The organism is Saccharibacillus sp. WB 17, assembly GCF_008634075.2.
In the GTDB taxonomy this organism is placed as follows: domain Bacteria; phylum Bacillota; class Bacilli; order Paenibacillales; family Paenibacillaceae; genus Saccharibacillus; species Saccharibacillus brassicae.
Genome location: NZ_VPFK02000016.1, coordinates 1 through 57,671, shown reverse-complemented (window position 1 = coordinate 57,671; position 57,671 = coordinate 1). Strand labels below are relative to the sequence as shown.

Here is a 57,671-nt window from a genome sequence, read left to right as displayed (position 1 = left end):
CACCCCTCTTTTCAAATGAAAAGCGAGAAGTAAGCCAGTCAACCTCTCGCTTCTTGTCGATTCAGGTCATACAGAAAAGAAAATGATTTTAGAATGCACAATAAAAAGTAATTAAATTATAACACGAATCTAATATTGTATTTTAAATTAATAATAATAAATAAAAAAAGAAGCCGATTTGATCTTCCGGCTTCTTGATTCGGTTTATGAAAACCCGATTCTATTGAAATGAAATTTACGGCAGCAGATACATCAAAATGCAGAAGAAATGAAGGATGCTGCCTGTCAGCACGAACAAATGCCAGATCGCGTGATGGTAAGGAAAAGCCCGCCAGACGTAAAAGATCGTACCGACGGTGTACATGAGGCCGCCCGCGACGAGCAGGTGAATGCCTTCGACAGGAATGGCTTGGGTCAGCGCGCCCCAGGCGAGCACGATCAGCCAGCCCATCAGCAGGTAGAACAGCGTGGACATGAACAGAAACTTTTTGACGAAAAAGGCTTTGAAGATAACGCCGCCGATCGCGATGCCCCAGACGAGTCCGAACAGCGTCCAGCCGAGCGGTCCGCGAACGGCGGTCAGCATGAACGGCGTGTACGTTCCCGCGATATACAAGTAGATGGAGGAGTGGTCCATGAACTCGAAGAAATCTTTGACCTTGCCTTCGGGGAAACTGTGCACGAGCGTCGAGCTCAGGTAGAGCAGCAGCATCGTAATGCCGTAAATGGTAAAGCTCACGATATGCCAGGGCGTGCCTTTGGTACTCGCGAACACGATCAGCAGCACGAGCGCGGCAATACTGAGCGCGGCTCCGATCCCGTGCGTGACGGCGTTGGCTACTTCTTCGCGGCGGGAATACGTATGCGTATTGGCCATGCGGACATTCCTCCTTATTCTTGCAAACCATGCGTCGTTTTCATAAATATCATATTTCGATTATAAAGGCTTGCGCCGCATATTGCCACCTTGCATCCCCGCGCTCGGCAGCCAAAAAAGACGCGCAGCGCGAAAAATTCGGCTGCGCGTCACTCTTCGGAGATCGACCGGCCGGCACGTCCGATTACTCGGGCTGCCGCGGTTCCCCGTCTTCTTCTTCGATCAACTCTTCTTCGATCAGGCCGGCGAACAGCGCGTGCACGAACTGTTCGGAATCGAATTCCTGCAGATCGTCCACTTTCTCGCCGAGACCGACCAGTTTGACCGGAATGTTCAGTTCCTGGCGGATCGCCACGACGATGCCGCCTTTGGCCGTGCCGTCGAGCTTGGTGAGCACGAGGCCGGTTACGCCGCTTTTCTCGCCGAACAGCTTGGCCTGACTGAGCGCGTTCTGTCCGGTCGTCGCGTCAAGCACCATCAGCACTTCGTGCGGCGCGCCCGGGATCTCGCGCTGGATGACGCGGAAAATTTTGTTCAGCTCGTCCATCAGATTGCTTTTGTTCTGCAGCCGTCCGGCGGTGTCGCAGATCAGCACGTCCGCGCGGCGCTGCTTGGCGGCCTGCACGGCGTCGTACATGACAGCGGCCGGGTCGGAGCCTGGATTTTGCTTGATGACTTCGACGCCGGTGCGGGTGCCCCACACTTCAAGCTGCTCGATCGCGCCGGCGCGGAACGTATCGCCTGCGGCGAGCAGCACTTTTTTGCCTTCGTTTTTGAACTTGTGCGCGAGCTTGCCGATCGTCGTCGTTTTGCCGACGCCGTTGACGCCGACGAACAAGATGACGGTCGGACCGTCGGCGCTCATGTTGAGCGAATTGTCTTCTTCGCCGCGCAGCAGGCCGATCAGTTTCTCCGACAATACCGGGCGCAGCTCGCTGGCGTCGTTCAGGCGGCGCTTCTTGACTTCCACGCGCAGGTCGTCGATCAGTTCCATGACCGTATTGACGCCGACGTCGGCTCCGATCAGAATCTCTTCCAGCTCTTCATAAAACTCTTCGTCGATCTTGCGGCGGCGAACCATCAGGTTCGATACGCGCTCCACGAAGCCTTTGCGCGTTTTCTCCAGGCCGTCTTTGAACTGTTTGGTTACCGCGTCGGTCTTGCCCGCGATACTTTCTTTCAATTTGCGAAAAAAGCTCATGCTTGACTTCCTCCAGTCGTAATAGGCTTCCGTATGAGACTTGCTTCAATCTGTCCGTTATTAAGCATTAAGCGATGCTGATCTCTTCGTCTTCGAGCCGGACCGACACGAGCTTGGAGACGCCGCCTTCTTCCATCGTGACGCCGTACAGCACGTCCGCTTCTTCCATCGTGCCTTTGCGGTGCGTCACGACGATAAACTGCGTCTGCTCCGCAAATTCGCGCAAATATTGGGCGAACCGCGTCACGTTCGCTTCGTCGAGCGCCGCTTCCACTTCGTCCAGCACGCAGAACGGGACCGGCTTGACGTGCAGAATGGCGAACAGCAGCGCCATCGCGGTCAGCGAGCGTTCGCCGCCCGACAGCAGCTGCAGGTTTTGCAGCTTTTTGCCCGGAGGCTGGGCGACGATGTCGATACCCGTCTCCAGCAGATTATCCGGATCGAGCAGGACCAGATCGGCCCGCCCGCCGCCGAACAGCTTGGCGAATACCGTGCCGAACTGCCGGCGGATCGCGTCGAACGTCGTTTTGAAGCGTTTGGACATCTCTTCGTCCATCTCGCGAATGACGAGGTACAGCTGCGCCTTGGCTTCCATCAGGTCGTTTTTCTGCTCGTTCAGGAACTCGTAGCGCTCGCTGACCCGGTCGTATTCCTCGATCGCGCCGAGACTCACTTCGCCCAGCAGCGCAATCTTGCGCTTGATCTCCCGGACGTCGAGGCGGGCCGCTTCCGGATCTTCCGGCAGTTCGTGCCGCTGCTTCGCCAGCTCGTACCCCATGCCGTATTCGTCCGCCAGCTTTTGCAGCGTATTCTCCAGCTCCACGTCAAGCCGGTTGGCCTGAATTTCCGTGTGCCGAATCCGGTCTTCGACCGTCTTCAGCTCGCTGCGCTGCTTGTGCGTCTCGCCCTCGCGTTCTTCCAGCTTGCGCTGCCGCTCGGCGCGTTCGCCGCGCTTTTCTTCGAGCCTTTCCTGCGTTACGCTTTTGAGCTCTTTGGCTTCCTGCAGTTCGCGCACATGCTCTTCGGCGTTTTTGCGGTTCGCCGCAAGTTCCGCTTCGGCGGAGCGCAGCATTTTGCGCCGGTCGGCCAGCTGGTTCGACACCGTGCCGGTCTCTTCGCCCAATCGGCCCAGCCGCTCTTCGAGCGACGCCGTCTCCTGCACGAGCCGGCTTTCCCGGACCCGCAGTTCGGTCAGCGTGCCCTGCAGCTCTTCCTTGGCCGATTCGCTCGCTTTGCGCGCGAATTCCGCTGCGGCGATCGACTGGCGGGTCGCCGCTTCTTCGGCTTCCAGCTCCGCGAGCTTCGCTTCCGCTTTTTTGCGGCTTTCGCCTGCGCTTTCCAGCTCTTCCGCATAGCCCGAGCGCTCTTCGCCGTGCAGCGCGAACTGCTCGTTCACGTGGCGCAGCCCGTGCTCGGTCTGCTTCAGCTCGCCGTCCAGGCGCTGCTGATCGGCGCGCAGCGTATCGCCGCGTTCGCGCAGCTCGCCAAGGCGCTGTTCGCTTTGAACGGCCAATTCGCCGTTCTCGCGTTCTTCGCGCGTCAGGCGCGTAATCTCGCGCTCGCTGTCGCGGATTTCGCGTTCGAGCTGCTCCAGCACCCGCTTGCGTCCGAGCAGGCTGCTGCCGCGCCGGTTCTGGCTGCCGCCGGTCATCGAACCGCCGGCATTGACGACGTCGCCGTCCAGCGTCACGACGCGGTAACGGTAATTCAGCCGCGACGCGATAACGTTCGCGTCTTCGAGCGTCTCGGCCACGACCAGGCCGCCGAGCAGGCTGCCGACGATGCCGGCATACCGTTCGTCGGCTTCGACCAATTCGGCGCCGATGCCGACGAATCCGCCGGCGGAAGCGGCCGCGCGCTTGTCGCTGTCCGAGATATGCCGCGGACGGATAACGTCGAGCGGCAGGAACGTGGCGCGCCCGAGCTGGCGCTGCTTGAGATAGCCGATCGCTTTGCGGGACAGCGCTTCGTTCTCCATGACGATATGCTGCAGCGAAGCGCCGAGCGCCGTCTCGATCGCGGTCTCGATCTTCTGGGGCACGGTGATCAATTCGGCGACCGCGCCGTGCACCCCTTCGAGGCTGCGGCTGCGCGAAGCTTTGAGCACTTCTTTGACGCCGACCATGAAGCCTTCGAAATCTTCCTGCATCTCCTGCATCGTATCGCGCCGGGAGACGAGCGATTCGCGCTTTTGTTCCCATTTGCGCGCCGAAGCCGAACTGTCCGCCGCGTTTTTTTGCAGCGCGTGCAGCTTCTCGCTTTCTTCGATGTACGAGCGGCGCAGCGCCGCAATGTCGGCCGTGAGTTGTTCCAGAGCGGCTTTGCGTTCGGCGTGCTCCCCGTCGAGGCGCTTCTTCTCCGCTTCCCAGCGGCCGGATTCTTCGTCGACGCGGTTCATGCGCCGCATGACGCCTTCCTTTTGCTGATCCGCGTAACGAATTTCGTTGCGGGTCTGCGCCATTTTGTTCATGAGCTCCAGCAGATCGCCTTTGAGCGATTCTTCCTGCTCGTGGCTGATCCCTTCGGTCAAGCCGGTCAGCTTGGCCTGTTCCGCCGACAGTTCGGTCCGCAGATGGTCAAGTTCCAGCCGCGCCGCCTCGAGCTTGTTTTGCACAAACGAACTTTCCTGCTTGCGCTGGTCGAAGCGTTCGCCTTCGTTCTCGATCGCTTCCTTCAGCTGCTCGCGCGACTGCTCCAGGTTGCGGCGGCGCTCTTCGAGCAGCTGCGCGTAGCCTTCGGACTTCTCGGACAGCTCGCTGTAGCGCAGCAGGCGGCCCTGCAGCTCCTCGATCTCGTTCTCCGCGGCGCGCAGCGCCTGGCGATCGGTATCGAGCGTAAGATTGTGCTCTTCCACGATCGCCGACAGCCGTTCGCGCTGGCGCTCAAGCTCCGCCAGCTTCTCCGACGCCTCGGTCCACGCTTCGTGAATCTCGCCGATCTGGTAGACGAACAGCGAGATCTCTTTGCCCTGCAGTTCTTCCTTGAGCTCTTTGTAACGCCGCGCTTTGTCGGCCTGCGCTTTGAGCGGTCCGATCTGGTCTTCGAGTTCGGTAACCAGGTCGTGGATGCGCAGCAGGTTCTGCTCCGTATCCGCAAGCTTGCGGTTCGCTTCTTTTTTGCGCGATTTATATTTGACGATGCCCGACGCTTCTTCGAAAATGCCGCGCCGATCTTCGGAACGCGTGCTGAGGATCTCTTCGATCCGCCCCTGCCCGATGATCGAATACGCTTCTTTGCCGATGCCGGTATCCATAAACAGCTCGGTGATGTCTTTGAGCCGGCAGGGCTGCCGGTTGATCAGGTATTCGCTGTCTCCGCTGCGGTGGACGCGGCGGGTGACGGTGACTTCCGAAAAATCGAGCGGAAGCACCTGATCGGCGTTATCGAGCGTCAGCGACACTTCGCCGTAATTGACTGCCTTGCGCGCATCGCTGCCGGCAAAAATGATGTCTTCCATCTTTCCGCCGCGCAGACTTTTGGCGCTTTGTTCCCCCAATACCCAGCGGATGCCATCGGAAATATTGCTTTTCCCGCTTCCGTTCGGACCGACAACCGCGGTAATCCCGCGGACGAATTCCATTTCCGTTTTGTCGGCGAACGATTTGAATCCGGCGAGTTCGATCCGTTTCAGATACATGACCGCTGCTCACCTCCCCTTTCCTGTTGATCCTGCTGTTCTCCCGTTCGAGGTGCGTGCGGCCTGCCGCAAACGCGGCGGCCTTTTCTTTTACAACGAAAAAGAGCAAAAAGCGGCACGGGCAGACTTGCAGATCCCCGAAGTCAAGCATGCGGCCGCTCTTTGCTCTTTTTTTGTAGCTACAGTTTTAGCGTTTCCAACGCTGCAGCCGCAGCCTGCTGCTCGGCTTCCTTTTTGGAACGTCCGTTCCCGCGGCCCAAGCTGCGTTCGCCCATGTACACTTCGGACACGAATTCCCGCTCGTGCGCCGGTCCGCGTTCTTCCACGATCCGGTATTCGAGCACGCCGAGATTGTGATGTTGGGTCAATTCCTGAAGTTCGGTCTTGAAGTCGCTCATTTGCAGTTTGCCATCCCAGGCCACCTGCGGGAATACGTAGCGGTCGAGGAATCCCCGTACCGCTTCGAGCCCCTGATCGAGGTACAGCGCGCCCACGAACGATTCGAACACGTCCGCGAGCAGGGCCGGACGGCTGCGGCCGCCCGTCAGTTCCTCCCCTTTGCCGAGCAGCACGTAAGAGCCGAAATTCAGCACTTCCGCGAACTTGACCAGCGAAGGCTCGCACACGATCGCGGCGCGCAGCTTGGTCAGTTCGCCTTCCGGCCGGCCGGGATACCGATTGTAGAGAAATTCCGACACCGTCAGCTCCAGGACCGCGTCGCCCAGAAATTCGAGCCGCTCATTGTCATGATGCTGACTGAACCGGTGTTCATTGACATACGACGCATGCGTGAAAGCCTGTTTAAGCAGAGGCTTATCCGCAAACTGGACTCCTAGTTTTTGCTGCAGTTGTTTCAGATCTCCGCTCAACGTCCCGGCTCCTTACGCTTCGAATTTTTTGAGAATGACGGAAGCGTTATGGCCTCCGAAGCCGAACGAATTGGACATGACGACGTTCAGCTCGGCTTTGCGCGCCGTGTTCGGCACGTAGTCGAGATCGCACGCTTCGTCCGGATTCTCGATGTTGATGGTCGGTGCCATGATCTGGTTGTCCAGAGACAAAGCGCAGATGACCGCTTCCACGCCGCCGGCCGCGCCGAGCAGATGCCCGGTCATCGACTTGGTGGAGCTGACCGCCACTTTGTACGCGTGGTCGCCCAGCGCCATCTTGACGGCTTTGGTCTCCGACAGGTCGCCTGCCGGCGTGGACGTGCCGTGCGCGTTGATGTAATCCAGGTCTTCCGGCTGCAGTCCGGCGCTCTTGAGCGCCATCTTCATGCAGCGTGCCGCGCCGTCCGGATCGGGATCGGTCATATGGTGCGCGTCCGCGCTCAGGCCGTAGCCGACCACTTCCGCGTAGATGCGCGCACCGCGCGCCTCGGCATGCTCCAGCGATTCGAGCACGAACACGCCGGCGCCTTCGCCCATGATGAATCCGTCGCGTTCCTTGTCGAACGGACGGCTCGCTTTGGACGGATCGTCGTTGCGGGTCGACATGGCGCGCATGGCGCAGAAACCGGCCAGACCGGTCGGACGAATCGTCGCTTCCGCGCCGCCGCAGATCATCGCGTCGGCATCGCCGCGCGCGATCAGCTTGAACGAGTCGCCGATCGAATGCGTGCCGGTCGCGCAGGCCGTAACGACCGACGTGTTCGGGCCTTTGGCGCCGAGCTTGATCGAGACGTCGCCGGAGCCCATGTTCGCGATCATCATCGGGATAAAGAACGGGCTGACCCGCTTCGGCCCTTTTTGCAGCAGGGTCGTGAACTGGTCTTCCCACGTACCGAGTCCGCCGATGCCCGAACCGACGATGACGCCGATCCGTTCCGCTTCGACGGTGTCGCCGATTTTCAGGCCGCTGTCCTGCAGCGCCTGCGTGGAGGCCGCGTAAGCGAACTGCACGTAGCGGTCCATCTTGCGGGCTTCCTTGCGTTCCACATAGTCTTCGGGATTGAAGTCGTGAATCTCCGCGGCAATCTGCGTCGGATACTCGCTGACGTCGAAGCTCTCGATTTTCGAGACACCCGATTTGCCCGCGAGCAAACTGTTCCAAAACGTTTCCACGTCCTTGCCGAGGGAAGTCACGACTCCCATACCGGTAACGACTACTCTGTGCTGCTGTTCCATATGGGTCACCTCTATATCTGCGAATCCCGCTAACGGGAGTTCTGATTATTTATTCCCTATTCGATCCCTAATTGTTCCCTAAATGAAGGAGAAGTCCCGAGCCGGCTTTATGAAAAAGCGCGGAGCGGGACTCTTTAACGCCCTTAGGTATGAGATTGTATATAACTTACAACATCACCTACGGTCGTAATCTTCTCTGCGTCTTCGTCAGAGATCTCCATGTCGAACTCGTCTTCCAGCTCCATGACCAATTCAACCACGTCGAGCGAGTCCGCTCCGAGATCTTCCTTGAAAGAAGCCGTTGGCGTAACTTCCGCTTCGTCGGCGCCAAGGCGGTCCACGACGATGCGCGTTACGCGCTCCATTACATCAGACATCCGATTCACCTCCTCTTCAAAAGGTATTATACGAGAAGCTCCGCCAAAATGCCACTGTTTGAAGCAGGGTTTGCAAACAAGCGGTTTACAACCCCTGCCAGCGATGGTTTACATGTACATGCCGCCATCGACATGAAGGACTTGTCCCGTCATGTACGAAGCGTCGGGCGAAACCAGAAAAGCGACGGCCGTCGCGACTTCCTCCGGACGGCCGAGACGGTTCAGCGGGATACCCGCGAGCAGTCCCGCTTTGAGTTCTTCCGACAATACGTCGGTCATATCCGTGTCGATAAAACCGGGCGCCACGCAGTTGACCGTAATGCCGCGGCTGCTGAATTCGCGCGCGCACGACTTGGTCATGCCGATCACGCCGGCTTTGGCCGCCGTGTAGTTGACCTGCCCGGCGTTGCCGATCGTGCCCACGACGGACGAGATGTTGACGATCCGGCCCGAGCGCTGCTTCATCATCGGCCGGCTTACGGCTTTGATGCAGTTGAACACGCCTTTGAGGTTTGTCTCGATCACGTCGTCGAATTCTTCTTCCTTCATGCGCATCACCAGATTGTCGCGGGTAATGCCGGCATTGTTGATCAAAATGTCGAGGCTGCCGAATGCGGCGGCCACCGCTTTGACCAACTCTTCCGCTTCGGCGCTTTTGCCCACGTTCGCTTTGAACGCGGCCGCTTTGACGCCGAGCGCTTCGAGCTCGCGCACCACTTCGAGCGCCGCCGCTTCGTTGCCGGCGTAGTTGACCGCCACGTTTGCGCCGCGGCGTCCCAGTTCAAGCGCGATCGCCCGGCCGATGCCGCGCGAAGCGCCCGTCACGAGAGCGTTCTGCCCCTTGATTGACTGTTCCATGTTAACCTCCCGCTTGGGCGCGCCCTGCCCGGCCGACGATCGGCGAACGGAAAGGGCGCGTCCCGGAAAATAAGATCCGTGTCCGGACGGAAGCTTTACGCGTCCGCCGCGCACGGGGTTTCATTCGATCAGCCGGAGTTTTGCCTAGGCCAGCGCTTCGGCCAGCGCATCCGCGCTTTCGAGACTGTTCACGCTGAAAATCCGGACGGATTTGTCGATTTTCTTGATCAGGCCGGCCAATACGCTGCCCGGACCGATCTCGACGAACGTATCGACGCCTTCGGCAATCAGCCACCGGACGCTGTCTTCCCACAGCACCGGCGAATACACCTGGCTGACGAGCGACTGCCGCAGCGCTTGTGCGCCGCTGACCGGGCGGGCGCTGACGTTGGCCACGACCGGAAAAGCTCCTTCGTGAAACTGAACGTCCGCAAGCGCCTCGCCGAGCCGCTCGGCCGCTTCCTTCATCAGCGACGAATGGAACGGTCCGCTGACTTCCAGCGCGATCGCGCGCTTGGCGCCGGCTTCCTTGACGCGGGCGCTAAGCGCCGCGACGCCTTCGGCCGAACCGGACACGACAATCTGTCCGGGGCAGTTCAGGTTCGCCGGCTCGACGACCGTTCCCGCCGCAGAAATGTCCGCGCACAGCGCGGTCAGCTGGTCGCGATCGGCGCCGAGCACGGCCGCCATCGCGCCCTGCCCGCCCGGAACGGCCGCTTCCATGAACTGTCCGCGGGCGCGGACCGTCGATACGGCGTCTTCGAACGAGAGAATGCCGGCGGCGGCAAGCGCGCTGTATTCGCCCAGGCTGTGCCCGGCCGCGTAATCCGCCTTGATGCCTGCCGCCTTGACCGCTTCCAGCAGCGCAAGGCTTGCCGTCAGCAGCGCAGGCTGCGTGTTCGCCGTCTGCTTGAGTTCTTCAACCGGTCCGTCGAACGCAAGCTTCGTCAGCTGCAATCCGAGCGTACGGTCCGCCGCTTCGAACAGCGCGCGGGCTGCCGGCAGCGCGTCGTACGCGTCGCGGGCCATGCCCACGCTCTGCGCGCCCTGTCCGGGGAATACGAATGCTATTTTACCCATCGTGAATGCTCCTCCCTTACCTGAACGGTACTTGCCCGACCGGTACTTACCCGACCGGTACAATGCTGCTTGCCCGATCAGTGCTTACCAGATCAATGCCGCTCCGCCCCACGTCAAGCCGCCGCCGAAGCCGACCATGACGACACGGTCGCCTTCTTTGATCCGGCCTTGTTCGTAGGCTTCGACGAGCGCCAGAGGAATCGAGGCGGCCGACGTATTGGCGTACTTGTCCACGTTGATCATGACGCGATCTTCCGACAGGTCAAGCCGCTGCATCGCGGATTGGATAATCCGGATGTTCGCTTGATGCGGAATGAACAGGTCGATATCGTCTTTGGTCATGTCCGCTTTGCGCAGCACTTCCTCGGTGGCCGTGCCCATGATGCGGACCGCGAACTTGAATACGTCGCGTCCGTTCATCTGAATGAAATGCAGGCGCTGGTCGATCGTCTCCTGCGAAGCCGGCAGGCGCGAACCGCCCGCCGCCTGCTGAAGCAGGCCGCCGCCCGCGCCTTCGGCGCCGAGATCGAACGACTGGAAGCCGCGTCCTTCCGGCACTTCGCCGAGAATGACCGCGCCCGCGCCGTCGCCGAACAGCACGCAGGTGTTGCGGTCGGTGTAATCGGTAATGCGCGACAGCGTGTCGGCACCGATCACGAGGGCATTATTGTACATGCCGTTCTGAATAAATCCCGTCGCCGCCGCGAGGCTGTACACGAACCCGGAGCAGGCCGCGCCGAGGTCGAAAGCCGCCGCTTTCTTGGCGCCCAGCTTGTCCTGCAAAATGCAGGCCGTCGAAGGGAACGACGTGTCCGGCGTAACGGTAGCCACGACGATCAGATCAAGTTGATCCGCCGTCATGCCGGCCGCGGCCAAAGCCTGAACGGCCGCTTCGTACGCCAGATCGGACGTCGCCTGTTCCGGAGCCGCGATATGGCGCTCCCGGATTCCGGTCCGGCTGACGATCCATTCGTCGTTCGTATCTACCATTTTCTCAAGCTCTGCGTTGTCCAAAATGCGCTCCGGCACATATTTGCCTGTTCCGATCACGCCGACCGGCCGTAAGTTCTTCATTGATCCGTCACTCTCTTCCCGCTGATTTGCTGATTTACGTGTTCCATACTTGCCGAGATGCTCGGCACGAGCCGGTGTTCGATCGCCGTTCTCGCCTGCCGCACCGCGTTTTTGATCGCTTCGGCGTCCGACGAACCGTGCGCCTTGATCACGAGCCCGTTCAATCCGAGCAGCGGAGCGCCGCCGTGTTCCTTGTAATCCATTTTGGACTTCAGGCCGCGCAGCTGCGGCATGACGAGCGCCGCGCCGATCTTCGCCTTGAACGAAGACGTCAATTCCTGCTTGAGCAGCTTGAATACCGCTCCGGCCGTGCCTTCCAGCGCTTTGAGCAAAATGTTGCCCGCGAATCCGTCGCAGACAAGCACGTCGCAGACGCCTTCCAGAATGTCGCGCGCTTCGACGTTGCCGACGAAGTTGATCGGCAGTTCGGCGATGAGCGGATAAGCCGCTTTGGTCAGCTCGTTGCCTTTGCCCGGCTCGGTGCCGACGTTCAGCAGGCCCACTCTGGGACGCTGGATGCCGTGTACCTTCTCGCGGTACAGACTGCCCATCAGCGCGTACTGCGCCAGATGCTCGGGCTTGGCGTCCATATTGGCGCCGAGGTCCAGCGCAAGCGTGCCCTGCCCGCTCTCGTCGAGCGTCGGGATCATCGGCGCGAGCGCCGGACGTTCCACGCCGTTCATGCGTCCGACGACGAGCAGGCCCGTCGTCATGAGCGCGCCGGTGTTGCCGGCGGAGATCATCGCGTCCGCAAGACCTTCCTTGACCATCCGTCCGGCCACGACCATCGAAGCGTCCTTTTTGCGGCGTACCGCTTTGACCGGTTCGTCCTCGCCCGAGATCACTTCGCCCGCATGGACGATATGAAGATTGGGCAGCCCCGCGCCGATCAGCGGCGCAAGCTTCGATTCTTCGCCGACCAGCCGGATCGTCAGATCGCTCCATTCGGCCGCGGCCGCAAGCGCTCCGGCCGCCGTGCTCTCGGGGGCGTGGTCGCCGCCCATGGCGTCTATTGCAATAATCATGTCCGCGTCCTCCTCGTCGTAACCGCCTACCGGTTCTTGTCGTCGGACCGGTAAATGATGAAGTTTCCCTGAAATACCATCTCTTCCCCGACATAGGAAAGCACTTCGACCTTGGCTCTGCCCGCCTTGCCCGGACTGCTCCGGACGTACGCTTTGGCGATGCACTTCTCGCCGAGATGGATCGGGCGCACGAAGCGCAGATCTGCCGAGGCGGTCAACGCGATCTCGTCGTTGATGACCGCGACGGCCAGCGAGTTGGCCTGGGCGAAAATATGGTGACCGCGCGCAATCTGCGTGCGGCTGAATACATGTTCGTCGCGGATCTCGAAGATCGAAATGCCGCTTCGGTCGAGCTGAAGATCGATAATGTCGCCGATCACTTCTTCCGCAGCCAGCGACCGCACCTGGTCGTAAGACCGTTCCGCCATCAGCTTCATCCGCTCGCGGAGCTCGGGAATGCCGAGCTCCATCCGGTCGAGGCGAATGGTCTGAATGCTGACTTTGAGGCGGCGGGTCAGTTCCCGGTCGGTTACGAACGGATTCTCGTCGATCAATTCGACGAGTCTCTGCTGGCGCTGCCGTTTCGGTAAACGTTCGATGCCGGTCTCCTCCTTATGCCGCCCGTATGCTGGGTAAAACTTGCGCGAGCGGCAAAGCGGCGCCGAACGCCGCCTTCCCACCCGCTTGATCCGATTATTCGCGCCCGCTGCCGGGCCGCTTCCCCTTTGAATCGACTCTTTCGCGAAGGCCGCGCATTCTTGTGCGCTTCTATGTAGGTCCGCCGCGAAAAATTTTAGAACCTGGTACTAACCGCTAGTATAAATCATTCTCCCGCAAAAGGAAAGGGGCACGCGCTTCCTGCCTGCCGCCCCTTCTTGGCACGCCGCAAAAAAGCGCAGCCCCGACATCAAAAGAGGGATAAAAAAGGCCTTATAAAAGGACATAAAAAAAAGCCCCGCCGGGCGGCGAGGCTTTTTCGGAACCGCCGAAGCGATCGCTTATTGAGAAATAACTTCTCTGGACTTGTAAGTTCCGCAAACTTTGCATACGTGGTGAGCCAGCTTCAGCTCTCCGCATTGTTCGCACTTCACCATGCCCGGCACCGCCAGCTTGAAATGCGTGCGACGCTTGTCGCGGCGCGTCTTGGACGTTCTCCGTTGAGGTACTGCCATGTTTAACACCTCCTTATTCAAGTCAACCGGCCCGAAGGCCGGATGTTTGTGCTGGACATCCTGCGCTTACTTAAAGAAATCTTTGAGCCCGGCAAGCCGGGGGTCGATTACCGTATTGTCGCAGCCGCAGGCCGTTTCGTTCAGGTTCGTTCCGCACGTCTGGCAGAGCCCTTTGCAGTCCTCTTTGCAGAGCGGCGCGTTGGGCACGCCGAGCGTCACGTACTCTTCCAGATACGGCGTCAGCTCGAAAACGTCGTCGTCCGTGAGGATCATGTCCTCGTCGTCTTCAAGGTCCGCTTCATTCTCTTCGCGCTTCTTGAACCGCTCTTCGAAATGAATGTTCAATTCGATACGAGCCGGTTCGAGGCACCGCGAGCAAACCATGTCCAAATGTCCCTTCAGCGTTCCGCTTACGCCTACCGTTCCGTCCATCGACGGCATTGCCGTCAAATCGGCTTGAACGGGAGCGGCGGAAAGCACGTCGGTACGACCCTGGATCGATTGTTCGATCGGCACGCTGCCTTCCAGAACAACCGGTTCACCGTTTTGAATCGTTCTGCGCAAATGCAGACGCATATTCATCACTCCAAACAAACAAAGTTATTATATCGACTTATCTTTGGTTTTGTCAACCGTCAGTCAAGTATTTTTCATTTACGCCCTTTTCGGCGCGGGCCGCGGCTTAGAGAGCGATTTGTCTCTTTCGCCAAAGCTTTTGCGCGTGTAAGCTAGGAGAAGCGCTCGTGCGGTTCGCGCCTGGACGGCACGTTCCTTGCGGTCTTCCCGTTCGCAGCGTAAAAAAAGTTCCGGGATCTGCCGGACGAAGTTTCATTCTACCATATATTTTCTGACTTGTTAAGGGAGGAGACCCGATCTTTATATGAAAACGGTCGGATTGGTCGTCGAATACAACCCGTTCCATAACGGCCACCTGTTTCATCTGCGCCGTTCGCTCGATATTTCCGGCGCCGAAGCTTCGGTCGCCGTCATGAGCGGACCGTTCATGCAGCGCGGCGAACCGGCGCTGCTGTCCAAGCGCGCCCGGGCCGAAATGGCGCTTGCCGCCGGCGTGGACCTCGTGCTGGAGCTGCCGGTGCTGTACGCGCTCCAGCCGGCGGAATGGTTCGCTTTCGGTGCCGTGTCGCTGCTGGACGCCTCGGGCGTCGTGGACAGCGTCTGCTTCGGCAGCGAGAGCGGCGAGATCGCGCCGCTGCTGGATCTGGCTTCGCGCATGCAGGCCGGCGAATCGCCGGCTCTGCGCGAAGCGCTGCGCCAGGCCCTGGCCGAGGGCCTGAGCTTCCCGGCCGCCTACGCCAGGGCGGCCCAGGAGCAGGGCGGCGGCGATTCCGCCGCGGCCGCCGCCCTGCTGGGCAATCCGAACGATACGCTCGGATTGCATTACGTGCTTGCGCTGCGCCGGCTCGCAAGCGGTATGGCGCCGCTCGCCGTGCGGCGCGAACAGGCCGGCTATCACGATGCCGGCCTGCCGGGCGGCGGCGCGATCGCAAGCGCCACCGCCGTGCGCGCGGCGCTCGCCCGCGGCGCCGGCGGCCTGAACGAGGCCGCCCCGTACCTGCCGCCTTCTTCGCTGCGCATCCTGCGGCGCGAAGCGGAAGCCGGCCGCATGCTGCCGGAAGGCTGGGAGGCGCTGGCGCAGCCTCTGCTGACGTCGCTTATTACGCGCCCGCCCGAAGAGCTTGCCCTCGTCCCCGGCATGGCCGAGGGCCTGGAACACCGCATTGCCGCCGCGCTGCCGCGCCTGCCCGTGCCGGGCGTGGAGGCGCTGCTCGCCGCGATCAAGACCAAGCGCTACACGCGCACCCGGCTGCAGCGGCTGCTGGCGCACGCGCTGCTGAACCATCGCGGCCCCATGTTCGGCCGCGACAGCCTCGCCCGCGGACCGCAGTATATCCGCGTGCTCGGCTTTTCGCCGACAGGCCGGCAGCTGCTCAAAAGCATGAAAAAAACGGCGAAGCTGCCGGTCGTCGTCCGCGCCGCGGATTTTCCCCATCCGCAGCTCCAGCTCGATATCCGGGCTTCCGCCGTTCAGGCGTCGGCTTTCCCGTCTCCCGACGTACGGGAGATGTATGCCGATTATTACGCGCCGCCGATCGCGGAGTATTGATTTTTCGTAGGAATCCCGTAGAACTTGCGCGGACTTTTCGCGTTTTTCGCGCGTCCGGGATGCTGCTTGGGCGCCCGGACGTTTTTGGCTTGCACCTCTGCGGCGTCCGCGTTTGCGTCTGCGTGCGCGGACGTCTTTTCCAGGCGCGACGTCAGTCTTTGACCGACATTTTGTCGATATAATCGAGCGCTTCCTGCAGCGTCCCTACGGGAACGAGCTTCATGGAAGACTTCGTCTCCCGCAGCTTCAGCTCGGCTTCCGCGTAATTGCCCTGCGGCACGAAGAACAGGTCGGCGCCTTTTTGCTCCGCCGCCACGATCTTGTGCTGCACGCCGCCGATCTCGCCGACCGTTCCGTCCGACTTGATCGTGCCGGTTCCGGCGATCCGGTAACCGCGCGTCAGGTCGCCGGGCGTGAGCTGGTTGTAGATCTCCAGCGTGAACATCAGACCCGCCGACGGTCCGCCCACCTGCGTCTGCGTAAAGATCACTTCGTCGGCCGCATCGTCCGGATCGATACGCATCACTTCGCCTGTCGAGACGCCAAAGCCCGCGCGCGTCGTGCCGTCTTCGTTCGGAATCTCGACCAGTTTTACCGACTGCCGCAGCGTTCGTCCGTTCCTCTCCAGCGACACTTCGACCGTATCGCCGGCCGTATACGATTCGAGCTGCTTGCGCAGCCCTTCGAGCGTGGATACTTTTTGCCCGTCGACGGCCGTGATTTTGTCGCCCGTCACGAATTCCCGCTGCTGCGGGTCGCGGTCGGGCACCGTCGTAATAAAGACGTATTCCGTCTCGACGTCGAACGGAACGCCCGCTTCCCGGTAAGCCGCGGCTACGGCCGACGATTGCGAGGAGTTCATGTAATACTGCTGCGTGATCCGGTATTCGTCGTCGTCCTGATCCTGATTGCGTTTGCCGATCTCGGCATCGTCGTCGAGCAGCGACAAGCCGAGCAGCGCCAGATTGGCGTACGTGACCGATACGGTCGTCATCAGGAACGAACCGTTCTCTTCCGGGTCGGCCCCCGCTACGCGGACCATCGGCTTGATCTCGTCGGCGCTGCCCGGCCGCTCGATCGTGTACGACGTCGGCATGTAGACGAGCACGTACACGAGCAGGGCAAGGCACAGCAAATAAGCCAGCGTCCGAAGACGCGGCAGCCTGAATTGCGGCATAAAGGTCGTTCAGCTCCTCCTGCTTGAACGGGCTTCGCGCAGGGTGCATATGCATCTTTCGCGAAGCCCGTTTGTCGGTAATGGGTATGACGATCTATTCGCCCTATTCGCCGTGCAGCTTCGCCCATAGCGCCGTGCGCACTTCCGGCGTCACCAGTTCGCTGATATCGCCTTTGAACTGCGAAATTTCTTTGACGACGCTTGAACTGAGATACGAATACAGCGGATTGGTCATCATAAAAATGGTCTCGACATTCTCGTTCAGCTTGCGGTTCGTCGTCGCGATCTGCAATTCGTATTCGAAGTCCGTAACGGAGCGCACGCCCCGCACGACGACCTGCGCCTGCTTCTGATCGACATAGTTGACGAGCAGATCGCGGAACACGTCCACTTCCACGTTCGGCAGGTCGGCCGTGGCCTGGCGCAGCAGGTCCGCCCGCTCTTCGGCCGTGAACAGCGGCTTCTTGCTCAAATTGTTGAGCACGGCCACGATCAGGCGGTCGTACTGCTTGGCGGCGCGGTGGATAATATCCATATGCCCGAGCGTCACCGGATCGAAACTTCCCGGGTAGACGGCGATCCGTTCGATTTTGGTCACTTTTTCCATCAGGATTCCAACTCCTCCTCTGCGGGCTGTGTCTGTTCGCCCTGCTGCGTCTTCCAGTTGTAAATGGAGACAGCGGTTTCCCCGTATACGGCTTTGCGCTGCAGCTCGAACCCGCCGAACGCTTCCGGATATTCGTACGACGATTCGTATTCCAGCAGCACGACCGCTTCCTGCTTGAGCAGGCCGGCTTCTTCCATATAGAGCATCAGCTCCGCGCCGTTCTTCATCCGGTAAGGCGGGTCCAGCAGCACCAGATCGAACGCCGCGTCCCGCTTGGCCAGCGCTTTGAGCGCACGCTGGGCGTCGTTGCGGTACACTTCGGCGCGGCTCTCGAATCCGGTCACTTTGAGATTCGCGCGCACGACTTCGATACTTTTGGCGTCCGCGTCGACCAGGATCGCCCGCTCCATGCCGCGGCTGATCGCTTCGATCGCGAGCCCGCCGGTGCCGGCGAACAGGTCAAGCACCGCTCCCCCTTCGAAAAAAGGTCCAATCATGCTGAATATCGCTTCTTTGACTTTATCGGTCGTCGGGCGCGTTCCTCGGCCCGGCACCGCTTTGAGCGGTCTTCCTTTTGCTTCTCCGGCTACTACTCTCACGCCTTGTCGTCCTCCCGTTTCTGCATGCTGCGCCGGTCTGTCGGCTAGTTCTTATCGTAACACAACCCGGCGGCGAGTAAAACGGCGGGAATCGGCTCGGCACCGCGCGTAGCAGCCCCGATGCGCGGCCTTTTAAACGCGGAAAAGATCGCCATGCGACTTCGCTAGACCTTAAGCGCGTAAAAACTCGCCATGCGACTTCCGATCGGCCGCTTCCTTTTTCGTCTTCGCCGAAATAAATGCGTGCGTACAGTTATTTTGGTGAAAAACAGGTGATTTGGCGAAATAGGTGCGCTCATCCACTTAATGGACTCGTTTGCCGGCTTGCGCCGCTTTTTTATCGCAAATAACTGCTTTGTCGCACTTATTTTTGCAAAAAGCCTGAGTCCGGTATGAATAAGTGGAAAAAAGCAGTTATTTTCAAATTTCGAGGGTGGGGTCTTAGGGGTTTAAGGGTTTGGGGTTCGGGTTGTGGGATTCGCGCCAAGCTTTTTTTCAACATAAAAAAACCTCCGGCTTCCGGCGCGTCTCTCCTATAGCTAGTAGAGAAGCGCGGGATGCCTGGAGGGGAAAACGAATTCGGAAGACGAGCGGCGGTCCGTCGGCGAGACAGCTTGATCCGTTATCGAAAACGAACCTTCCGTCGTCGAACGGCTCGCCCCGTCGTCGGAAACGAGCCGCCCGTTACCGAGCCGACTGCTCCGATGCCCGGTCTGCCGACGAGTACGCCGCGCCCGTAATCGAATCGGACTTACTCCGCCGTGCCCGTATGCCGGAACAGGTGGGCCGGTTGGCCTTTGGGGCCGGGGCGGCAGACGAACAGCGCGCCGGCCAGCGGCTGCTCGGCTTTTTGCTCGTCGGACAAGCCGTCGATCGCCGTCGTGATATACAGGTCGCCGTAATCGGCGCCGCCGAACGCGCAGCAGGTGACGTTGTCGACAGGCAGCAGGATTTCGCCGACTTTGAGACCTGCGGCAGGGTCCCATTTGCTGACGCGGCCGCCGCCGTAATGCGCGATCCACAGATGGCCGTCGGCGTCGACCGCCATGCCGTCCGGGAAGCCTTCTTCGTCGTCGAAGGAGACGACGGTGCGCTCCGCGCCGAGTTCGCCTCGTTCCACGTCGAATTCGAACGCCTGGACTTTCTGTGTGCCGGTATCGATGTAGTACAGCACCGTGCCGTCGGGACTCCAGCCGAGTCCGTTCGAGGTGGACACGTCGCCGAAGATGCGGCGCGTCGACAGATCGCCGTCCAGACAGTAGAACGCGCCTTCGCGCTCTTTGCCGACAAGACTCATCGTGCCCGCCCAGAACCGGCCGGCCGCGTCGCATTTGCCGTCGTTGAACCGGTTGTCGGTGCGGTTCTCGGGATCGTGGATCGGCGTCTGCCGACGGCTGTTCAAGTCGTAGAAGACGAAGCCGCTCTCGACAGCCAGCACGACCGTATCGTCGGTATGGCCGACGGCCGCGCCCGCTCGTTCCGGCAGTTCGTGCACGTCTTCGCTGCCGTCCTCCGGATTGTAGAAGCGCAGCTGCTTGCCTTCGATGTCGACCCACATCAGCGTCTGCTTGTCCTCCAGCCAGTTGGGACCTTCGCCGAGCGTCGCCCGGTATTCGGAGACCGGCTCCGGTGTGATGCCTTTGAATTCGTTCATCTCGATTCTCCTTCCGCAGGGTGCACAGGTATGGTGGGTATGTATACAGTTACCCCAATCGAACGTTCCGGTATCGGTTTAGTGCCGTTCCCATTCGAAATCGAGCGCGTTCAGCAGGCCGCGGGCGAGCAGCATGCTGCCGGCCGTATTCGGATGCACATGATCCCAGCCGTTCGACAGCGAAGACTGCACCATATGGTGGCCCACCCGGTCGAACGCGGCCTGGGTATCGACCAGCTCCGCGCCGTAATCGCCGGCCAGCCGCTTGATGACCGCGCCGTAGCGATCCATCATCGCGCGCATCGGATCTTCCGGACCCGTCATATAATACGGCGTCATCAGAATCAGCCCTTTGAGCCCCGGCTGCACGGCGTCCAGCAGTTCGCGCAGCGTCGCTTCGTATTCGTCCAGCGTGACGGCGGGCTGAATCGCTTCCGGCGTGTCGAACTGGCGCCATACGTCGTTGATGCCGATCATGATCGACAGCCAGTCCGGCTTCAGGTCGAGCACGTCGCTCTGCCAGCGCTTTTTGAGATGGCGAACGGTATCGCCGCCGATACCCGTGTTCAGCACGAGCGTGTTCAATTCCGGGTAGCCGGTGCGCAGCAGCGCGTCGACCAGCGATGCGTAGCCGCTGCCCAATCCGTTCCCGTAGCCGACCGGGTAAGCGCGCCCGGTATCGGTGACCGAGTCTCCGATCAGCAGCAGTTTGTCGTTGCGATTCAATTTCATATGCCGTTTCATCTCCTTAGAATGTGAACTTCATGATGTGCCTTTCGAACCAAGCGAACTTCGAATTAAGCGAACCTCCGTACAGCAATTCGCGGTCGGCTCCACCGTTTCCTGTTCGCCGCTTACTTTTCCTGCCGATTTCCGTCATTTTCCGCCAGCTTTCTTTCATCCTGCGGCTTTATTTTTGTCATTCCGGCTCTATTTTGGTCATTCCGGCTCTGTCACGCGTATTCCGCCTTCAATGCAGCGTCCGAAACTGCTCCGGCGTCACGCCTTCCTGCTTGCGGAACGTAGCGACAAAATGGCTGGCATCGCGGAAGCCGACCAGGCCCGACACTTCCTTGACCGTCATGCGGGGATGCAGCGTCATCATTTCTTTGGATTTGCGCAACCGCAGCAGAATCAGGTACGCGTACGCCGTCATCCCGAACGCCTGCTTGAACAGCGTATTGAGATGACGGGGCGTAATGTCGGCGCGCTGCGCCATGTCTTCGAGCCCGATATCCGAGTCGGCGTAATGCCGGTCGAGAAATTCCAGCACGGGAGCGAGCCGGCGGACGGAGTTCGACAGCGACGGCAGACGGTTGACACGCCCGTCTTTTTTGAGCAGAGTCAGGAACCGGTATACCTCCACCGAGAAGCTCAGCCCGGACAGATCGCGTTCGCTGTCGATTCCGCCGAGCAGCGCCGGGACGAAGCCGCTCAGTTCCGCTCCCCGGTCCCAGCCGTAATAGGAAGACACCGGCAGGCCGAGCGTCGCGAGGATGGCTCCGGTCTGCGGTCCGCCGAACGTCATGTAGAACGTATCCCATTTGCCCTCGATCGGACGGTAGGAATGGCTTTCGCCCGGAAGCAGCAAAATGCCCGAGTCCGCTTCCAGCAAATACTTGGCGCCGCCCATCGAGATTTCGCCTTTGCCGCCCGCCGTTTGCAGCCAATGGTAGCAGTTATAGCCGTTGGGGCGGGAAATGGCTTCTTGATCCGGGTTATAGCCGATGCTCTCCATGTAGACCGGCAGCGGGAGATCCTTGATTTCCGTAAAATAACGTCTTTCGGTCAAATATCGTCTGTAAGCGCTATCCATCGCTATGTCCCCTTTGGATCGAATATTTCTTTTTTCTTATATCCCTATCCCTTTTTATTATATTTTATAATATTTTTTAGTAGATTAATATAGACTTATTCTTATATGTCGAGGTGATTTTTTATGATTAGCAGCAAACTCCCCAAAATCTTTTACGGCGGCGATTACAACCCGGAGCAGTGGGACGCCGAGACGCATCGCGAAGACCTCCGCATGTTCAAACTGGCCGGAATCGATATCGCGACCGTCAACGTATTCGCCTGGGCGCTGAGTCAGCCGGACGAAGCGACCTACAACTTCGAATGGCTCGACGAGCTGATCGACAGCCTGCATGCCAACGGTACTTATGTATGTCTGGCTACGAGCACCGCCGCCCATCCCGCGTGGATGGCCAAGCGCTACCCGGACGTGCTGCGCACGGACGCCGACGGCCGCAAACGCAAGTTCGGCGGACGCCACAACTCCTGTCCGAACAGCCCGACGTATCGCAAATATGCGGTGCGCATCGCGGAAAAGCTCGCCCAGCGCTACAAAGACCATCCGGCGGTCATCGTCTGGCACGTCTCCAACGAATTCGGCGGCGACTGCTACTGCGACAACTGCGAGAAAGCGTTCCGCGTCTGGCTGAGAGAACGTTACGGCTCGCTGGACAAGCTGAACCACGCGTGGAACACGAACTTCTGGGGCCATACGTTCTACGACTGGGACGAAATCGTGCTTCCGAACAATCTGAGCGAACATTGGGGCGAGAACAATTCGACGTTCCAGGGCATCTCGCTCGATTACTCGCGCTTCAACTCCGACAGCATGCTGGAATGCTACAAGCTCGAACATGCCGTGATCAAGAAGAACATTCCGGACTCGGTCATCACGACCAACCTGATGGGCTTCTTCAAGCAGCTCGATTACTTCAAGTGGGCCAAAGAGCTGGACATCGTCTCATGGGACAATTACCCGGGCCTGCAGACGCCGGTCAGCTACACGGCGATGGCACACGATCTTATGCGCGGACTCAAGAACGGCGATCCGTTCATGCTGATGGAACAGACGCCGAGCCAACAGAACTGGCAGCCGTACAACTCGCTGAAGCGTCCGGGCGTCATGCGGCTGTGGAGCTACCAGGCCGTCGCGCACGGCGCGGACACGGTCATGTTTTTCCAGCTTCGCCGCTCCGTCGGCGCGTGCGAGAAATACCACGGCGCCGTGATCGAGCATGTCGGCCATGAACATACCCGCGTCTTCCGCGAAGTGTCGGAACTCGGCCGCGAACTGGGCGAGCTGGGCGACCGCCTGCTCGATTCGCGCCTGCCGGCCAAAGTCGGCATTTTGTTCGATTGGGAAAACTGGTGGGCCGTCGAGAAGTCCAGCGGACCGACCGTCGCGCTCAACTACGTCGACCAGATCCATAAATATTACAAAGCGTTCTACGACCGCAATATCCAGGTAGATATTTTGAACGTCGAGTCCGATTTCAATGCGTACGACATCGTCGTCGCGCCGGTACTGTACATGGTCAAACCGGGCGTCGCCGACAAGCTGACAAACTTCGTTAGCGGCGGCGGCACGTTCCTGACGACGTTCTTCAGCGGCATCGTCGACGAATCCGATCGGGTCAAAACCGGCGGATACCCGGGCGAGCTGCGCAAGCTGCTCGGGATCTGGGTGGAAGAGACCGACGCGTTGTTCCCGGACATGCGCAACCGGATCGTCGTAAACGGCGAATTCGGCTCTTTGAGCGGAAGTTACGAATGCGGCATGCTGTGCGACCTGCTGCATATCGAAGGCGCGGAGACGCTGGCCGAATACGGCGACGACTTCTACAAAGGCATGCCGGTGCTGACCCGCAACGCGGTTGGCGAAGGACAGGCGTATTACGTCGCTTCCGATCCGGAGCCGGCGTTTATCGACGGCCTGCTGGAACGTCTCTGCGCCGACAAAGGTGTCCTCCCGCTGCTGGATACGCCGGAAGGCGTCGAAGTGACCCGGCGGGTCAAAGACGGCGAAGAGTTCCTGTTCGTCATGAACCACAATGCCGAGCCGTCGACGTACGAACTGGACGGCCGCTATACCAATCTGTTGAACGGCGACGCGCTCGGCGGTTCGGCCGTCATTGCCGGACGCGACGTGCAGATTTTGAGCCCGGCCAAGTAAAGCGGCGGAAATGTTCAAAAGAGAGGCGCTCCGGTAATCGGATTACTCCGAATTCAAGCGTACCGGGTGCGCCCTTTCTTTTCCCGAAAAACACTTCCGCCTGTCCCTTTCCGTCTGCCGCAATCCTAAAACGTCCGCACATCCACCTGGGATGCGCGGACGTTTTTGATGTCGGCGAAAAGAGGGACAAACCCGATTCCAGCTTACATGCCGAGCGCAGTGCCGAATACAAGCGCCACGACAAGCACGACGGCGACCAGAACCAGCAGCAGCAGAACGCCGAGAATGAAGTACATCAGCAGCGCGCGCCAAGCGGAGAACGCGTGCGCTTCGCCGGTCGCGTGCAGGATCAGCACGAACGCCCAGAATCCGAAAGCGAATTCCAGCAGCAGCACGCCCATATACAGCAGGCTGCGCAGGGTGCTCGCATCGAGATTCGGCGTTTCGAACGTAAAGTTCTCCCGGCCGGCGATCAGCAGTTCGGGAATCCACAGCAGCCCGATCATGATGCCGAGCATGCCGCTGATGCGTCCGACGACGATGCGCATGTCTTTGGAAGAGCCGACGCCGCCGAGCCAGCCGCCGACCAGCTTGAACAGCCACGAGACGACGTAATACGTCACCAGGCCGCTGATCAAGCCGGTGACAATCACGGACAAGACGAGCATCGGCAGGCTCATGTCGTCGCCCCAGTTTCGCGTGGACGCCGTATTCAGCGCGCCGAACATACTGGCGATCAAAGCCAGCAGCAGCGCCCCGCGCAGCGGTCTGGCCGAATAGATGAAGTCGCGCGTCACGAGGCGCGGATGCATCCACACCCCTCGCCACGGCGACAATCCGCTCGGCGTATGCCGGCTGTCCGCCTGTCCGCCGCGCCCGCCCAGACTGCGGCTCTCCGGATAGCGGTCGCGCGGGTCCAATTCCCGCTCGTTTGGTTCATTGTTGTCTCTTCCGTATCTCCCGTCCATGTTCCCGTTCCACCGTTTCTGTTCTGAATTTTAAAGTTTGCGGAAGCTTACTTAAGCCCATACACTCTCGCTTCATAAGGCCGCAGCTGCTTGTGGTCCAATCCGTCTTCGCCGTAATTGCCGACGATCAGCGACGCTTCGCGGTTCGGCAGATGCGCCGGCCAGTCGAACGAAGTCGGTTCCGTCGAGAAGTTGAGCACGATCAGCCACGTCTCGTCGCCGAGCGTGCGCGTGTACGCGTACAGCGTCTCGTGGTCCGGCAGCAGCAGCTGATATTCGCCGTACGTCATGATGTCGTGCTGTTTGCGCAGCGCGATCAGCTTTTTGTAATAATGGAACACCGAATCCGGATCGGCCAGCTGCTGCTTGGCGTTGATCGTCTTGTAATTCGGGTTGACCCCGATCCACGGCGTGCCGGTCGTAAAGCCCGCGTAATCGCTGTCGTCCCATTGGACCGGCGTGCGCGCGTTGTCGCGGCCTCGCGTCTGGATCGCTTCCATCACCGTGCCGGGATCGGCGCCGCCGTGCGTGACTCTCTCGCTATACATGTTCAGACTCTCGATGTCTTTGTAATCGTCGATCATCGGGAACTTGACGTTGGTCATGCCGAGTTCTTCGCCCTGGTACACATAAGGCGTTCCCCGCAGCGTATGCAGCAGCGTGGCGAGCAGCTTGGCCGATTCGACGCGGTATTCGCCGTCATTGCCGAATCTCGATACCATGCGCGGCTGATCGTGGTTGTTCAGGTACAGGCTGTTCCAGCCTTTTTCCGCCAGTCCGACCTGCCATTTGTCCATGACCGCTTTGAACTGCGGCAGCTTCCACGGCACGATGTCCCATTTGCCGCCCGGTCCGCCGTCCAGACGCATATGCTCGAACTGGAACACCATTTGCAGCTCGTCGCGTTCTTCCGCCGTATATTTTTTGGCTTCGTCGACCGTCACGCCCGGCATCTCGCCGACCGTCATGACGTCGTACTTCGACAGTACTTCGCGGTTCATCTCCTGCAAAAACTCATGGATGCGCGGGCCGTCCACGTAATACATGCTGCCGTCCGCGATCGGAGCCATTCCGTTCGAAGGCAGCCCTTCCACTTTGGAGATCAGGTTGATGACGTCCATGCGGAAGCCGTCCACGCCTTTGTCGAGCCAGAATTTCATCATGTCGTATACGGCTGTGCGCACCTGTTCGTTTTCCCAGTTGAGGTCCGGTTGTTTTTTGGAAAAAAGGTGCAGATAATATTGGCCGCGCTGCTCGTCGTATTCCCAGACCGGTCCGCTGAAAAAAGACTCCCAGTTGTTCGGAATGCCGCCGTCCGGAGCCGCGTCGCGCCAGACGTAATAATCGCCGTATTCGCCGTCCGCGTCTCTTCGCGATTCCACGAACCATGCGTGCTCGTCCGACGTATGGTTGACGACGAGATCCATCATCAGCTTGATTCCGCGCTCGTGCAGACCCGCAAGCAGTTCTTCCCAGTCCGCCATCGTGCCGAATTCATCCATGATGTCTTCGTAGTCGCTGATATCGTATCCATTGTCGTCGTTCGGCGATTTGTACACCGGCGACAGCCAGATCACGTCCACGCCAAGCTCTTTGAGGTAATCGAGCTTCATAATGATGCCCTGCAGATCGCCTACGCCGTCTCCGTTGCTGTCCATAAAGCTGCGCGGATAGATCTGATATACGACCGCTTCTTTCCAAAAAGCACGTTCCATAATCGTTCATTCCTCCTCGTCGTTTGCCTGCTTCGATCGTCGCCCAGAAGGCAAGCGATCCTTGTCTTAACCCATTTACCCAGAAAGCGGAAGATTGAGCGGAGGAACGGAAAAAGTTTGAATATTCGGCGCTGTTAAAAGTAAAGTTTGTTTTACGTAAAGCGGGCTTGACATCAAAGACGGTGGTAAAGTATACTTTACGTAAAGTCAGCTTTACAAAAAGCAAGGAGGTGCGGCGTGCAGACCCGAATTCGAGAAAAACGGACCGAACGCGACATGACGCAGGAAGAGTTGTCCGAACGGCTGGACGTGTCGAGACAGACGATCATTTCGCTGGAAAAAGGCAAATACAAACCTTCGCTTATTCTCGCCCACAAGCTGTCGCAAATTTTCGGGTGCAAGATCGAAGACCTATTCGTATTCGAAGGAGATGAGAACATTGAATGAAACGTTGATGCAAATGGCGGTGCCGATGAATCTCGGAGGACTGATCGGATTGTTCGGAGGGCTGCTGCTCGCCCTGCTCGGCTGGGCGTTCGGGCGGCATATGCAGCGCAAAAACCGGGGACTCGACGAGCGGACCGACATTATTACGACGCGCGCCAAATCCTTTTCCTGGAACGTGCTTATCCCCGCGCTCCTGATCTGCTGGGTGATCATCACGCTGTTCGACGGGATCGGCCTTCCTTTCTTCGTCATCATGGCCCTGTTCGTCATCAGCCAGATCGCTTACGTGTCTTCGGTCGTCTACCATAACGGTCGCAACTGAACACGGAAAAAGCGTCTCCAGACAGACCGAAACCGTTTTTTGAAAAAGCCTCTATGCACAAAACGCCTCTTTTTATAAAATGGATATGTTCCATAATCTTGAATAAAAAGGGGCTGCAAGAAATTGAACAGAATGTTTACGAAAGCATCGGGAATTCTGCTGATCGCGCTTGCGCTGCTGATCGGCGGGATCTCTTTGCCTTCTCCGGCGGCAGCGGCGGGTACATACTTGGTCACGTTCAAGGAAGCTCGCCTGGTCTCCAACAGCCATGTGGGCAATGAATGGTACACCGAAGCGCAGGTTAACGGCAAAAACGTGGACGAAGGCGCAAGCGTCAAAGTCTCGTCCGACACGATCAAGCTGTACGCGTATGCCGAAGAACAGGACAAAATTACGGACATCGGCGAAAAAAGCCAAAGCGTCAAAGCTTCGTCCGTCTCCGCTTCCGGCAAGACCGTCAAGCTGAAAGTGACCGTCACCGAAAACCGCGGCCGCTACTCGGGTCATACCGCGGTCTGGGAATTCACATACACGATCAAAAAGCAAAAATAAGATCGCGCGGCGCGAAACCAACAGCGGACGAAGCTTCGCAAAACGCAAGCGCGCATCTGCAAAGTTCAAGCCCACCTCCATGCAAGCTTTTCCCGTCAAGCCGGACGCGTCCCCGCGTTCCGGCTTTTCATTTTTTGCTGTGGAGGCTCGATGGGTGACCGCCGAACAGGAGGATGCCCGAAAGCGTATTCGGCAGGTACCCAGGCTGCGCGGCGGCGTGGTACAATGAAGCGTTTGAACGCACGCTTTTTCATGACTGGCCCAATTTTGACAGAATCGAGGGATTCCTTGACATGAACGATAATTTCGAAGTCCGAAATATCGGCGTGTTTGCCCATATCGACGCGGGCAAAACGACGACGACCGAATATATGCTGTACCGCAGCGGAAGCATCCGCGCCGCAGGCAGCGTCGACGCAGGCACAACCTCCACCGATTCGCTCGACGTGGAGCGCGAACGCGGCATTTCCGTGAAAGCGGCTTCAGCTTCACTGAACTGGAAAGGCACGCGGCTCAACCTGATCGACACGCCGGGCCACGCCGACTTCCTCGCCGAAGTGGAGCGCACGCTCGGCGTGATGGACGGCGCCGTGCTGATCGTCTCCGCGGCCGAAGGCGTCCAGGCGCAGACGGAGATTGTGTGGCAGGCGCTGCGCCTGCTGCAGATCCCTACCGTGATCTATATCAACAAGCTCGACCGGGTCGGCGCTTCGTTCGAGCGGACGCTCGGCGATATCGCCCGCCTGCTGTCGCCGTCGGTGCTGCCGGTGCAGCAGCCGACGTACGGTGCGGACGGCGAATTTGCCGGCATTCGGGTACTGTGGACGGACGACGCGGACAGGTCCGGAGCGCAGGATTCTTCCGGCGGAGAGGGTGGCGCTGCCGGTGATGCCAGTGATGCCGGTGATGCGGCCCGTCCGGGCGCAGACGACTTGGCGTTTCGCGCCGCCGCGGCCGAGCAGCTGGCCGAGTTCGACGAGGAGCTGCTGCTGCGCTATATCGAAGGCGATCTGCCCGAACGCGCCGAGCTTGCGCAGCGAATCGCGGACCATACGGCCGCCGGCGAGATGTTCCCGGTCTGCTGCGGCTGCTCGCAGCGCGGAATCGGCATCGCCGAGCTGCTCGATGCCGTGCTCGCTTTCCTGCCCGCTCCTGCGCCCAAGCCGGGCCTTGCAGGCATCGTGTTCAAAGTCGAGCGGGACCGCGCCATGGGCCGGGCCGTCTGGATTCGCCTGTACGGCGGCACACTGCGCAATCGCGACGTCGCGGCGCTGCACGGCCGCGCGTCCGAGGAAAAGATTACGCAGATCCGCAGGCTCGACGGCTTGAAAAAAGTCGACGCGGGCGAGTTCTCGGCCGGCGACGTCGCGGCCGTATACGGCCTGAACGACGCGTCGATCGGCGACATCGTCGGCGATCCGGACCTCGTGCCGCAGACGCCGCAGCTCGCCGTGCCGCTGCTGACCGCGCGCGTGCTTCCCGAAAACGATACCGATTATACGGTGACCGCCGAAGCGCTGCGCGAGCTGACAGACGAAGATCCGCTGCTCGGCCTCGTCTTCGTGCCCGAACTGCGCGAGCTGCATGTGCGCATGATGGGCGCAATTCAGCTTGAAGTGCTCGGCAGCATACTGCGCTCGCGCTTCGGCCTGAACGTCGGCTTCGGTCCGCCGGCCGTCATCTACAAAGAAACGCCGGCGCAGCGCTGCGAAGGGCGCGTCGCCTATCTCGCGCCCAAGCCGTGCTGGGCGATTCTGCATTTTACGATCGAACCCGGCGAGCCGGGCAGCGGGCTGCAGTACCGTTCGCTTGCGCGCGCCGACGATATTTTGCCGGCGTACCAGAACGAAGTGCAGCGCCGCGTGCCCGAAGCGCTCACGCAGGGACTGTACGGTTGGGAAGTGACCGACCTGATCGTCACACTGACATACGGCCAGAGCCATGTCTGGCACACCCATCCGCTCGATTTCGTAATCGCGACGCCGATGGGCCTCATGAACGGCCTGGCCGCAGGCGGCACCAAGCTGCTGGAGCCGGTGCTGCGCTTCCGCATTTCGGTGCCGGAAGATAACGCCGGCCGCGTCCTGAGCGACCTGTCGCGGATGCGCGCGGAATTCGATCCCCCGTTCGCCGAAGGCGGACGCTTCTTGATCGAAGGGCGGATCCCCGCCGCCACTTCGCTGGACTACGCCGTGGAGCTTCGCTCGTTCACTTCCGGCAAAGGCATGCTGACCGCTTCGTTCGACGGCTACCAGGAAGCCCCTCCCGGCACCGAAGCGTCCCGCCCGCGCGTCGGCATCAACCCGCTGGACGAAGCGAAATACATTTTGAGCGCGCGGAGCGCTTTGTAGAAGTCGGCCGGCCGGAGGGGGGCGAGGTGGCGGTGGAGACGGGCGGATGGAGATTGGCGGATAGACGAGCCGATCGAGACAGGTAGATAGAGATTGGTGGATGGACCGATGGAAATGGGCAAACGGAGATCGGCATATCGGGATGGGTATATCGAGATGGGTATATCGAGGCAAACGGATCGCGATTTGCAAACGGAAATCGACGGATGGGGACGCGCAAACCGTGATCGACGGGTCGACGCAAGCAGATCAATCTCTGCCCCCTTCCTCATCCCCAAAATGAGCACATCTTTCGGGGATCTTTTAGCAAACTTCGTTCTTCGTGCCTGCTCTCGCCCGAACAGCTGCGTGAAAGCGGCTATTCCCCTCCTTGTTCTCGTTAAGGCACGAATAACTGCGAGAAAGCACTTATTTCACTCTTTTATCCGCTCCGGTTCATAATAACTGCGAGAGAGCACTTATTTTCGTCTCAAAGAGCTCAAACCCTCTTTATGATGCGAAATAAGTGGATCTACGCAGTTATTTTCGATTCAGACGGCTTTTTGGCAAAAATAAGTGTCCTCCCGCAATTATTCGGGTAAAAGTCGGTTTGGTGAAGCTTGGCGGACTCACGGACTCACGGACTCGACAAATTTTACGATTTTTACAGATTTGACGAGTTTCGCGGGCTTGATGACATTCGCGGATTTGGCAGGAAAGCCGAGTGCGCTTTTGCGCCCGTTCCTTTTCCCGTTCCTATTCCTTTTCCTGTTACTTTTCCCGTTCCCGTTCCTTTTCCGTTCACGCCGCCATTGCCGCCCAACCCTTGACGCGACAAAAAAAGCCGCTGCCCCTTTTCCGGGTCAGCGGCTTTTAGTCGTGGTCAGATTCCTTTATTTCTACTCTATCTCTATCTCTATCTCTATCTCTATCTCTATCTCTATCTCTATCTCTATCCCGGATCGAATCCCCTTATCTCTCTCCGTCTTCCTTCATCCGAAACGGCCACCAGTTCGCTTTGCCGAACGTCTTCACCATCACCGGTACGAAGAACGGAAGCATAAACAGGGCGTAGATGACGAGGCCGGCGAGCACGACGGTCGCGATCTGCATCATCGACAGGACGCCGGACGGAATCATCGAGGCGAACGTGCCGCTCAGGATCAGGACCGCGGACAAAATGACGGTGCCCATATTGCGCATGGCGTGCACGATCGCTTCCTTCGGATCGAGGTCGCGATGCTCGTTGAAGCGGTCCATCAGGAAGATGCTGTAATCGACGCCGAGCGCGATCAGCATGACGAAGCCGAAGAACGGCGTCGTCCACGTGATGCCCGAGTAGCCGAGCAGGTTCACGAAGATCGCTTCCGTGACGCCGAGGGCGGCGTAGTATGTGACGAACAGCGACAGCATCAGGTACAGCGGCATGATGATCGAGCGCAGCAGCAGAATCAGGATGATCAGGATGCCGCCCATCATGAGGTAGACCGTGCGGCTGTAGTCCGCGTTGGACACCGTTTGCAGGTCGGCAAACGTGCTGGTCACGCCGCTGATCGCCACGTCGGCTTGTTCGAGCGCGGTATCGCGCGTGCCGCGATCGACCGCCGCGCGGATATCGTCCACTTTGGCCAGCGCTTCGGTGCTGTACGGATTGTCATTCAGCACGACGTCAAGCGTCATGATCTTGCGGTCTTTCGACATGTAGTTGTCGAACACCTGCTGGAAATCTTCGTTCTCCAGCGCTTCCTGCGGAATGAACCAGCCGCCGAGCTCGGAATCCGAGTTATCCTGCAGCTGCGTCAGATAGTCTTCCGCCGAACCGAGTCCGTCTCCGACCTGCTTGAGGCCGTCGACGCTCTGGTCAAGCCCGTCCGTCAGCTCGGTGAGCTGCTTGGACAAGTCGAGGAAGCCCTGGCCGAGCTGCGTTTGGCCTTCTTGCAGCTGATCCAGACCGCCGGTAATCGACGGCACCTGCCCGACGATCTCTCCCTGACCGTCGGCGGCCTGGTTGAGGCCGCTTTGCAGCTGCTCGATACCCGCGATCAGCTGATCGAAGCCGCCGGCAAGTTGATTCTGGCCGTCGATCGCCTGGGCATAGCCCTGGTTCGCTTCGCCGATACCGGCGGCAATCTGGGACACCTGCCCCTGCACCTGGCCGAACGCGTCGGCCAAAGCCGCCGTTCCTTGACCGGTCTGCGTAACCGTCCCGCGGATCGTCAAGTAATCTTCGTCCTGCAGCAGCGCCGGGAACTTCTGTTCCAGACTGCCGAAGCGTCCCTGCACGCCCGTCAGGGCGCCGGACAGGGCGTTTAGCTGCTGCCCGATCTGGGACAGGCCGCCGTCAAGCGAGGTCAGGCCCGTGCCGACCTGCTGATAGCCGCCCAGCAGCTGGGCGTGCGCGTCGGCCAACTGCCGGGCGCTGGCCTGCAGCTGCGCAAGCCCCGCCTGCACGTCGCCCGCGCCGGAAGCGCCGGAGCGAATACCGGTCTCGATCTGCGACAGCCCGTCGCCGAGCTGCGTTACGCCGGTCTTGAGCTCCTCGGTGCCGCTGACGAGGTCGTCGGCTCCGCTCGTCGCTTCCTGAATCTGCGGCGCATTGTCGCTCAGCTGCTTGCTCGCGTCGGACAGGCCGGTCTGAATCTCCGTCAGGCCGTCGCCCGCTTCGCCGAGTCCTTTCTTGAGCGTTCCGGCCTGATCGGCCACGCTGAAGTCCGTAATCGCTTCGCCGGTCGGACGGCTGGCGCTGCGCACGCTGTCGACGCCGTCCACTTTCAGCACTTCGCGGCTGATCCGCTCGGCGATCGCGACGTATTCGGCGTTGTCCATCGCCTGATCGTTGCGGATCACGATCTTGGCCGGCATCGCCTGGCCCGCGCCGAAGCTGTCGGCAATAATATTGAAGCCCTGCACCGATTCGTAGTTGCCCGGGATTTCTTCCAGGCTGTTGAACGACAGCTTGCCGCTGTACGTCAGCAGGAACGGCAGCGTGACGGCCAGCACGATCAGCATCGCCGCCCACGGCCGCTTCATCGAGAAGCGGCCGGCCCAGCCCCACAGCCGGTTTTCGCTATGACCGATCGCTTTGCGCGAAGGCCAGAACAGCTTTTGTCCGAGCACCGCCATGAAGAACGGCACGATCGTCAGCATCGCCAGCAGCATGACCGCGATGCCGACGGCGACCGCGACAGCCGACCGGTACAGCATGAACTGCGACAGGCCGATCGCCGCGAAGCCAACGAGTACCGCAAGGCCCGACACGATGACGGTGCGTCCCGCGGTCCGGTACGTCTCGACAATCGCGTCCCATTTGTTGTCGGTGCGGCCCATTTCTTCCTTGAACCGGCTGATCAGCAGGATACAGTAGTCCGTCCCGATCCCGAACATGACCGCGACCATGAAGATCTGCGTGAAGTTCGACAGCGGAAAATCGAACCGGTCGACGAGGAACGAGACGATGCTCTGCGAGACGATATAACTCAGTCCCACGGTCAGCAGCGGCACGAACGGCGCGACGACCGAACGGAAGACGAGTACCAGAATGAGCAGGATGAAGACAACGGTAATGTACTCCGATTTCTTCAAGCCTTCTTCCGAGCTGCGCACCGTATCTTCGTTGATCAGCGATTGGCCGGTCAAATAATGCGACACTTCGTACGGAGCAAGCGTCTCTTCGAGCCCGCTCTGCACGTCGGCTGCTTCGCCTTCCGCCACTTCGGCGGTCAGCGAGACGAGAATGGTCTGCCCGTTGGCCGACACCATCTGCTCTTCGAGCTCTTTCTGTTCGAACGGACTGAGAATCGACGTGACGTGCAGACTCGCCTTGTTTTTCTCGATCGCGGCTACGGCTTCTTCGGCCTGCTTCTTCTCCGCGGCGGTCAATCCGTCGGGATTGTGGAACACGAGCGCGATCGTCGTGCCTTCCGCTCCGCCTTCCTGCGCGGCCAGATCCCGAAGAATAGCCGACGCTTCCGTCGACGTGTACCCGTCCGGCACGGAAATTCCGCCTTTTTCCCGGACGAGGTCCGACATCGACGGCGCGCTCAGGAACAGCCCGACCGCCGCCGCGATCCAGATCAGCAGCACCAGCCATCGGGCTTTCAGTATGGTTCTCATTTTTTCTCTCTGCCTCCGTCTTCGATGACCAGGCCGGCCAGCTTCTCGAAAGCCGCCATGACCATCTCGATTTCTTGTTGTTCAAAATGGCTCAAATACCCGCCGACCGACTCGGACACCCGCTGCTCGACCTGCTCGGCGATCCGGTGCCCGCGTTCGGTCAACGACAGATACACTTCCCGCCGATCGGCTTCGCTGCGCGTACGCTCGATCAAGCCGCGGTCCACGAGCCGGGTCACGATCGCGGTAATCGAACTTTTGACTACCTTGAACGTCTCCGCAAGCTCCGAGGACGTGCGCGGACCGCGCTGCATGATGTGCTGAAGCAGGTAATACTGGTCGTTCGTCAGCTCTTCCTGCATCTGCCGGCGCATCACCGTTCCCATCTCCCGCTCGATCGCGAGCCACGAATCGAGAAACCGGTTGATGAGTTTTTTGGCGTCTTCGGGCGGCAGCTGGCCGTGTGCGGAAGTCTGTTCATCCATGGCCTTGACCCCTTTTCCAAATGATTCTCTACGCCAACTATTCGATCATGAAATAGTTCAACAATGAAACTATAAAACTTTGGAGTACGTCTGTCAACCGTTCCGCCTTTTCTTTTTCCGTTCAAAAAAAGCAAAAAGACCTTTCCCGAAGGAAAGGTCCGAACCCAATCAGCCTGAACAGAAATACGCACGAAAAAAGACGAAACAGGCGCGAGGGAGTCCAAAAACGTTCGAACTCCCGGTTGCCTGATCCGCCTCCTCCTTATTCCTGCTCTTCCTCTTCGACCTCGTACACGCAGCGGAAGCGTTCCAGGCCCGAATCCGTAAAGCCGAGGCTCAGGACGGAAAAGCCGATGCTGCGGTAAAAGTCGACCACTTCTTCGTCCGTTTCCGCCACGACGCGTTCGGGCTTCTCCCGCACCATCAACTCCAGCAGCATGCCCCGACCGTAACCGAGGCCGCGGCTGCCCGGATCGACAGCGATATGCTTCACCGTGATCTCGCGGTCGCCGCTCGGCTCGAAGCCGACGACGCCGAGCATCTCGCCTTTTTCCAGATAGGCCAGCAGCTCGGATTGTTCGTTCTCTTCATAAAAAGCGATCGCCCGTTCCACATGTTCCGGATCGGGAAAAACGGATAATTCCAGCAGGGCGGCGACTTTTTCGTTCCGCGCCTGTTCTTTGACGGATTGCAGCATCGTATTCCTCCTGTGTTCTATTGCGGCGCGATCCGGGCATGCCGGCGCAGTTCCGCGCGGGCCGCCTCGTACGCGCCGTTCAACTTCGGCAGCACGTCTCTCGCATCCTGCGCCCGGTTCTCGCGCAGCGCCTGTTCGACGTTCTCCAGCAGTTTCGCCAACTGGTGAACGCCGAGGCTCAGACTGCCGGACTTCAAATTGTGCGCGACCCGCAGCCCCTGCTCGCAGTCGCCCGCGCGGACGCATTGTTCGAGCCGCACAAGCTTCTCCGGCGTCTCTTCTTCATAGACAGCCAGCAGAGAACGCAAAATGTCCGGTTCTTCGCCTTCGTCCAGTTCGATCAGCTCGCGCACGACCGCTTCGTCGATCGCCCGGTCGGACGCGCGCGGCATCCATTTTTCCAACATGGACCCGAGCGATTCGATGCTGACCGGCTTGCCGAGAAAATCGTTCATGCCCGCCTGCAGGCATTCTTCGCGTTCGCGCTTCACCGAACCCCCGGTCAGCGCGAGGATCGGGATCGGGCCGCGCATCTCGTCCCGCTCCAGTTCGCGGATACGAAGCGTCGCTTCGATCCCGTCCATGACCGGCATCTGCTTGTCCATGAGAATTAGCGCATACGGACGACTGCGAAAAGCTTCGACGGCGTCCCTGCCGTTCTCGGCCACGTCTACCGAGTCCAGCCCGAGCTTTTTGAGCTGGATCCGGATGACGCGGCTGTTGATCGGATTGTCTTCAGCGACCAAAATCGGGATCCCTTCACCCGACGTGCCGAACGAAGGAACGGCATGCAGCGCGGCGCCCGCGCCAGGCTGCTCTTTTTCCGGCGGAAGGTTGATTTCGAACCAGAACGTCGAACCCGACCGTTCGCGGCTGAACACGCCGATCTCGCCCTGCATCGTATCGACAAGCGATTTGCAGATCATCAGGCCAAGCCCGGTGCCTTCTTTGGCTTTACCCGCTTCGGTCTGCGCGTACGGCTTGAACAGCTTGACGATGTTCTCTTCCGAGATGCCGATACCGGTGTCGCGGATTTCGAACCGGACCCGGTCCGGGCTGCCTGATGCCGCGCGCACGACGACCCGGATCTCTCCGTCTTCGGTAAACGTGTTCGCGTTGTGGATCAGATTGATCAGAATTTGGCGGATGCGCGTCGGATCGCCCAGAAGCGTCGACGGCACGGAATAATCGATGTCGTATTCGATCCGGTTGCGCTTCGCGCCCGCTTTGGGCTGAAGCAGCTGCACCACGTGGGCGACGACGGTTCTCGGCTCGAACGGCTTGATTTCGATATCGAGGGCGCCCGCTTCGCTTTTGGACAAGTCGAGCAGATCGTTCACCATGCCGAGCAGCTCGCCCGCCGATTCGTCGATCAGTTCCGTCCATGCCTGCTGTTCTTCGCTCAGGGCGCTGCCGCGCAGCAGCTCGGTCATGCCGAGGATGCCGTTCATCGGGGTGCGGAACTCGTGGCTGATCATGGCCAGAAACCGATTTTTCGCTTCGTTGGCATGCTGCGCTTCGCGGACCGCTTTTTCCATTTCCGCATTGCTTTTGGCAAGCTTCCGCTGAAGCGTCACCAGTTCGTTGTTCATCGACGAAAATTCGTTCAAAATCCGTTCTTCCTTCAACTGCCCGCGCACGATCCGGTCGTTGAGACCTTCGACGATCCCGCGCAGGCGTTCGATCTCGCGCTGCAAATCAGCTTCCAAGTTCGTGACCTCCTTCCGCACCCGGCTGCCCTTCGGCCTGTCTGCGCCGGCTTGCGCGTCCGCGCATCATCCGCTCGGCTTCGAGCAGCGCCCCGCCGGGATCCGGCGCGTATCCGTCGGCGCCGATTCGCGTCCAGAGCGACGGATCGACGTTGAACGGCAGACCGCCGACCAAAATCAGGACGTTCGCCGAACGGTCGTCCGCCCGCAGGTTCGCGATCAGTTTCTTCATTAGATGCACATGGAAAGTCATCGTGGCCGACAGCGCGACGATATCCGCCCGGCGGCGCAGAATCAGGTTCATCAGCTCGTCCTCGTCCACGCTCGCGCCCAGATAGTGGGTATCCCACCCTTCCATCTCGAATACGTCCGTCAGCATGCGCAGTCCGATTTCGTGCATCTCGCCGCCGACGCAGGCCGAGACGAGCACTTTCGAATTCGAGTCGCGCCCGGCTCCGATCCATGACGTATACAGCCGCGACATGGCGCTCTGCGTCACGGCGGTGCAGTAATGCTCGTCGGCGACGCTGATCTGCTGCGTCTGCCACAGCCGTCCCACTTCGTACTGCGAAGCCTGGAAAATGTATGCGTAAATATCCCGCACACTTTCTCCCCGCTCGAACAACAGGTCGATCAGCCTATATGCCCCGGCCCGGTCCCCGCTCAGCAGCGCGTCCAGATACTCTACGCTTTCGCGTCCCAGCGGCCGGTCTTCGGCGAGAAAAGACGGCACTTCGGCCGGCTCCGCCGTGCGCGCAATGCCCATCTCCAGAATCCGGATCGTCCGGTCGGTCGATTCGTCGCGTTCGCCCGCCTCGACCCGGCCGAGAATCAACTCCAGCTTGAGACGGATATCGGCTTCCGTCAATCCGTAGCCGGCCAGCAGCTGCTTCAGCCATCCAACGTAATGGACGAACAGCGACGGGCTGTCCATCTGCACACTTTCCGCCAAATAATGCAGCGTATAGGCCGTGTCCCGCTTGGACTTGTTGAATCCCGCCTGTCCGTACCGCTCCATCAGATCGGGCTGGACCCGGTAATGTTCTTCCGTGACCGCAAGCGCAAGTCCTTCGATTTCCGCCGGCAGCATCTTCCCTTCCCGTAACGTCAAGCTGACCACCCACTTTGGGAGAAGGCCTGCCGCCGATCCTGCCTGCCGAACTTCGGACCGCTGCGCATCCTTCCCCGGTTTTGTCCGTCCTGAATACCGGTTAAAGCTTCGGGTTTATCTTCCCATACCGCGAAAAGATGCGCAACTTGACAAAACAAACGTTCCCTGCTTGTCGACTTTTACAAAACGCTTTTCGGGGGCAGCGAAGAACGGGTGAAAAGATCGAGGCTTCCGTCTTCGCGCCCGACGACGACCGTATGCGCCATATCGACGAACAAGCCGTTTTCCACGACGCCGGGGATAGCGTTCAGCCCGGCGTGCAGCGAAGCCGGATCGTCAATCGATACGCCTCGGCAGTCCGCAATGTAATTGCCGTTGTCCGTTACGTACGGCTCTCCGTCTTCCATGCGCAGCCCGGGGTTCAACTGCAGCGCTCTCAGCGCGTCGAGCGTCCATTCGTGCGCAAAAGGAACGATCTCTACCGGCAGCGGAAAAGCGCCCAGCGTGTCGACCATTTTGTCTTCGCCGACGATGACGAACATTTTGGCGCTGCGCGCCGCCACGATCTTCTCGCGCAGCAGTGCGCCGCCCCCGCCTTTGATGAGCTGCAAATTCCGATCCACTTCGTCCGCACCGTCGATCGTCATATCGATTTGGCCCACTTCCGCAAAAGGCACGATCGGAATGCCGAGCGCAAGCGCCTGTTCTTCCGAGCGTTTGGACGTCGCGACCGCCCGGACGTTCAGTCCTTCCTTGACCCGCTGTCCCAACCGCTCAATCGCGAAATACGCGGTCGACCCCGTACCGAGTCCGACCGTCATGCCTTCCTCGATCGCTTCGACCGCCCGCTCGGCAGCCAACTTCTTCGTGTTCATCTCCGCCACTCCGTTCCGCTTCGCCTTTTTTTTGAAAAACCCTACCCCTTCATTGTAAATCAATTGTTTTTCCCAGAACAATCTTTTTCTTGTGATCCAAAAGCTTGTTCGCTTCGTTACAAAGACAGTTGGTAAATGTCGAATAAAATCACAATTTGAGATTTTATATCACTTTTATGTCAAAAGACCTAAACTCTCCTGAATCTCTCGTCGATAAAAGAATTAGCGAATAAAGTCGAATAATGTACCTAAAAGGATGGTAAACGATAATGTTTCGACAAAATAAAGGAAAAAAAATTTTATTTTCCACAATTTCCGCTGTTTTACTTCTTTCTTCCCTCACTTTTTCTCAATACGCCAAATCTCTTCCAAATGTCGAACAAAATAACCAAAATTCGACATTTTCGACACCGAGCGTCATTCCTGCCAAACCGATCACGAACGTATTCGTCAAATACGCCGACCGGGACGGACAAAGACTCGCGCTTAACGTCACGCACGATCTCGACTACCATATTTACTGGAACACGAACATGATGTCGCTGCGCACGAACCAGGCCGGCCTGGCCAAACTTCGCGCCAGCGATTCCATCCAATCGATCGAGCTGGACCGGACATACAGCGGCATGCCTCAGAGCAGCGCATCCTTGTCGAATGACGCTTCCGCCGCTCCGTCTGCCGCTTCTTCGGCCTCGAAGATCAAGCAGGGTGCCTGGGGCTACGACGCAATCGACACTTCCAAGGCGCAGCTCGCCGGCTACACCGGCAAAGGCGTCAAGATCGCCATTCTCGACACCGGCATCTCGAACGAATCCGGCATCCAAATCGCGGGCGGCACGTCCACGATCGACGGTACGCCTTCGTACGCGGACGACAACGGACACGGAACGTTCGTCGCCGGCATCATCGGAGCGAAAAGCAAAGCGTACAAAGGCATCGCGCCGGACGCTTCGCTGTACGCGGTCAAAGTAATGGACAAAGACGGCAACGGTTCGACCGAATCGTTGGCGCAGGGACTGGACTGGGCGATTCGCCAGCATATGGACGTCATCAATCTGTCGCTGTCTTTCCCGCAGCAATCGGGCGCCGTGCAGGAACTGCTCAAAAAAGCGGCCGATCAGGGCATCACCGTTATCGTAGCCGCGGGCAACTCCGGCAACGCCGACGGCAGCGGCGACACGATCGCTTTCCCGGCCAAATCGCCGGAAGCGATCACGATCGCGGCGGTCGACTCGCAGCTGCGCCGCGCCGACTTCTCCGGCACGGGCGACAAAGTCGAACTGGCCGCTCCCGGCGTCGGCATCATCAGCACCAGCGTATCGGGCAAATACAAACTCGGCGAAGGCACTTCCGCAGCCGCTCCTTTTGTCAGCGGCATGGTCGCCGTGCTCAAGCAGGCCCATCCCGAGCTCGGCGCGGACCAGATCCGCACGGCTTTGCAGCAGAGCGCGCAGGATCTCGGCGCACCGGGCCGCGATACGCAGTACGGCTTCGGCCTGATCTCGTTCGACCGCCTGCTGGGCAAAGGCTCCGTGATCGCTTCGGCTCCGGCGCCTGCCGCTGCGTCGGTATCGGACGCTTCCATGGGCACGATGGCCGCTTCCGACAAGATGATGGCTTCCAAAAAGCAAAACGGAAATTCCAATTCCAAATCGGGCGATACCGGCACGTTCCGTTAAGTCCGGCAGCCGCGCCAAAAAAGACTCCGGTCTTCCCCAGTGGGAAGATCGGAGTCTTTGTCATGGAGCGGACCGGGCGGCCTTGCCGCCGGACGTTCATGTCCATGCGGACACGGCCGGGCGAACACGGCCGGGCGAACGCGGCCGACCGGGCGCGCCGAGTCAGGCGCTGCTTAGCGCCAGCCCGAACGCTCCACGAGCGAAGCGATCTGGGACGCGTGATGCTTGCCGTGCCAGGCGTAATGCTCCGTCTGTACGCCGAGCAGCGTCCATGTTTCGGATTCCGGATGGTAGAAGCTCCGGCGCATCTGCTCCGGCGTCAGCGATTCCAGCAGGAACGCCCAGCGCGTATGCAGGCCGCGCAGAATCAGCAGCGACGCGCCGACGGCAAGGCTGCCGGCATCCGGCTGCTCCGCCCAGATGTTCTCGTCGTACGGCTTGATCGTCGGCTTGTCTTCGGTCAGCGCAAGCTTGAGCCGCACGTAGGCGTTCATATGGCTGTCCGCCAGATGGTGCACGACCTGCCGGGCGGTCCACCCGCCCGGGCGGTACGGCGTATCGAGCTGCGCTTCGCTCAGCCCTTCGATCGCCGCTTCGAGGCGGTCCGGCAGACGCCGGATGTCTTCGATCCACGCTTCGAGCTGGTCGTCTTCGAACGTCTCGAGCTGCGCGGGCCTGCCGATCGGGTAACGCAGGGCTTCAAGTTCGCTTTCACTTGCGGCATGTTCGTTCACGGCGTAGGCCTCCCCTGGATCTTTTTATCGAATCGTTTGCCGGGTCGTTCGTCGAATCGCGGATCAGATCATCTTCTTCGGATCGACGTAACGGTCGAATTCTTCTTCGGTCAGCAGTCCTGTCGACAGAGCCGCTTCCTTGAGCGACGTGCCTTCAGCATGCGCTTTCTTGGCGATCTTCGCCGCGTTCTCGTAGCCGATATGCGGATTGAGCGACGTGACGAGCATCAGCGAATTGTTCAGGTTGTGCTGGATCTGATCCAGGTTCGCTTCGATGCCGACCGCGCATTTGTCGTTGAACGCGAGGATGGAATCGGCCAGCAGGTTAACGGATTGCAGGAAATTGTAGATCAGTACCGGCTTGAACACGTTCAGCTCGAAGTTGCCCTGGCTGGCGGCGAAGCCGATCGTCGTATCGTTGCCGAATACCTGCGCCACGACCATCGTGATCGCTTCCGGCTGGGTCGGATTCACTTTGCCCGGCATGATCGAACTGCCCGGTTCGTTCTCCGGAATGCGGATCTCGCCGAGCCCGCTGCGCGGACCGCTGGCCAGCCAGCGCACGTCGTTGGCGATCTTCATCAGGTCGGCCGCGAGCCCTTTGATCGCGCCGTGCGTGTAGACCGCTTCGTCGTGGCTCGTCAGCGCGTGGAACTTGTTGCGAGCCGACGTGAACTTGGCCTGCGTGAACTGCGAGATATACGCCGCCGCGCGGTCGCCGAATTCCGGATGCGCGTTGATGCCGGTACCGACCGCCGTGCCGCCGATCGCCAGCTCCTTCATGTGCTGCACGCTTTCCTTGATCATCGTGCCGCTTTTCTCCAGCATTGCGGACCAGCCGCTGATCTCCTGGCCGAGCGTCAGCGGAGTCGCGTCCATCAGATGCGTGCGCCCGATCTTGATCACGTCTTTGAAAGTTTCGACCTTCTCGTCGAACGTCGCTTTGAGCACGGCAATCGCCGGCAGCAGCTTGTCTTCGACGGCCGTCACGCCGGCTACGTGCAGCGCGGTCGGGAACGTGTCGTTGGAACTCTGCGACATATTGACGTCGTCGTTCGGATGAAGACGCTCCTCGGTACCGCCTTTGCCTTCGAGCAGCTGGTTGCCGCGGTAGGCGATCACTTCGTTGACGTTCATGTTGGACTGCGTGCCGCTGCCCGTCTGCCAGACGACAAGCGGGAAATGCTCGTCGAGCAGCCCTTCGAGAATCTCGTCGGCCGCCTGCGAGATCGCGCCGGCTTTGGCTTCGGACAGCTTGCCGAGATCGCGGTTCGCGAGCGCCGCCGATTTTTTCAAGATGGCGAAAGCGCGAATGACTTCGGAAGGCATCTTCTCCTGGCCGATCGGAAAGTTTTCTTTGCTGCGCTGCGTCTGCGCCCCCCACATTTTATTCGAGGGCACCTTCATTTCACCAAGCGTGTCTTTTTCGATCCGGTAATCCAAAATCCGTCTCCTCCTTCATCGCTATCACAAAATGGTCACGCTTCAAGTTTAATTGTAGCGTTTTCAATAGTCAAAAAGAAAGCCATATCAAAAGCAAATGTCTCCACAATTTTGCCGGGCGGTGTATCCGCTGCGCATACCCGGTCGCTGCGCGACGATCCGCACAGCTTCAAGTGACTGTCGTTCCTTCTTCCTGCAGCGGTTCCGGCTCGGCGGGCAGACACCATTGGATCTCCGGCAGGCCGTGCTCCCGCAAAAAATCGTTCGCTTGCGAAAACGGACGGCTGCCGAAAAATCCGCGGTCCGCAGAGCGCGGGCTCGGATGCGCCGCCTTGAGTACCAGATGCCGGCCGGCATCGATGAAAGAACCTTTCTCCTGGGCGCTGCGTCCCCACAGGATGAACACGGCCGGCTGCTTGCGCTCGTTAATCGCCGCGATCGCGGCGTCCGTGAACGTCTCCCAGCCCATGCCCTGATGCGAAGCCGCCTGGCCCCGGCGCACGGTCAATACGTTATTGAGCAGCAGGACGCCCTGCTTCGCCCAGAATTCGAGAAAGCCGTGGCGCACCGGCTCGCAGCCCAGATCGTCCCGCAGCTCGCGGTAAATGTTGTCCAGCGACGGCGGCACGCTGCGGCCCGGCTGGACCGAAAAGCTCAATCCGTGCGCCTGGTTCGGTCCGTGGTACGGGTCCTGACCCAAGATGACGACTCGCGTATCCGCCAGAGCTGTCAAATGAAAAGCGCTGAAGATGCGGTACATGTCCGGGTAGACGGTTCCGCTCCGGTATTCGTCCGCCAGCTTGCGCCGAAGTTCGGCGTAATACGGCTTCTCCATTTCGGGATGCAGAATCCCGGCCCAATCGTTCGTAAAAATCGGCTTCATGCGGCGGTTCCCCTCTCCTGTTCGCTTGTTCGCGGCGGCGGATTATGAATAGGCGTTCTGCGTCTCTTCGATCGGCGCGCTGCAGTATTCGCACTGCGTTTCGGTGCCGGCGCGAATCGTTTTGCGGCTGCCGCACGAGCGGCAGACCGCCACGACGAGCCCGGACGCGCCGGCTTTCGGACGGACCGATTTGGTGCGGTAGATTGTACTGCCGCTGTCCGCCGCCGGTTGATCTTCGGCGCTCTCCGGCTCTTCGGCGGAATAACGGCTCGTCTGCGCGTCCAATTCGGCCATCTGCGCCTCGTAGCTCGGCCGTCCGCCGGCTGCGGACGATCCGTCATAGGCGCTCTGCGAGGTGCGCGATCCGTGGCCGCCCCGGCCGACGCCCGCCTGTTCGCGCAGCGCCCGCAGGCGCTTGCTGCGGCGCAGCAGCCAATAACCGAGCAGCAGGAACAGCAGGCCCGGCAGCGCGAAAAAGAGAACAAACCCGATCGCGGTCGACGCGGTTGAATTGCCGATGCCCGGCTTCCACGTATCGAGCACAAACCAGGTGCCCATGACGATCCAGAACGCGCCAAGCGCATTCAACAAGACTCCGATGACCCTCATTGCCCTTTCCCCGCTTTCTTCTCGATGTCCGATCGCCTTCGCGGCGTATCGGTTCAAATTATACCGCAGCCCGTAAACAAAGAAAACGGCTTTCCCCATAAGGAAAGCCGTTGAATCGCGAAGCAAGGGTCGGACGACAGACGCCGCGATGCAGCAAAGCCGGTCAGGATACGCGCAGCACGGCGCGGTTGCCGAACGGATCGAGCGCGGAAGGCCCTTCCGGCGTGTCCGTCACTTCGATTCCGGCTGCGCGCAGCGCGGATACGGCCGCGCCGAGTTCTGCCGCGTCCGGATATTCGATCGTGAAATAGCGCAGCCCGACCGCATTCGCGGGCGCCGCCGGAGCGCCGACGCCCGCCCATGTGTTGAGTCCCATATGGTGATGGTAGCCGCCCGCCGAGACGAACAGCGCCCCGCCGCCGAAATGCAGCACGACGTCGAAGCCGAGGCCGTCCACGTAAAAGGCGCGCGCTGCGGGCAGATTGCCGACATGCAGATGGACGTGGCCGATCACGGTGCCGGCCGGCAGTCCGTGCCAGGGACCGGCGAGCTGAAGCAGCGACTGCACGTCGACCGGATCGCTGCCCATGACGTATTCGCCTTTGGCGTCTTTTTGCCACTGGGAACGGGGACGGTCCGCGTAAATCTCGATACCGTTGCCGTCGGGATCGTTCAGGTAGAACGCTTCGCTGACCGCATGGTCGCCCTGTCCGATGCCAATCCCGCTTGCGGCCAAATGGCGCAGCGTCGTGCCGAGCGAGGCGCGATCCGGCAGCAGGATGGCGAAGTGGTACAAGCCCGTCACGCTCTGCTGCGGCAGCACGATCGCCTGCTCCACTTCTTCGAGCCCGAGCAGCACGCCGCTGCCGCTCACGCCGAATTCGGCTGTCGTGGACGTCTGCGACAGAAGCGTAAGACCGATCGTTTCACGGTAGAAGCGGATCGACCGTTCGATCTGGCTGACTTTGAGCTGAACCCGCCCCATATGGGCGTCGGGATGAATCTGATAAGCGGACATGGATGTAACCTCCTGTTTTTATACATTTTTTCTTATATAATTATTTGTTTGTCATGAGTAATATTATTTATAGTTTCATCATAGTATACTAAGTTACAAAAGTAAAGCAAATGATTAAAAGAAGCCTGCATACGCGGCCGTTCGGACCGTCGCATTCGCAGGCTTCTTCTTGTGATTTGTATGCGGCTCGTTCTCTTTGATCTTTTTTCCGATTCGCTGCTTTTCCCTAACATCTGTTAACCGGACAAACCGGCCTGTCTGGCCAAAAACTCCATCGCCAGCCGGTTCTGCCCGTCCGACACCCAATGCCCGTCGAACGGATACACGCGCATTTCCTTGTCCGAGACGATGCGGTTGTACGCCGCATAGACCGTCTCCGGCATGCAGCAGAGATCTTTCAAACCGCAGGAGACCATGACCGGAATCCGAATCCGGTGCGCCAGATTGACGTTGTCGAAATAGCTGAGCGTGCGCAGCACCGCGTCCAGATGCCCGGGATGCCGGCTGACGAACTCCGCCGCTTCGGACAGCGAACTGTTCGCGTTCAGAATGCCGAAGTCCATCTGGCACATGTTGGGGATATGGGCGACCGCCGCTTTGGGCACGCCGCTCAGCGCCGACACGATCAGCGCAAGCCCGCCTCCCTGGCTGCCGCCGATCAGCAGCACCCGGTTCGGGTCGGTCTCCGGCTGCGCCGCGGCCCATTCCGCCGCGCGGATCGCGTCGATCGTAATCGCCCGGTAGTAGGCCGTTTCCCGATCGAGAATGCCCGGCGTCAGCCAGCCTTTGGCCGCCCCGTAAGGCTGGTCCAGCCGGCTGCCCGTCTCGCCGCCCTGCCCGCGCACGTCGACCGACAGCACGGCGAAGCCCATCAGAATATAATGGGCGAACTGCTCCGGCATGCCTTTGCCGCCGCCGTACCCGTGGTAATGGACCACGCACGGGAATTTCCCGCCGTCCGCCGGTTCGGCCGCCGGCGTCAAGTACCAGGCGTGCATCGGCGTGTCGTCCGCGCCTTCGTAAGTCGATCTGTAGGCGCGCATGCCGCCCATCGGGGTGTGCACGAGCTCCCGCGTGCCGTTTAGCGGCTTGTCCGCGTACGACGCGAGCGTCGCCTCCCAGAAAGCGTCGAGGTCGTCTTCCGCCGTCAGGATCGGGCTGCGGCGCTCCAGTTCGCGGATGCGGTTCTGAATACTGTTCGTCATTGCGGGTTCCAGTCTCCTTTTGCACCCTTACCGGTCTTCCCGCTCCAGCAGGCTCCGATACAGGCGTTCGTTCTCTTCATCGTAGCAGACGAACGCCGCTTCTTCCAAAAGCGGTTCGCCGCCTGCGGACGCCCGGCGCTCCAGTTCGCCGCGGATCGCCGCCCACGCCGTCTCGGCCGCCGCTTGTTTGGGATACCCGTAGATGCCTGTCGAAATGTTCGGAAAAGCGATCCGCCGCGCTCCCGCCAAAGTCGCTTCTTCGATCGAGCGGACGTAGCAGGACGATAGCGCCTTCGCTTCCCCGTCCGTGCCGTCTTGATACACCGGGCCGACCGTGTGCACGACGATGTTCGCGGGCAGCTTCCCTGCCGTCGTCACGACCGCGTCGCCCGTCTCGCAGCCTCCCTGCCGGGCGCGGACAGCGCGGCATTCTTCCAGTATGGCCGGGCCGCCGGCGCGGTGAATCGCTCCGTCCACGCCTCCGCCTCCGAGCAGCGACGAATTCGCCGCATTGACGATAGCGTCCGTCTCGTATCGGGTAATATCGCCGCGCACGACGATGACGCGGGTTCCGTATACCGTTCGTTCCATGGATAAGCCCTCCCTTTTCGCGAATATGCCGTATTTCACCGTTTTGATCGCGGGCGAACCGGTTCGGGCTTCTTTTTCCGCCAAAAAAAAGCCTGTCGGCGAAGCGTGACCGAAAATCCGGTCTGCTCGCCGACAGGCTTGAACAGCTTGAATTACTTGAACGACTGTGTGTGAAAAAAGGCTCAGCCCGCTTTGGCCGCTTCGATCGCCGCTTCCACGTTCTCAAGCGTCGGATTCTCGACTTTGGTGCCGTTGACGAAAATCGACGGCGTGCCGGTGATTTTGCTGTCGTCGCCAGCCTTGACGTCGGCTGTTACGGCAGCCTGGTACGTTTTGTTTTTGAGATCGGCCGCGAATTTCTCGATATCGGCATCCGGCACCGTTTGTTTGACCAGATCGACGATGTATTTTTCCGTTACCCAGTTGTCGCGCACTTTGTTCGTATCCTGGTTCGCGTACACCGCTTTGTTGTAAGCCCAGAAATAATCCGGATTTTGTTCGTACAGCGCTTGTCCGCCCAAAGCGAGCAGCATGGAATCGTCAGCCAGGAACGGATAATCGGCGAATTGGAACGAAGCTTCGTTCGTATCGACATATTTGGTCTTCAGCTCCGGCAGTACCGTTTCTGTCCAAATTTTGCAGTCCGGGCATTTGTAATCGCCGAATTCGACGATTTTGACCTTCGCGTCCGCTTTGCCGAGCGTCGGCTGGTTCGTTGCGACATAGTTCGTCAGCACGACCGGTTCGGCGGAAGCCGCCGGCGCCTGGTTTTCCCCGAACTTCGTCAGCAGGTAGATCAGTACCAGCAGCACCACGACCAGGCCGACAAAGCCCAGCGCGATCGCGCTCAGATTGCTTTTCTTGCGCTTGCTGCCCGACGTCCACTGCGAAGCGGCCGTGTTCGGATTTTGCTGCGGTCTGGCGTTTTGCGGCCGGCCGTTTTGCGGTCTTGCGGCGCCCCCCGTATTTCTTTTGGCACCCTGCGGCTTGCCGTTTTTCGGCGCCGGCTTTTTGTTTTTGCTCATCCTTTTTCCCCTTATCCTCAAGTTTGCCTGTCATTGCCGCTCAGCCCGTAAGGCTGCCGACCGACAGGAACGACTGTCTTTGATTATATCGAGTATGGGCGGTCCGATTCAAGCTTCCAAGCATTTCCGTTAAAAATAAGACGTCGATACCGTTCTTTTATCGTTCTTTTGCGCGCCAAAAGCCCGCTTCTCCCGAAGCGGGCCTACTTCTGCGTCTTCTATGCTCGTCTGGTCGCTTCCTTGCCGAGGCGCCGCGCAGGCGCCGAACCCGGCTTCAGGAGACGCGGGAGCGTTCTTCCGAAGAGGGCGGACGAAGTTTGCGCGTTTTCGGCCGGCCCCGCCAGGACAGGTACGTCCAGACGCGCAGCACATACTCGATCGGTCCGGTGCGGAACCGGCGCAGATAGAGCGGGCTCAGCCAGAGCTGCGCCGCATAGATCGCCAGCGCGATCACGGTGCCGACGAATACGCCGGCGTGGCCGAACAGCCCGAAGCCATATCCGTAAAAAATCGTCGTGCCGATCACGCTCTGCATCAAATAATTCGTCATCGACAAGCGGCCGACAGCTTCGAAGTTCGGCAGCAGGCGGTGGCGGCGAACGCCGGCGTACAGCAGGGCAAACGCATGGATATACCCGAGCGACAGAATCGCCCCGCCGACCGTATCGCCGAGCCCCAGCCCGGGCAGCCCTGCTCCGCCGAGCTGCGGCGCCAGCATGCCGTAAGCTTTGAGCAGCAGCCCGATCGCAATGAAGACGGCGGCGCGGCGCCGATGGAAGCGGCGCATGCCCTGCGGATCGTCGAACGTGCCTATTCTCGCGGCCCGCATCCCGAGCAGGAACATCGGGGCAATCAGAATCGGGGCAAACAAAACGGCAAACAGCAGAAACATCCCGTTTTCTTCCCCGAACGGATCGACTTCGTTGCGGAAGCTGCGAATCTCCGCGTACGTGCCGGTGCCGTAGACGTCGCGGCTTTGCAGCACATAATTTTGCGTATGCGCCGACGAGCCGAGTCCCGCTTCGACCGGATCGAGCGGCGTCAGCCCGAGCGCGCCCATCACGGTCATGAGCAGCACCGCCCAGATCAGCAGCGTTTTCGGTTTGCGTCCCACAAACAGCAGCAGGAAAAAGCCGGTCATGCCGTAAAAAGTCAAAATGTCGCCTTCCCACAAAAACGTCGCATGCAGCATGCCGATGCCGAGCAGCAGCAGGAAGCGTCTCGCCAGATGCCATTTGGGGCGCAGTTCGCGTACGGTCAGGCTGTCCGCCAGCTTGACCATCCCGAACCCGAACAGATAAGCGAAGATCGGCATGAAGCTGCCGACGACCGCGATAAACAGGAACGAGCGGAAAGCCAGGTCCGCTCCTTCGATTCCGAACAGCTGCGGCTCGGTCTCCCCTAACAATCCGTATTGAAAAATAAGCATGTTCGCAATCAAAATGCCGGCCAGGCTGAAGCCTCTCAGACCGTCGATTAATTGAACCCTTTTGGTTCTGTCCATGTCCATCACCTCTGCACCCAGTGTAACGCGGCGGCTTGAAGAGACGCTAAAGCCTTTCTTAACGTTTCCTTAACTCTGCCTGCCGCATGCGCAGGAAGCGCCGGGCCGTGTTAAGATGGCTGCAGCACGCGGCAGGCGCTCCCCGAAGCGGAAAAGGCCTGCGCTACAATAAGGAGAGAAATTCATGAACCCTACCACCATTTTGATCGTGGACGACGAGAAAGCGATCGTGCAGATGATCGAGATCGTGCTGCGCAAAGAAGGCTTCGAACGTATCCATACGGCGGGTACGGCCGCGGAAGGGCTGGCGCTGCTGCGCGAACACGGCGCGGACGTCATCCTGCTCGACGTCATGCTGCCCGATCGCAGCGGCTTCGAACTCGGCCCGCAGATCCGCGAGCTGTCGGACGCGCACCTGATCTATTTGACCGCGCGGACGACCGATCTCGACCGGCTGACCGGCTTTGCCGTAGGCGGCGACGATTACGTCACCAAGCCGTTCAATCCGCTGGAGATCGCCGCGAGAATCCGCGCGCGCCTGCGCCGCGGTCCGGTCGAGACGCAGCCTGCCCCGGCGGCGATTGTCGATACGCGCCGGCGGTACGACTTCGGCGATTTCGTGCTCGACGAACGCGCCGGCGAGCTGACGGTCGGCGGCCGGCCGGTCGCCTGTCCCGCGCAGGCGTACCAACTGCTGCTGTTTCTGTGCCGCAATCCCGATATCGTCTTCTCCAAAGCGCAGCTGTACGAATCGGTCTGGGGCTTCGACGGTCTGAGCGACGACAATACGGTCATGGTCCATATCCGCAAGATCCGCGAGCGGATCGAAGCCGATCCCGGTTCGCCCCGCCTTCTGCTGACCGTTCGCGGACTCGGCTACAAGCTTGTGCGGGGACGCTTCGCATGAACAAGCCGCCAAGCTTCCGCCCCGGGCGCCTCGCGAGGCGGCTCGGCCTGCATTTCACGGTGCAGTTCTTCATGATCTGGCTGTCGGTGCTGACGACGATCTTCGTCGCCCTCTTCGTGCTCATCTACTATCTAAGCCGCGACCAGCTTGAGACCGGCACCCCGGAAGCGATCCTGGATTCGCTGTCGGTCGAGACGATCGTCGAAAGCGGCAGCGCCGAACTGCCCGAAGCATGGCCGCGGCAGCTGCAAAAAAGAGGGTATTGGCTGCAAATCGTCGACGCCCGCGGCGAGATCGCCTATGCGGCCAATGCACCGGAAGACGTGCCAGATCGGTATTCCGCGGCCCGGCTGCTTCGCATCGCCGATACGCACCGGCTCGGCTCTTACCGCATGACGACGATGTACGAAGAGTTTTACGGCCAGCGCAGCTTCTACCTGCTCGGGCAGCTCGACCCCAACGCAAGCAAGCTTCAGGACTGGTTCACGCGTGATTCGGAGTCCGGTCGCGTCCGTTCTTCGGCCGAAAAGAGGCTCGGCGGCGAAGTGCAGCGGCTCGGCGCTTCGCTGCGCGTGCTGGACGAGAACGGACGAACCGTGCAAAGATACGGCGCGAACGCGCAGCGGGAATTCGAAGAAGAAGGAGCGCTCGATCTCGTCCGTATCCGTTCGGCGCCCGGCACGGCGGACACCGGGCTGTCGTACCATTACGATGCGGAATCCGGCTATACGTGGCTGCTGGAATCGCCGCGGGCGCAAGCGGAATCACCCCGGCAGCCGATGCTGCGCCTGATCCTGACCGTATCGGGCATCGTGGGCGGCGCGATCCTGCTGCTGACGCTCGCCCTAGCGGCCTGGCACGGATACCGCTACGGCGGCCCGCTGCTGCTGTTCATGCGCGGCTTCGAACGAATGGGCCGGGGCGAATACGAGCATGTGTTTACCGACAAAGAACGCCGCAAGATTTTCCGCAAAAACGGACGCTTCCGCGCCCGCTACAAACTGTACGGCGAAGTGATCGCGGGATTTTCGGACATGGCCGGCAAACTGGCGGGTTCGCGCGACGAACGGCGGCGCCTGGAAAAATCCCGCGAAGAATGGATGGCCGGTATCTCGCACGACCTGCGCACGCCGCTCACTTCGGTGCAGGGTTACGGGCATCTGCTCGAAAGCGGGCAGTTCAGCTGGAGCGAACGGGAACTGCGCGACATGGGCGTCACCATCCGGGAGAAAAGCGCCTACATGCTGGAGCTGCTGCAGGACTTCTCGCTGACGTTCGAACTCAAAAACCATACGCCGGGCGAACGGCTCGAACCGCTCGAACTGAACGAATTCGTGCGCCGGGCGGTTCTGCGTTACGTCAACGACGCGACGCTGCCGGGCACGTCGTTCGGCTTCGAGGAAAGCGACGAACCGGTCGGGATTCTCGCAAACGCCAAATGGTTTCAACGGCTGCTCGACAATCTGATCTCGAACGCGGTCAAGCATAACGAACCCGGCACGCCGATCACGCTGTCGCTGCGGCGGACAGGCAGCGACGCCGTCATCGAAGTGCGCGACGAAGGGTCCGGCATGGACGAACAGACGCAGGCCCGCCTGTTCGACCGCTACTACCGGGGCACGAACACCGACGAAGGCGTCGACGGCGCGGGGCTCGGCATGAGTATCGCGCATGCGGTCGTCACCGCGCACAAAGGCACGATTTCCGTCGATTCCAGGCCCGGCCGGGGCACCCGGATCACGCTCGTTTTTCCGGTCGCGCCCGATATTTGACACCGCTTTCCGAACTTCGTATACTTGCGTGAGCAAGCAGCAAAACCAGAATGAGCAGGCCGGGCCGCGGGGACGGAATCCGGTCGAGTAAGAGGGGGACTATCGTTGTATCAGCCGCAAGATTCTATCGGTTTTCAACTGGGCGTCATCTACCGCAAAGTCAGCAACCGTCTCGCCGCCAAGCTCAAAGACTACGATTTGACGCCCGAGCAGTGGTCCGTGATGTGCTGCATCTGTTTCAAGGAAGGCATGAATCAAAAAGAAATCGCCGAGCGCACTTCCAAAGACCAGCCGACCGTCACCCGCATCCTCAACGTCCTGCACCGCAAAGGACTGATCATGCGCAGCAGTGACCGGGCGGACCGGCGCGCCTACCTTATCTATCCGACGGACAAAGGCCGCCAGGTCACGGAAGAGACATCGGTGATCGAACGGCATCATAACGCCGCCATGATCGAAGACTTCACCCCGGAGCAGCTCGACCTGCTGGCCGAAGCGTTCCGCAGAATCGAACGCAACGCGGAACGTTACGACGACGGCCCGGCTATCGAAGCCGGCGGCGAGGAAGCGTCCGATTTGTCCTGAATACGGTTTCGGTCGGCAGCGCGGCAACTTCGGGTTGGAATGTGTATAAGGGCTTGTGCCGCAGCCGATGTAAGGAACCACGCGTAAAAAGCCGGCGTCGGCTTAAAATGTTAAACAGCCCGATTCTCCGTTTGGAGAGTCGGGCTGTTTGCCGATGGTTGGGTGCGCGGGCGGCGCACGGGCCGGGCAAGTCGGGCAAGAAACCGAAGCAAGCTGCCCGAGAAAAAAAGCCGACGCTCAGCGCCGGCTTTTTTTGCTGTTTCGTTTGTCCCGCATCTCCTGCAGCCGGGCTTGAGCAAGCCTGGACGCTTCGGCTTCGCGCTCGAGATCGTCCAGCTGGCCCGCCGGACGGTAGACCGTGCCGCCGTGGCACACCTGCATACGTTCGGGATCGAAATCGCGGAGCACGCCTGCGCTTTGCAGCGCAAGTTCGGGATCGGGCGTGAACCGGGGCGGAATCAACCGGCCCCGCTTGGCGTTGAAAAGGTCGCCGGCCAGCAGCACTTTGTCCGCGCCGTGCCAATATACGACATGGCCCGGCGAATGGCCGGGCGTGAAGTACACGTCCAGTTCGCCGATTCGCGCCGGTCCGTGCTTCGGCGCGGCGGGCAGCGGCTGCAGGATGCCTTTTTCCACGTGGGCTCTGGCCTGGCTTTTCCCCGGGTAAGCCAAGTCCCCTTCCGCGTACGGAATCTCGCGCTCGTGCATGTACACCGGGACGGGACGCTGCGCCAGGATGCGCTTGAGCCCGCCCACATGGTCGGCATGGCCGTGCGTCAGCACGATCCGCTTCAGCGGACCGGCATTCATCCGGTCGATTTCTTGCAGAATGGCTCCCGCCATCATCGACAGGCCGGTATCGACGAGCGTTACGCCGTCCGGCTCCGCCACGNGCCGCCTCTTGACCATAAGAGGCGGCCTGCGGGCTGTCAAGCGATTTCCGGCTTCGGGATCATTCGGCTGCCGGAAGCAGCGTCAGCTCGCCCAAGCGGATCGAACCGTGCAGCCGGACATACAGGTCGACCGGGCGATCGACAGTCAAGCCGGGCGCCGGATCATCCGACGTCTTCGCGTCACGTCCGCCCGGCTCTTTTTGACCGGAGAGAGTACTCCATTCCCCTTCCCGTGCGCCCGCAATATCTTCCACGCCGAGCAGCTTGCCGTCCGCGTCTCCGAGACGAAGCTCGACGCGCCCGGCCGTTCCGCCGTTGCGCACGCGCAGCGTCCAGCCGGCCAGCCCCCGGGTCAGATCGACCTCGCGGAACCGCAGTTCGCCCGGCGAAGTCGGATCGGCCGTACGGACAGCCGTTTCGCCATGCTCGCCCTCGTCCAGCAGCACGTTGTCGGACTCGTCGAAGTTCTCCGCGCGGGTCGGGACGTACAGATTGCGCGGCGGCACCGTCTCGCCTTCCACCGCAAAGTCGGCTTGCGCCCGGATATCCGCGGAAGAAGCGCCGATCATCAGCGTGTACGTGCCGGATTCCACGCAAAACTTGTCGCGCGTGACGTCCCAGAACGCAAGCTCTTGGACCGGAAGCACGAAGTTCACTGTCGCTGTGTGTCCCGCCGCGATGTGCACGCGTTCGAAGCCTTTGAGCTGCTTGAGCGGACGCTTGACGGTCGACTGCGCGGCGCGCACGTACAGCTGGGGTACTTCTTCGCTGTCCGACGTGCCCGCGTTCGTCAGCTCGATCTCCACCGTAACGACGTCGCCTTCGCCGAACGTGTTTCCGCTCAGCTTGGGCGTTCCGTAACGGAACGGCACGTAAGTCAGACCGTGGCCGAACGGGTACAGCACGTCGCCGGCAAAATATTGGTACGTCTGTCCGCTGCCGATAATGTCGTAATCCGTCATGGGCGCAAGGTCCGCTTCCGAGCGGTACCACGTCATGCTGAGCCGGCCCGCCGGAGCGGCGTCGCCGAACAGAACGTCGGCGATCGCCGTGCCCATCTCCTGCCCGCCGTGCGCCGTGTATACAATCGCCGGCACAAGCTCGGCCAGATCTCCCAGCGCGAACGGATAGCTGCCGACGATCACGACGACCGTGCGCGGATTGGCCGCGTGCACGGCGCGGATCAGCTCTTCCTGGCTCTGCGGCAGCTTGAGCGACGGACGATCGATCTCTTCTTTGCCGTTGACGTACGGGCTGTTGCCGACGCAGACGATCGCGACGTCGCTCTGCCGTGCCGCTTCGGCCGCCTGTTCGATACCGCTGCGTACTGTCTCCAGACGCAGCTCGGCGGCTGCGATATCGCTTGCCGGCGCTGCGGCGCGCAGCACAGGCGCGGGCGCCGCTGCCGGAGGCGCGGGGAGATCGGGAGACGCCGAAGCGGGCGGATGGGGAACCGCCGAAAGCGAAGCCGCTGCATCCTGCGGCGCCAAGCCCGCGCTGCCGTGCCCGGCGGCTTGCGCCGATTCGCCGTCGAACCGGCCGATCGGCAGGCCGTTCCACTGCCGCAGCGTCAGCTCCCCGCCTCTGCCTTCGTGCAGGTCGAACAGTTCCTTGACGAACCAGCCGCCGATCTTGTCGGCCGAAGCCGACAGCGGCTTGTCGTCCTGCGCGCTGACGAAGCGGCCGTTGGCATGCGCCTGAAGCGTATGCTGTCCCCAGCCCCAGCGGGTCAGCTCGAACAGCGAAGCGTCGCTTCGGCTGTCCGCGTCAGGCCGCGGAGCTGCCGACGCGTCGCCCTGCCGCTCGCGCGCGGAGCCGGACCGCGTATCCGCCGCGCTGCCTGACAGCGCATATGCCGCGCCGCGCAGCGCCAGCACGCCGTCTGCGCCCGGCTGCACGGCCCATACGCCGCCGTCCGCGGCATCTCTCAGCCGCACCGTGTCGCTGCCTTCGACGTAGCGTACGGCGCTTGCCGCGCTTGCCGCATGAGCCGCGCTTGCGGCGTCCAAAGCGCTTGCGGCATCCGCCGCCGCTGCGCCGCTGCCGCCCGGCTGTATGCCGCCGGGCGCATCCGGGCCGCCGTATGCGGCCCGAACGCGCAGCCAGCGCTGCGCTTCATCGAAGCCGGCGACCGCTTCGTTCGCTTCGCGCACCGTTCCGGCCGCAGGCCGCTCCCCGCCCGCGGAACCTGCGGCCGGGTCGTTGACGTCCAGCTTCGCCCGGACGCCGTCCAGGATCGACACGCGGTACGGCAGCGTGCCGCTGTACCAATCCGTCCAGACCGCGTCGGCCGTCGGCCCGACGACGGCTGCGCCGGACACGTCCGCGCTTCGCAGCGGCAGAAGTCCGTCGTTCTTGAGCAGCACGACGGACTGCTCCGCCGCACGCCGCGCCAGCTCGGCGTGCTCCGGCGCGCAGAGCGTCGATTCCGGGATGCACGCATACGGGTTCTGTTCTTCCGGGTCGAACTGGCCGAGCCGGAATCGAATGCGGAAGACGTTGACGAGCGCGCGGTCGACGTCTTCTTCGCCAATGAGGCGGCGCTCCAGCGCTTCGCGCGCCGCCGCAATCACAAGCTCCGGGTCGTCGGTCAGACTGTCGACGCCGGCGAGCAGCGCACCCGCCACGGAGTCGGCGTGCGAGTCGTGATACTTGTGGAAGTTCACCGTCTGCGACAGATCGCCTCCGTCGCAGACGATGAAGCCGTCCATTTTCCACTCGTCCTTGACGAACCGCTGCACGTAAGGACTCTCGATCGCCGGCGTGCCGTTGATCGAATTGTAGGCGGTCATCATCGACAGCGCGCCGCCTTCCTCGAACGGAATACGGAACGCTTCGAGGTAATATTCGCGCATATTGCGCGGCGTCACGCTCGACGATCCGTCCAGACGGCCGACTTCGTTGTTATTGGCGAAAAAGTGCTTGAGCGTCGCAACCATTTTCAGATAAAACGGATGGTCGCCCTGCATCCCGCTCGCGAGCGATGCGGCCAGCTTGCCCGTCAAATGCGGATCTTCCCCGTACGCTTCTTCCGTGCGTCCCCAGAGCGGGTTCCGCTCCATATCGACCGTCGGCGCCCACAGCGTCAGCCCGTGCGTCTCCGGCTCGCTTCGGTGATAGCTGCGCGCTTCGTCGCCGATGACGGAACCGATCTCGCGCAGCAGCTCTTTGTTCCAGGTCGACGACAAGCCGATCGGCTGCGGGAACACCGTCGCCACGCCTTTCCAGGCGACGCCGTGCGCCGCTTCCCCGCCGACGCGGTAAGCCGGCACGCCGAGCCGCTCCACCGCCGCCTGCCGGGTCGGCAGCAGCGCGAGCTTTTCTTCAAGCGTGAACCGGGCGATCAGGTCGCGCACCCGTTGTTCCAAAGGCTGCGAGTGATCCAAATACAACTGCGTCATTGGTTTTCCCTCCTTGATTGGGCCTGCCTGTTGAGTTTTTCCCACAAATCGGTTCGACGTTTCCATCCAATAAAGCGCTATCATTATTAAAAAAATCAAATGGAAAAGAAATCAAACGAGCATTCGGGCACAACCACGATGAATCACCCAGGATGCGCCGCGCCCGCTCGTTCTGTCTTTCTGTGTATCTATGTTTCTGTCGCCCTGTCATTCTGCAGCTTGCTCGCGTGCCTGTAAAATTAGCGAAAATCAGAACCGGCGCGCAGAAGAGCGGAAGAATGATGACTTTTGGTCAACATTTGTCCCCTGTGCCGATAAAGTTTTATGCAAATGTAGATTAAAAATCAACATTTTCAACGTAAAAGAGCTGATTACAACCAAAATCGCGGCAAATGCGTACATTTAGTCAACATTCGCGACTTTGCCTGCGAGTTTCGCTTGAAATGTTGACGCCTAGTCAACATTCCCCATCTTACTCGCGAATTCCGCCCAAACCGCTAACCCCTCCCCCACATAGAAGACTCCTCCCTTCCCCCTTGCGC

48 protein-coding genes are annotated in these 57,671 nt (G+C 60.4%); 10 read left to right on the top strand and 38 right to left on the bottom strand.

The genetic code is table 11. The features are described 5' to 3' along the window. Positions 1 to 235: 235 nt before the first annotated feature. The 13 genes from trhA to FTE24_RS08350 all read right to left on the bottom strand — a co-directional run bounded on the left by trhA (position 236) and on the right by FTE24_RS08350 (position 14,003). Complete coding sequence (gene trhA / locus FTE24_RS08410; RefSeq protein ID WP_141449364.1) at positions 236 to 877, bottom strand: PAQR family membrane homeostasis protein TrhA; 642 nt, start codon at positions 875 to 877, stop codon at positions 236 to 238. 184 nt (positions 878 to 1,061) lie between these two features. Beyond that, the gene (gene ftsY, locus FTE24_RS08405) at positions 1,062 to 2,078 is read right to left on the bottom strand and encodes a signal recognition particle-docking protein FtsY (protein ID WP_150230912.1); all 1,017 of its coding nucleotides are present in this window, start codon (positions 2,076 to 2,078) and stop codon (positions 1,062 to 1,064) included. Positions 2,079 to 2,145: 67 nt separating this feature from the next. Continuing rightward, complete coding sequence (gene smc / locus FTE24_RS08400) at positions 2,146 to 5,715, bottom strand: chromosome segregation protein SMC (RefSeq protein ID WP_150230914.1); 3,570 nt, start codon at positions 5,713 to 5,715, stop codon at positions 2,146 to 2,148. Between the two features lie 179 nt (positions 5,716 to 5,894). After that, positions 5,895 to 6,584, bottom strand: a complete 690-nt coding sequence (rnc, locus tag FTE24_RS08395; protein ID WP_141449361.1) for a ribonuclease III — start codon at positions 6,582 to 6,584, stop codon at positions 5,895 to 5,897. A 12-nt stretch (positions 6,585 to 6,596) separates the two neighbouring features. Beyond that, on the bottom strand, positions 6,597 to 7,841 hold the full coding sequence (fabF, locus tag FTE24_RS08390; protein ID WP_150230916.1) for a beta-ketoacyl-ACP synthase II: 1,245 nt from the start codon (positions 7,839 to 7,841) through the stop codon (positions 6,597 to 6,599). A 143-nt stretch (positions 7,842 to 7,984) separates the two neighbouring features. Next, positions 7,985 to 8,218 carry an acyl carrier protein gene (gene acpP, locus FTE24_RS08385; protein WP_141449359.1) on the bottom strand — a complete coding sequence of 78 codons (234 nt, stop codon included), beginning with the start codon at positions 8,216 to 8,218 and terminating at the stop codon, positions 7,985 to 7,987. A 108-nt stretch (positions 8,219 to 8,326) separates the two neighbouring features. Beyond that, positions 8,327 to 9,076, bottom strand: coding sequence for a 3-oxoacyl-[acyl-carrier-protein] reductase (gene fabG / locus FTE24_RS08380; RefSeq protein WP_150230918.1), 750 nt, complete (start codon positions 9,074 to 9,076; stop codon positions 8,327 to 8,329). 144 nt (positions 9,077 to 9,220) lie between these two features. Further along, entirely contained in the window at positions 9,221 to 10,156 is a 936-nt protein-coding gene (gene fabD, locus FTE24_RS08375; RefSeq protein WP_150230920.1) for an ACP S-malonyltransferase, read from the bottom strand. 84 nt (positions 10,157 to 10,240) lie between these two features. Next, positions 10,241 to 11,230, bottom strand: a complete 990-nt coding sequence (locus FTE24_RS08370; RefSeq protein WP_150230922.1) for a beta-ketoacyl-ACP synthase III — start codon at positions 11,228 to 11,230, stop codon at positions 10,241 to 10,243. Further along, positions 11,227 to 12,255 carry a phosphate acyltransferase PlsX gene (plsX, locus tag FTE24_RS08365; RefSeq protein ID WP_150230923.1) on the bottom strand — a complete coding sequence of 343 codons (1,029 nt, stop codon included), beginning with the start codon at positions 12,253 to 12,255 and terminating at the stop codon, positions 11,227 to 11,229. Before plsX ends, FTE24_RS08370 begins: the two co-directional genes overlap by 4 nt. A 26-nt stretch (positions 12,256 to 12,281) precedes the next feature. Next, positions 12,282 to 12,854: a transcription factor FapR gene (gene fapR / locus FTE24_RS08360; protein ID WP_037282468.1), complete on the bottom strand. Its 573-nt coding sequence runs from the start codon at positions 12,852 to 12,854 to the stop codon at positions 12,282 to 12,284. A gap of 399 nt (positions 12,855 to 13,253) precedes the next feature. Then, a complete protein-coding gene (gene rpmF, locus FTE24_RS08355) occupies positions 13,254 to 13,427 on the bottom strand; it encodes a 50S ribosomal protein L32 (RefSeq protein ID WP_018975076.1) in 174 nt (57 codons plus the stop codon). A 66-nt stretch (positions 13,428 to 13,493) separates the two neighbouring features. Continuing rightward, a complete protein-coding gene (locus FTE24_RS08350; protein ID WP_160441697.1) occupies positions 13,494 to 14,003 on the bottom strand; it encodes a YceD family protein in 510 nt (169 codons plus the stop codon). 304 nt (positions 14,004 to 14,307) lie between these two features. Between FTE24_RS08350 and FTE24_RS08345 the strand changes: the two genes are divergently transcribed. Beyond that, entirely contained in the window at positions 14,308 to 15,552 is a 1,245-nt protein-coding gene (locus FTE24_RS08345; protein ID WP_150230925.1) for a tRNA(Met) cytidine acetate ligase, read from the top strand. 151 nt (positions 15,553 to 15,703) lie between these two features. Here FTE24_RS08345 and FTE24_RS08340 read toward each other — a convergent pair whose 3' ends face one another. The 6 genes from FTE24_RS08340 to FTE24_RS08315 form a co-directional block, all read right to left on the bottom strand. After that, positions 15,704 to 16,729, bottom strand: a complete 1,026-nt coding sequence (locus FTE24_RS08340) for a SepM family pheromone-processing serine protease (protein WP_150230927.1) — start codon at positions 16,727 to 16,729, stop codon at positions 15,704 to 15,706. A gap of 103 nt (positions 16,730 to 16,832) precedes the next feature. Next, the gene (gene coaD, locus FTE24_RS08335; protein WP_141450545.1) at positions 16,833 to 17,336 is read right to left on the bottom strand and encodes a pantetheine-phosphate adenylyltransferase; all 504 of its coding nucleotides are present in this window, start codon (positions 17,334 to 17,336) and stop codon (positions 16,833 to 16,835) included. Then, positions 17,336 to 17,935 (bottom strand): 16S rRNA (guanine(966)-N(2))-methyltransferase RsmD, encoded by a 600-nt coding sequence (gene rsmD, locus FTE24_RS08330; RefSeq protein ID WP_150230929.1) that lies wholly within the window; start codon positions 17,933 to 17,935, stop codon positions 17,336 to 17,338. Before rsmD ends, coaD begins: the two co-directional genes overlap by 1 nt. 751 nt (positions 17,936 to 18,686) lie before the next feature. Further along, positions 18,687 to 19,589, bottom strand: coding sequence for an SMP-30/gluconolactonase/LRE family protein (locus tag FTE24_RS08325; protein WP_150230931.1), 903 nt, complete (start codon positions 19,587 to 19,589; stop codon positions 18,687 to 18,689). A 78-nt stretch (positions 19,590 to 19,667) separates the two neighbouring features. Continuing rightward, entirely contained in the window at positions 19,668 to 20,321 is a 654-nt protein-coding gene (locus FTE24_RS08320) for an SGNH/GDSL hydrolase family protein (RefSeq protein ID WP_150230933.1), read from the bottom strand. Positions 20,322 to 20,559: 238 nt separating this feature from the next. Then, complete coding sequence (locus tag FTE24_RS08315; protein WP_150230935.1) at positions 20,560 to 21,405, bottom strand: AraC family transcriptional regulator; 846 nt, start codon at positions 21,403 to 21,405, stop codon at positions 20,560 to 20,562. Between the two features lie 123 nt (positions 21,406 to 21,528). Here FTE24_RS08315 and FTE24_RS08310 point away from each other — a divergent pair, with 123 nt between their 5' ends. Further along, positions 21,529 to 23,556, top strand: a complete 2,028-nt coding sequence (locus tag FTE24_RS08310; protein ID WP_150230937.1) for a beta-galactosidase — start codon at positions 21,529 to 21,531, stop codon at positions 23,554 to 23,556. 203 nt (positions 23,557 to 23,759) lie between these two features. On the opposite strand, the gene FTE24_RS08305 is transcribed toward FTE24_RS08310, so the two are convergent. Both FTE24_RS08305 and FTE24_RS08300 read right to left on the bottom strand, forming a co-directional pair. Beyond that, entirely contained in the window at positions 23,760 to 24,524 is a 765-nt protein-coding gene (locus FTE24_RS08305; protein ID WP_150230939.1) for a YIP1 family protein, read from the bottom strand. A gap of 47 nt (positions 24,525 to 24,571) precedes the next feature. Continuing rightward, entirely contained in the window at positions 24,572 to 26,239 is a 1,668-nt protein-coding gene (locus tag FTE24_RS08300) for a glycoside hydrolase family 13 protein (protein ID WP_150230941.1), read from the bottom strand. 237 nt (positions 26,240 to 26,476) lie between these two features. On the opposite strand from FTE24_RS08300, the gene FTE24_RS08295 reads away from it, so the two are divergent. The 4 genes from FTE24_RS08295 to FTE24_RS08280 all read left to right on the top strand — a co-directional run bounded on the left by FTE24_RS08295 (position 26,477) and on the right by FTE24_RS08280 (position 29,911). After that, the gene (locus tag FTE24_RS08295; protein ID WP_150230943.1) at positions 26,477 to 26,686 is read left to right on the top strand and encodes a helix-turn-helix domain-containing protein; all 210 of its coding nucleotides are present in this window, start codon (positions 26,477 to 26,479) and stop codon (positions 26,684 to 26,686) included. Continuing rightward, positions 26,679 to 27,008 (top strand): hypothetical protein, encoded by a 330-nt coding sequence (locus tag FTE24_RS08290; protein WP_150230945.1) that lies wholly within the window; start codon positions 26,679 to 26,681, stop codon positions 27,006 to 27,008. Before FTE24_RS08295 ends, FTE24_RS08290 begins: the two co-directional genes overlap by 8 nt. Positions 27,009 to 27,131: 123 nt before the next feature. Next, a complete protein-coding gene (locus tag FTE24_RS08285) occupies positions 27,132 to 27,560 on the top strand; it encodes a hypothetical protein (RefSeq protein ID WP_150230947.1) in 429 nt (142 codons plus the stop codon). Positions 27,561 to 27,853: 293 nt separating this feature from the next. After that, positions 27,854 to 29,911 carry a GTP-binding protein gene (locus FTE24_RS08280; protein WP_150230949.1) on the top strand — a complete coding sequence of 686 codons (2,058 nt, stop codon included), beginning with the start codon at positions 27,854 to 27,856 and terminating at the stop codon, positions 29,909 to 29,911. A 951-nt stretch (positions 29,912 to 30,862) separates the two neighbouring features. On the opposite strand, the gene FTE24_RS08275 is transcribed toward FTE24_RS08280, so the two are convergent. The 6 genes from FTE24_RS08275 to rpiA all read right to left on the bottom strand — a co-directional run bounded on the left by FTE24_RS08275 (position 30,863) and on the right by rpiA (position 38,880). Continuing rightward, on the bottom strand, positions 30,863 to 34,003 hold the full coding sequence (locus FTE24_RS08275; RefSeq protein WP_150230951.1) for an MMPL family transporter: 3,141 nt from the start codon (positions 34,001 to 34,003) through the stop codon (positions 30,863 to 30,865). Next, positions 34,000 to 34,488 carry a MarR family winged helix-turn-helix transcriptional regulator gene (locus FTE24_RS08270; RefSeq protein WP_150230953.1) on the bottom strand — a complete coding sequence of 163 codons (489 nt, stop codon included), beginning with the start codon at positions 34,486 to 34,488 and terminating at the stop codon, positions 34,000 to 34,002. The genes FTE24_RS08275 and FTE24_RS08270 overlap by 4 nt, the downstream gene beginning before the upstream one ends. A 262-nt stretch (positions 34,489 to 34,750) precedes the next feature. Continuing rightward, positions 34,751 to 35,185: a GNAT family N-acetyltransferase gene (locus FTE24_RS08265; protein WP_150230955.1), complete on the bottom strand. Its 435-nt coding sequence runs from the start codon at positions 35,183 to 35,185 to the stop codon at positions 34,751 to 34,753. Between the two features lie 17 nt (positions 35,186 to 35,202). Then, the gene (locus FTE24_RS08260; RefSeq protein WP_150230957.1) at positions 35,203 to 36,894 is read right to left on the bottom strand and encodes an ATP-binding protein; all 1,692 of its coding nucleotides are present in this window, start codon (positions 36,892 to 36,894) and stop codon (positions 35,203 to 35,205) included. Further along, the gene (locus FTE24_RS08255; protein WP_150230959.1) at positions 36,884 to 37,984 is read right to left on the bottom strand and encodes a cobalamin B12-binding domain-containing protein; all 1,101 of its coding nucleotides are present in this window, start codon (positions 37,982 to 37,984) and stop codon (positions 36,884 to 36,886) included. Before FTE24_RS08255 ends, FTE24_RS08260 begins: the two co-directional genes overlap by 11 nt. Before the next feature lie 200 nt (positions 37,985 to 38,184). Beyond that, positions 38,185 to 38,880: a ribose-5-phosphate isomerase RpiA gene (gene rpiA, locus FTE24_RS08250; RefSeq protein ID WP_150230960.1), complete on the bottom strand. Its 696-nt coding sequence runs from the start codon at positions 38,878 to 38,880 to the stop codon at positions 38,185 to 38,187. A gap of 533 nt (positions 38,881 to 39,413) precedes the next feature. On the opposite strand from rpiA, the gene FTE24_RS08245 reads away from it, so the two are divergent. After that, positions 39,414 to 40,559, top strand: coding sequence for a S8 family peptidase (locus FTE24_RS08245; RefSeq protein ID WP_160441696.1), 1,146 nt, complete (start codon positions 39,414 to 39,416; stop codon positions 40,557 to 40,559). 173 nt (positions 40,560 to 40,732) lie between these two features. On the opposite strand, the gene FTE24_RS08240 is transcribed toward FTE24_RS08245, so the two are convergent. The 9 genes from FTE24_RS08240 to FTE24_RS08200 all read right to left on the bottom strand — a co-directional run bounded on the left by FTE24_RS08240 (position 40,733) and on the right by FTE24_RS08200 (position 49,571). Continuing rightward, positions 40,733 to 41,293: a YfiT family bacillithiol transferase gene (locus FTE24_RS08240; protein ID WP_150230964.1), complete on the bottom strand. Its 561-nt coding sequence runs from the start codon at positions 41,291 to 41,293 to the stop codon at positions 40,733 to 40,735. 63 nt (positions 41,294 to 41,356) lie between these two features. Then, a complete protein-coding gene (gene fumC / locus FTE24_RS08235; RefSeq protein WP_150230966.1) occupies positions 41,357 to 42,736 on the bottom strand; it encodes a class II fumarate hydratase in 1,380 nt (459 codons plus the stop codon). A gap of 169 nt (positions 42,737 to 42,905) precedes the next feature. Next, a complete protein-coding gene (locus tag FTE24_RS08230) occupies positions 42,906 to 43,619 on the bottom strand; it encodes a uracil-DNA glycosylase (RefSeq protein ID WP_150230968.1) in 714 nt (237 codons plus the stop codon). 42 nt (positions 43,620 to 43,661) lie between these two features. Next, positions 43,662 to 44,228 carry a hypothetical protein gene (locus FTE24_RS08225; RefSeq protein WP_150230970.1) on the bottom strand — a complete coding sequence of 189 codons (567 nt, stop codon included), beginning with the start codon at positions 44,226 to 44,228 and terminating at the stop codon, positions 43,662 to 43,664. 163 nt (positions 44,229 to 44,391) lie between these two features. Beyond that, entirely contained in the window at positions 44,392 to 45,246 is an 855-nt protein-coding gene (locus FTE24_RS08220; protein WP_150230972.1) for a VOC family protein, read from the bottom strand. Positions 45,247 to 45,482: 236 nt separating this feature from the next. Beyond that, the gene (locus tag FTE24_RS08215) at positions 45,483 to 46,451 is read right to left on the bottom strand and encodes an acetylxylan esterase (protein WP_150230974.1); all 969 of its coding nucleotides are present in this window, start codon (positions 46,449 to 46,451) and stop codon (positions 45,483 to 45,485) included. A gap of 27 nt (positions 46,452 to 46,478) precedes the next feature. After that, positions 46,479 to 47,042 carry an O-acetyl-ADP-ribose deacetylase gene (locus FTE24_RS08210; protein ID WP_150230976.1) on the bottom strand — a complete coding sequence of 188 codons (564 nt, stop codon included), beginning with the start codon at positions 47,040 to 47,042 and terminating at the stop codon, positions 46,479 to 46,481. 182 nt (positions 47,043 to 47,224) lie between these two features. Continuing rightward, entirely contained in the window at positions 47,225 to 48,067 is an 843-nt protein-coding gene (locus FTE24_RS08205) for a DsbA family protein (protein WP_150230978.1), read from the bottom strand. 274 nt (positions 48,068 to 48,341) lie between these two features. Beyond that, positions 48,342 to 49,571, bottom strand: a complete 1,230-nt coding sequence (locus FTE24_RS08200) for a DUF418 domain-containing protein (RefSeq protein WP_237401695.1) — start codon at positions 49,569 to 49,571, stop codon at positions 48,342 to 48,344. 184 nt (positions 49,572 to 49,755) lie between these two features. Between FTE24_RS08200 and FTE24_RS08195 the strand changes: the two genes are divergently transcribed. The 3 genes from FTE24_RS08195 (at position 49,756) to FTE24_RS08185 (ending at position 52,835) form a co-directional block, all read left to right on the top strand. Continuing rightward, complete coding sequence (locus FTE24_RS08195) at positions 49,756 to 50,478, top strand: response regulator transcription factor (protein WP_150230982.1); 723 nt, start codon at positions 49,756 to 49,758, stop codon at positions 50,476 to 50,478. Then, on the top strand, positions 50,475 to 52,250 hold the full coding sequence (locus FTE24_RS08190; protein WP_150230984.1) for a sensor histidine kinase: 1,776 nt from the start codon (positions 50,475 to 50,477) through the stop codon (positions 52,248 to 52,250). Before FTE24_RS08195 ends, FTE24_RS08190 begins: the two co-directional genes overlap by 4 nt. Positions 52,251 to 52,355: 105 nt before the next feature. Further along, positions 52,356 to 52,835, top strand: coding sequence for a MarR family winged helix-turn-helix transcriptional regulator (locus tag FTE24_RS08185; RefSeq protein ID WP_150230987.1), 480 nt, complete (start codon positions 52,356 to 52,358; stop codon positions 52,833 to 52,835). A 237-nt stretch (positions 52,836 to 53,072) separates the two neighbouring features. On the opposite strand, the gene FTE24_RS08180 is transcribed toward FTE24_RS08185, so the two are convergent. After that, entirely contained in the window at positions 53,073 to 53,726 is a 654-nt protein-coding gene (locus tag FTE24_RS08180) for an MBL fold metallo-hydrolase (protein WP_337190035.1), read from the bottom strand. Between the two features lie 61 nt (positions 53,727 to 53,787). Then, on the bottom strand, positions 53,788 to 57,129 hold the full coding sequence (locus tag FTE24_RS08175) for a glycoside hydrolase family 3 C-terminal domain-containing protein (protein ID WP_202111800.1): 3,342 nt from the start codon (positions 57,127 to 57,129) through the stop codon (positions 53,788 to 53,790). Between the last annotated feature and the right edge of the window lie 542 nt (positions 57,130 to 57,671).

What these genes read in the sequence shown, in the direction of transcription:
- trhA (WP_141449364.1), bottom strand. Translation starts at nt 877, where the DNA reads ATGGCCAATACGCATACGTATTCCCGCCGCGAAGAAGTAGCCAACGCC.
- plsX (WP_150230923.1), bottom strand. Translation starts at nt 12,255, where the DNA reads ATGATTATTGCAATAGACGCCATGGGCGGCGACCACGCCCCCGAGAGC.
- FTE24_RS08245 (WP_160441696.1), top strand. Translation starts at nt 39,414, where the DNA reads ATGATGTCGCTGCGCACGAACCAGGCCGGCCTGGCCAAACTTCGCGCC.
- FTE24_RS08255 (WP_150230959.1), bottom strand. Translation starts at nt 37,984, where the DNA reads ATGCTGCCGGCGGAAATCGAAGGACTTGCGCTTGCGGTCACGGAAGAA.
- FTE24_RS08195 (WP_150230982.1), top strand. Translation starts at nt 49,756, where the DNA reads ATGAACCCTACCACCATTTTGATCGTGGACGACGAGAAAGCGATCGTG.
- fabD (WP_150230920.1), bottom strand. Translation starts at nt 10,156, where the DNA reads ATGGGTAAAATAGCATTCGTATTCCCCGGACAGGGCGCGCAGAGCGTG.
- FTE24_RS08200 (WP_237401695.1), bottom strand. Translation starts at nt 49,571, where the DNA reads ATGGACAGAACCAAAAGGGTTCAATTAATCGACGGTCTGAGAGGCTTC.
- acpP (WP_141449359.1), bottom strand. Translation starts at nt 8,218, where the DNA reads ATGTCTGATGTAATGGAGCGCGTAACGCGCATCGTCGTGGACCGCCTT.
- FTE24_RS08310 (WP_150230937.1), top strand. Translation starts at nt 21,529, where the DNA reads ATGATTAGCAGCAAACTCCCCAAAATCTTTTACGGCGGCGATTACAAC.
- FTE24_RS08370 (WP_150230922.1), bottom strand. Translation starts at nt 11,230, where the DNA reads ATGAAGAACTTACGGCCGGTCGGCGTGATCGGAACAGGCAAATATGTG.
- FTE24_RS08270 (WP_150230953.1), bottom strand. Translation starts at nt 34,488, where the DNA reads ATGGATGAACAGACTTCCGCACACGGCCAGCTGCCGCCCGAAGACGCC.
- rpiA (WP_150230960.1), bottom strand. Translation starts at nt 38,880, where the DNA reads ATGAACACGAAGAAGTTGGCTGCCGAGCGGGCGGTCGAAGCGATCGAG.
- smc (WP_150230914.1), bottom strand. Translation starts at nt 5,715, where the DNA reads ATGTATCTGAAACGGATCGAACTCGCCGGATTCAAATCGTTCGCCGAC.
- FTE24_RS08350 (WP_160441697.1), bottom strand. Translation starts at nt 14,003, where the DNA reads ATGCGTCTGCATTTGCGCAGAACGATTCAAAACGGTGAACCGGTTGTT.
- ftsY (WP_150230912.1), bottom strand. Translation starts at nt 2,078, where the DNA reads ATGAGCTTTTTTCGCAAATTGAAAGAAAGTATCGCGGGCAAGACCGAC.
- FTE24_RS08320 (WP_150230933.1), bottom strand. Translation starts at nt 20,321, where the DNA reads ATGAAATTGAATCGCAACGACAAACTGCTGCTGATCGGAGACTCGGTC.
- FTE24_RS08265 (WP_150230955.1), bottom strand. Translation starts at nt 35,185, where the DNA reads ATGCTGCAATCCGTCAAAGAACAGGCGCGGAACGAAAAAGTCGCCGCC.
- FTE24_RS08215 (WP_150230974.1), bottom strand. Translation starts at nt 46,451, where the DNA reads ATGACGAACAGTATTCAGAACCGCATCCGCGAACTGGAGCGCCGCAGC.
- rpmF (WP_018975076.1), bottom strand. Translation starts at nt 13,427, where the DNA reads ATGGCAGTACCTCAACGGAGAACGTCCAAGACGCGCCGCGACAAGCGT.
- coaD (WP_141450545.1), bottom strand. Translation starts at nt 17,336, where the DNA reads ATGGAAAAAGTGACCAAAATCGAACGGATCGCCGTCTACCCGGGAAGT.
- FTE24_RS08345 (WP_150230925.1), top strand. Translation starts at nt 14,308, where the DNA reads ATGAAAACGGTCGGATTGGTCGTCGAATACAACCCGTTCCATAACGGC.
- FTE24_RS08230 (WP_150230968.1), bottom strand. Translation starts at nt 43,619, where the DNA reads ATGAAGCCGATTTTTACGAACGATTGGGCCGGGATTCTGCATCCCGAA.
- FTE24_RS08315 (WP_150230935.1), bottom strand. Translation starts at nt 21,405, where the DNA reads ATGGATAGCGCTTACAGACGATATTTGACCGAAAGACGTTATTTTACG.
- FTE24_RS08210 (WP_150230976.1), bottom strand. Translation starts at nt 47,042, where the DNA reads ATGGAACGAACGGTATACGGAACCCGCGTCATCGTCGTGCGCGGCGAT.
- fabF (WP_150230916.1), bottom strand. Translation starts at nt 7,841, where the DNA reads ATGGAACAGCAGCACAGAGTAGTCGTTACCGGTATGGGAGTCGTGACT.
- FTE24_RS08175 (WP_202111800.1), bottom strand. Translation starts at nt 57,129, where the DNA reads ATGACGCAGTTGTATTTGGATCACTCGCAGCCTTTGGAACAACGGGTG.
- FTE24_RS08340 (WP_150230927.1), bottom strand. Translation starts at nt 16,729, where the DNA reads ATGCCGCAATTCAGGCTGCCGCGTCTTCGGACGCTGGCTTATTTGCTG.
- FTE24_RS08280 (WP_150230949.1), top strand. Translation starts at nt 27,854, where the DNA reads ATGAACGATAATTTCGAAGTCCGAAATATCGGCGTGTTTGCCCATATC.
- FTE24_RS08275 (WP_150230951.1), bottom strand. Translation starts at nt 34,003, where the DNA reads ATGAGAACCATACTGAAAGCCCGATGGCTGGTGCTGCTGATCTGGATC.
- FTE24_RS08300 (WP_150230941.1), bottom strand. Translation starts at nt 26,239, where the DNA reads ATGGAACGTGCTTTTTGGAAAGAAGCGGTCGTATATCAGATCTATCCG.
- FTE24_RS08205 (WP_150230978.1), bottom strand. Translation starts at nt 48,067, where the DNA reads ATGAGCAAAAACAAAAAGCCGGCGCCGAAAAACGGCAAGCCGCAGGGT.
- FTE24_RS08220 (WP_150230972.1), bottom strand. Translation starts at nt 45,246, where the DNA reads ATGTCCGCTTATCAGATTCATCCCGACGCCCATATGGGGCGGGTTCAG.
- FTE24_RS08305 (WP_150230939.1), bottom strand. Translation starts at nt 24,524, where the DNA reads ATGGACGGGAGATACGGAAGAGACAACAATGAACCAAACGAGCGGGAA.
- FTE24_RS08325 (WP_150230931.1), bottom strand. Translation starts at nt 19,589, where the DNA reads ATGAACGAATTCAAAGGCATCACACCGGAGCCGGTCTCCGAATACCGG.
- fabG (WP_150230918.1), bottom strand. Translation starts at nt 9,076, where the DNA reads ATGGAACAGTCAATCAAGGGGCAGAACGCTCTCGTGACGGGCGCTTCG.
- FTE24_RS08225 (WP_150230970.1), bottom strand. Translation starts at nt 44,228, where the DNA reads ATGAGGGTCATCGGAGTCTTGTTGAATGCGCTTGGCGCGTTCTGGATC.
- FTE24_RS08190 (WP_150230984.1), top strand. Translation starts at nt 50,475, where the DNA reads ATGAACAAGCCGCCAAGCTTCCGCCCCGGGCGCCTCGCGAGGCGGCTC.